Annotated in this window: 51 protein-coding genes (1 of these 51 only partly in view); 27 read left to right on the top strand and 24 right to left on the bottom strand. The window is 65.1% G+C overall.

The window, feature by feature from the left end; genetic code table 11:
• Nucleotides 1–325: the 3' portion of a methyl-accepting chemotaxis protein gene (locus tag AC1DRP_RS04590; protein ID WP_476767886.1), read on the top strand. The gene continues 1,133 nt to the left of window position 1, outside the view; 325 of the gene's 1,458 nt are visible here — the last part of the coding sequence; its start codon lies off the left edge, out of view; its stop codon occupies nt 323–325.
• A gap of 15 nt (nt 326–340) precedes the next feature.
• Here the strand turns inward: AC1DRP_RS04590 and AC1DRP_RS04585 are convergent, their stop codons facing one another.
• The 7 genes from AC1DRP_RS04585 to AC1DRP_RS04555 form a co-directional block, all read right to left on the bottom strand.
• The gene (locus tag AC1DRP_RS04585) at nt 341–1,558 is read right to left on the bottom strand and encodes a phosphopentomutase (protein ID WP_441506032.1); all 1,218 of its coding nucleotides are present in this window, start codon (nt 1,556–1,558) and stop codon (nt 341–343) included.
• A 1-nt stretch (nt 1,559) separates the two neighbouring features.
• Nucleotides 1,560–3,188 (bottom strand): ABC transporter ATP-binding protein, encoded by a 1,629-nt coding sequence (locus AC1DRP_RS04580; protein ID WP_476767885.1) that lies wholly within the window; start codon nt 3,186–3,188, stop codon nt 1,560–1,562.
• Nucleotides 3,185–4,333, bottom strand: a complete 1,149-nt coding sequence (locus AC1DRP_RS04575) for an ABC transporter permease (RefSeq protein WP_476767890.1) — start codon at nt 4,331–4,333, stop codon at nt 3,185–3,187. Before AC1DRP_RS04575 ends, AC1DRP_RS04580 begins: the two co-directional genes overlap by 4 nt.
• Before the next feature lie 22 nt (nt 4,334–4,355).
• Nucleotides 4,356–5,447: a microcin C ABC transporter permease YejB gene (locus AC1DRP_RS04570; protein WP_476767884.1), complete on the bottom strand. Its 1,092-nt coding sequence runs from the start codon at nt 5,445–5,447 to the stop codon at nt 4,356–4,358.
• Nucleotides 5,448–5,451: 4 nt separating this feature from the next.
• The gene (locus AC1DRP_RS04565) at nt 5,452–5,853 is read right to left on the bottom strand and encodes a DUF4260 domain-containing protein (protein WP_441506035.1); all 402 of its coding nucleotides are present in this window, start codon (nt 5,851–5,853) and stop codon (nt 5,452–5,454) included.
• Between the two features lie 2 nt (nt 5,854–5,855).
• On the bottom strand, nt 5,856–7,715 hold the full coding sequence (locus tag AC1DRP_RS04560; protein ID WP_441506036.1) for an extracellular solute-binding protein: 1,860 nt from the start codon (nt 7,713–7,715) through the stop codon (nt 5,856–5,858).
• 178 nt (nt 7,716–7,893) lie between these two features.
• A complete protein-coding gene (locus AC1DRP_RS04555; protein ID WP_441490124.1) occupies nt 7,894–8,436 on the bottom strand; it encodes a c-type cytochrome in 543 nt (180 codons plus the stop codon).
• A 198-nt stretch (nt 8,437–8,634) separates the two neighbouring features.
• On the opposite strand from AC1DRP_RS04555, the gene AC1DRP_RS04550 reads away from it, so the two are divergent.
• Both AC1DRP_RS04550 and AC1DRP_RS04545 read left to right on the top strand, forming a co-directional pair.
• Nucleotides 8,635–9,378: a 3-deoxy-manno-octulosonate cytidylyltransferase gene (locus tag AC1DRP_RS04550; protein WP_069877650.1), complete on the top strand. Its 744-nt coding sequence runs from the start codon at nt 8,635–8,637 to the stop codon at nt 9,376–9,378.
• Between the two features lie 3 nt (nt 9,379–9,381).
• Nucleotides 9,382–10,236 carry a prephenate dehydratase gene (locus AC1DRP_RS04545; RefSeq protein WP_476767883.1) on the top strand — a complete coding sequence of 285 codons (855 nt, stop codon included), beginning with the start codon at nt 9,382–9,384 and terminating at the stop codon, nt 10,234–10,236.
• A gap of 50 nt (nt 10,237–10,286) precedes the next feature.
• Here the strand turns inward: AC1DRP_RS04545 and nudC are convergent, their stop codons facing one another.
• From nudC to AC1DRP_RS04525, 4 genes are all read right to left on the bottom strand, one after another.
• Nucleotides 10,287–11,243 (bottom strand): NAD(+) diphosphatase, encoded by a 957-nt coding sequence (nudC, locus tag AC1DRP_RS04540; protein WP_441506038.1) that lies wholly within the window; start codon nt 11,241–11,243, stop codon nt 10,287–10,289.
• Between the two features lie 190 nt (nt 11,244–11,433).
• Nucleotides 11,434–12,321, bottom strand: a complete 888-nt coding sequence (mmsB, locus tag AC1DRP_RS04535) for a 3-hydroxyisobutyrate dehydrogenase (RefSeq protein ID WP_476767882.1) — start codon at nt 12,319–12,321, stop codon at nt 11,434–11,436.
• A gap of 59 nt (nt 12,322–12,380) precedes the next feature.
• The gene (locus AC1DRP_RS04530) at nt 12,381–13,529 is read right to left on the bottom strand and encodes an isobutyryl-CoA dehydrogenase (protein WP_441506040.1); all 1,149 of its coding nucleotides are present in this window, start codon (nt 13,527–13,529) and stop codon (nt 12,381–12,383) included.
• A 25-nt stretch (nt 13,530–13,554) separates the two neighbouring features.
• Complete coding sequence (locus tag AC1DRP_RS04525; protein ID WP_441479655.1) at nt 13,555–15,051, bottom strand: CoA-acylating methylmalonate-semialdehyde dehydrogenase; 1,497 nt, start codon at nt 15,049–15,051, stop codon at nt 13,555–13,557.
• Nucleotides 15,052–15,175: 124 nt separating this feature from the next.
• On the opposite strand from AC1DRP_RS04525, the gene AC1DRP_RS04520 reads away from it, so the two are divergent.
• The gene (locus tag AC1DRP_RS04520; RefSeq protein WP_441490118.1) at nt 15,176–16,102 is read left to right on the top strand and encodes a LysR family transcriptional regulator; all 927 of its coding nucleotides are present in this window, start codon (nt 15,176–15,178) and stop codon (nt 16,100–16,102) included.
• Nucleotides 16,103–16,105: 3 nt separating this feature from the next.
• On the opposite strand, the gene AC1DRP_RS04515 is transcribed toward AC1DRP_RS04520, so the two are convergent.
• On the bottom strand, nt 16,106–17,848 hold the full coding sequence (locus AC1DRP_RS04515; RefSeq protein ID WP_476767881.1) for an ABC transporter permease: 1,743 nt from the start codon (nt 17,846–17,848) through the stop codon (nt 16,106–16,108).
• A gap of 23 nt (nt 17,849–17,871) precedes the next feature.
• The gene (locus AC1DRP_RS04510; protein WP_476767880.1) at nt 17,872–18,858 is read right to left on the bottom strand and encodes an ABC transporter substrate-binding protein; all 987 of its coding nucleotides are present in this window, start codon (nt 18,856–18,858) and stop codon (nt 17,872–17,874) included.
• Between the two features lie 276 nt (nt 18,859–19,134).
• Here AC1DRP_RS04510 and AC1DRP_RS04505 point away from each other — a divergent pair, with 276 nt between their 5' ends.
• The 8 genes from AC1DRP_RS04505 (at nt 19,135) to AC1DRP_RS04470 (ending at nt 26,138) form a co-directional block, all read left to right on the top strand.
• Nucleotides 19,135–20,508 carry an ABC transporter substrate-binding protein gene (locus AC1DRP_RS04505; protein ID WP_476767889.1) on the top strand — a complete coding sequence of 458 codons (1,374 nt, stop codon included), beginning with the start codon at nt 19,135–19,137 and terminating at the stop codon, nt 20,506–20,508.
• 99 nt (nt 20,509–20,607) lie between these two features.
• The gene (locus AC1DRP_RS04500) at nt 20,608–21,495 is read left to right on the top strand and encodes a carbohydrate ABC transporter permease (RefSeq protein ID WP_441490115.1); all 888 of its coding nucleotides are present in this window, start codon (nt 20,608–20,610) and stop codon (nt 21,493–21,495) included.
• Nucleotides 21,495–22,331 carry a carbohydrate ABC transporter permease gene (locus tag AC1DRP_RS04495; protein ID WP_113515117.1) on the top strand — a complete coding sequence of 279 codons (837 nt, stop codon included), beginning with the start codon at nt 21,495–21,497 and terminating at the stop codon, nt 22,329–22,331. The genes AC1DRP_RS04500 and AC1DRP_RS04495 overlap by 1 nt, the downstream gene beginning before the upstream one ends.
• Before the next feature lie 110 nt (nt 22,332–22,441).
• Entirely contained in the window at nt 22,442–23,416 is a 975-nt protein-coding gene (gene tal, locus AC1DRP_RS04490) for a transaldolase (protein WP_441506043.1), read from the top strand.
• Nucleotides 23,416–23,967 (top strand): cysteine hydrolase family protein, encoded by a 552-nt coding sequence (locus AC1DRP_RS04485; RefSeq protein ID WP_441506044.1) that lies wholly within the window; start codon nt 23,416–23,418, stop codon nt 23,965–23,967. Before tal ends, AC1DRP_RS04485 begins: the two co-directional genes overlap by 1 nt.
• 243 nt (nt 23,968–24,210) lie before the next feature.
• Nucleotides 24,211–24,822, top strand: coding sequence for an HdeD family acid-resistance protein (locus AC1DRP_RS04480; protein ID WP_441506045.1), 612 nt, complete (start codon nt 24,211–24,213; stop codon nt 24,820–24,822).
• A gap of 171 nt (nt 24,823–24,993) precedes the next feature.
• Entirely contained in the window at nt 24,994–25,557 is a 564-nt protein-coding gene (locus AC1DRP_RS04475) for a YceI family protein (protein WP_441506046.1), read from the top strand.
• Complete coding sequence (locus tag AC1DRP_RS04470; RefSeq protein ID WP_476767879.1) at nt 25,554–26,138, top strand: cytochrome b; 585 nt, start codon at nt 25,554–25,556, stop codon at nt 26,136–26,138. The genes AC1DRP_RS04475 and AC1DRP_RS04470 overlap by 4 nt, the downstream gene beginning before the upstream one ends.
• Here the strand turns inward: AC1DRP_RS04470 and AC1DRP_RS04465 are convergent.
• The 4 genes from AC1DRP_RS04465 to amaB form a co-directional block, all read right to left on the bottom strand.
• Entirely contained in the window at nt 26,129–27,799 is a 1,671-nt protein-coding gene (locus tag AC1DRP_RS04465) for a thiamine pyrophosphate-binding protein (RefSeq protein ID WP_441506048.1), read from the bottom strand. The genes AC1DRP_RS04470 and AC1DRP_RS04465 overlap by 10 nt on opposite strands.
• Nucleotides 27,792–28,979 (bottom strand): CaiB/BaiF CoA transferase family protein, encoded by a 1,188-nt coding sequence (locus AC1DRP_RS04460; protein ID WP_441506049.1) that lies wholly within the window; start codon nt 28,977–28,979, stop codon nt 27,792–27,794. Before AC1DRP_RS04460 ends, AC1DRP_RS04465 begins: the two co-directional genes overlap by 8 nt.
• Before the next feature lie 114 nt (nt 28,980–29,093).
• Nucleotides 29,094–30,311: an acyl-CoA dehydrogenase gene (locus AC1DRP_RS04455; RefSeq protein ID WP_113515131.1), complete on the bottom strand. Its 1,218-nt coding sequence runs from the start codon at nt 30,309–30,311 to the stop codon at nt 29,094–29,096.
• Nucleotides 30,312–30,329: 18 nt separating this feature from the next.
• The gene (amaB, locus tag AC1DRP_RS04450; RefSeq protein ID WP_476767878.1) at nt 30,330–31,850 is read right to left on the bottom strand and encodes an L-piperidine-6-carboxylate dehydrogenase; all 1,521 of its coding nucleotides are present in this window, start codon (nt 31,848–31,850) and stop codon (nt 30,330–30,332) included.
• A 136-nt stretch (nt 31,851–31,986) separates the two neighbouring features.
• Between amaB and AC1DRP_RS04445 the strand changes: the two genes are divergently transcribed.
• The 3 genes from AC1DRP_RS04445 (at nt 31,987) to AC1DRP_RS04435 (ending at nt 34,732) form a co-directional block, all read left to right on the top strand.
• Nucleotides 31,987–32,901, top strand: coding sequence for a LysR family transcriptional regulator (locus AC1DRP_RS04445; protein WP_441506050.1), 915 nt, complete (start codon nt 31,987–31,989; stop codon nt 32,899–32,901).
• Nucleotides 32,902–32,994: 93 nt separating this feature from the next.
• Complete coding sequence (locus tag AC1DRP_RS04440; protein ID WP_441506051.1) at nt 32,995–34,215, top strand: NAD(P)/FAD-dependent oxidoreductase; 1,221 nt, start codon at nt 32,995–32,997, stop codon at nt 34,213–34,215.
• A 10-nt stretch (nt 34,216–34,225) separates the two neighbouring features.
• Nucleotides 34,226–34,732 carry a DinB family protein gene (locus tag AC1DRP_RS04435; protein WP_441506052.1) on the top strand — a complete coding sequence of 169 codons (507 nt, stop codon included), beginning with the start codon at nt 34,226–34,228 and terminating at the stop codon, nt 34,730–34,732.
• Nucleotides 34,733–34,745: 13 nt separating this feature from the next.
• On the opposite strand, the gene AC1DRP_RS04430 is transcribed toward AC1DRP_RS04435, so the two are convergent.
• On the bottom strand, nt 34,746–35,264 hold the full coding sequence (locus tag AC1DRP_RS04430) for a GNAT family acetyltransferase (protein WP_476767877.1): 519 nt from the start codon (nt 35,262–35,264) through the stop codon (nt 34,746–34,748).
• A gap of 131 nt (nt 35,265–35,395) precedes the next feature.
• On the opposite strand from AC1DRP_RS04430, the gene AC1DRP_RS04425 reads away from it, so the two are divergent.
• The 3 genes from AC1DRP_RS04425 to AC1DRP_RS04415 all read left to right on the top strand — a co-directional run bounded on the left by AC1DRP_RS04425 (nt 35,396) and on the right by AC1DRP_RS04415 (nt 38,770).
• Complete coding sequence (locus tag AC1DRP_RS04425; RefSeq protein WP_441490103.1) at nt 35,396–36,028, top strand: LysE family translocator; 633 nt, start codon at nt 35,396–35,398, stop codon at nt 36,026–36,028.
• A 101-nt stretch (nt 36,029–36,129) separates the two neighbouring features.
• Entirely contained in the window at nt 36,130–37,305 is a 1,176-nt protein-coding gene (locus tag AC1DRP_RS04420) for a pyridoxal-phosphate-dependent aminotransferase family protein (protein WP_441490102.1), read from the top strand.
• Between the two features lie 256 nt (nt 37,306–37,561).
• The gene (locus AC1DRP_RS04415; protein ID WP_476767876.1) at nt 37,562–38,770 is read left to right on the top strand and encodes a M20 family metallopeptidase; all 1,209 of its coding nucleotides are present in this window, start codon (nt 37,562–37,564) and stop codon (nt 38,768–38,770) included.
• A gap of 154 nt (nt 38,771–38,924) precedes the next feature.
• On the opposite strand, the gene AC1DRP_RS04410 is transcribed toward AC1DRP_RS04415, so the two are convergent.
• Nucleotides 38,925–40,766 (bottom strand): glycoside hydrolase family 15 protein, encoded by a 1,842-nt coding sequence (locus AC1DRP_RS04410; protein ID WP_476767875.1) that lies wholly within the window; start codon nt 40,764–40,766, stop codon nt 38,925–38,927.
• 2 nt (nt 40,767–40,768) lie between these two features.
• Entirely contained in the window at nt 40,769–41,563 is a 795-nt protein-coding gene (gene otsB / locus AC1DRP_RS04405; RefSeq protein ID WP_441506055.1) for a trehalose-phosphatase, read from the bottom strand.
• A gap of 283 nt (nt 41,564–41,846) precedes the next feature.
• Here otsB and otsA point away from each other — a divergent pair, with 283 nt between their 5' ends.
• The 6 genes from otsA (at nt 41,847) to AC1DRP_RS04375 (ending at nt 49,633) form a co-directional block, all read left to right on the top strand.
• Nucleotides 41,847–43,406, top strand: coding sequence for an alpha,alpha-trehalose-phosphate synthase (UDP-forming) (otsA, locus tag AC1DRP_RS04400; protein WP_441506056.1), 1,560 nt, complete (start codon nt 41,847–41,849; stop codon nt 43,404–43,406).
• A 181-nt stretch (nt 43,407–43,587) separates the two neighbouring features.
• Nucleotides 43,588–45,855: a phosphoenolpyruvate--protein phosphotransferase gene (ptsP, locus tag AC1DRP_RS04395; RefSeq protein WP_441506057.1), complete on the top strand. Its 2,268-nt coding sequence runs from the start codon at nt 43,588–43,590 to the stop codon at nt 45,853–45,855.
• A 51-nt stretch (nt 45,856–45,906) separates the two neighbouring features.
• Nucleotides 45,907–46,992, top strand: coding sequence for a peptide chain release factor 1 (gene prfA / locus AC1DRP_RS04390; RefSeq protein ID WP_441479668.1), 1,086 nt, complete (start codon nt 45,907–45,909; stop codon nt 46,990–46,992).
• Between the two features lie 60 nt (nt 46,993–47,052).
• Nucleotides 47,053–47,298: a hypothetical protein gene (locus AC1DRP_RS04385; protein ID WP_441490096.1), complete on the top strand. Its 246-nt coding sequence runs from the start codon at nt 47,053–47,055 to the stop codon at nt 47,296–47,298.
• 82 nt (nt 47,299–47,380) lie between these two features.
• A complete protein-coding gene (gene prmC / locus AC1DRP_RS04380; RefSeq protein ID WP_441506136.1) occupies nt 47,381–48,214 on the top strand; it encodes a peptide chain release factor N(5)-glutamine methyltransferase in 834 nt (277 codons plus the stop codon).
• 402 nt (nt 48,215–48,616) lie between these two features.
• On the top strand, nt 48,617–49,633 hold the full coding sequence (locus AC1DRP_RS04375; protein WP_441506058.1) for a DUF4167 domain-containing protein: 1,017 nt from the start codon (nt 48,617–48,619) through the stop codon (nt 49,631–49,633).
• A gap of 57 nt (nt 49,634–49,690) precedes the next feature.
• Here the strand turns inward: AC1DRP_RS04375 and AC1DRP_RS04370 are convergent, their stop codons facing one another.
• On the bottom strand, nt 49,691–50,482 hold the full coding sequence (locus tag AC1DRP_RS04370) for an MOSC domain-containing protein (protein ID WP_441506059.1): 792 nt from the start codon (nt 50,480–50,482) through the stop codon (nt 49,691–49,693).
• A 99-nt stretch (nt 50,483–50,581) separates the two neighbouring features.
• Nucleotides 50,582–50,902 carry a DUF2293 domain-containing protein gene (locus tag AC1DRP_RS04365; protein ID WP_441506137.1) on the bottom strand — a complete coding sequence of 107 codons (321 nt, stop codon included), beginning with the start codon at nt 50,900–50,902 and terminating at the stop codon, nt 50,582–50,584.
• A gap of 173 nt (nt 50,903–51,075) precedes the next feature.
• On the opposite strand from AC1DRP_RS04365, the gene clpB reads away from it, so the two are divergent.
• Nucleotides 51,076–53,697 (top strand): ATP-dependent chaperone ClpB, encoded by a 2,622-nt coding sequence (gene clpB, locus AC1DRP_RS04360; RefSeq protein ID WP_441506060.1) that lies wholly within the window; start codon nt 51,076–51,078, stop codon nt 53,695–53,697.
• Nucleotides 53,698–53,860: 163 nt separating this feature from the next.
• Here clpB and metW read toward each other — a convergent pair whose 3' ends face one another.
• Nucleotides 53,861–54,484 (bottom strand): methionine biosynthesis protein MetW, encoded by a 624-nt coding sequence (metW, locus tag AC1DRP_RS04355; protein ID WP_441490093.1) that lies wholly within the window; start codon nt 54,482–54,484, stop codon nt 53,861–53,863.
• A 4-nt stretch (nt 54,485–54,488) separates the two neighbouring features.
• Nucleotides 54,489–55,658, bottom strand: a complete 1,170-nt coding sequence (gene metX, locus AC1DRP_RS04350; protein WP_441506061.1) for a homoserine O-acetyltransferase MetX — start codon at nt 55,656–55,658, stop codon at nt 54,489–54,491.
• A gap of 179 nt (nt 55,659–55,837) precedes the next feature.
• Here metX and AC1DRP_RS04345 point away from each other — a divergent pair, with 179 nt between their 5' ends.
• Together AC1DRP_RS04345 and AC1DRP_RS04340 are read left to right on the top strand one after the other, a co-directional pair.
• Nucleotides 55,838–56,671: a chorismate mutase gene (locus AC1DRP_RS04345; RefSeq protein WP_441490091.1), complete on the top strand. Its 834-nt coding sequence runs from the start codon at nt 55,838–55,840 to the stop codon at nt 56,669–56,671.
• A 35-nt stretch (nt 56,672–56,706) separates the two neighbouring features.
• On the top strand, nt 56,707–57,543 hold an 837-nt coding region (locus tag AC1DRP_RS04340), incomplete at its 3' end, for a pyridoxal phosphate-dependent aminotransferase (protein ID WP_476767874.1).

Below are 57,543 nucleotides of genomic sequence, written 5' to 3'. Positions count from 1 at the left end.
CGCGATGCAGGTCGCGTCGCAGCGCTCGTTGAAGGCGATCCGCGATATCGTGACGGCGATGTCCGAGGTCGAGCGTGTGGCGGAGGCGATCGCCGTCTCCGTCCACGAGCAGGACCGGGCGACCATGGAAATCGCCCGGCAGGTCCAGCTCTCCTTCGAGKGAGCAAGGCGCAGTGCCGGCGCGGTCGGCAATTTCGAGACGATGACCGTTCGCACCCATGATGCCGCTGCGCAGTTGCAGGACGCTGCCGATGCGCTGGCGAAGCAGGCGCACAGCATCCGTCAGGAGGTCGCGGCGTTCTGCGGCCGCGTCGCGGCGGCCTGATCGGGCGAGGCTCGGTTACCAGGCCTGGCCGGGTCCGATCTTGCCGATATCGAGCCACTGACCGAGTGTCGCGGCCACATCCGAAAAGCTCCGGCGCCCCCCGATCGCCCGTGCCGGCACCCCTGGCCCGAAGGCGAGGATCGGCACATGCTCGCGCGTGTGGTCCGTGCCCTTCCAGGTCGGGTCGTTGCCATGGTCGGCCGTGATGATGGCAAGATCGCCCGGGCCGAGCTTCGCCTCCAGCCGCGGCAGCATCGCATCGAAGGCTTCCAACGCGGCCGCATAGCCCGGCACGTCGCGGCGATGGCCGTACTCGGTATCGAAATCGACGAGGTTCACGAAGCAGAAGCCGCCATCCGGCAACCGGTCGAGYGCGGCGAGGGCGGCCTCGAACATGGCCGCATTGCCGAACGGCTTGATCTCTTCTCCGGTGGCGCGATGGGCAAAGATGTCGCCGATCTTGCCAATGGTGATGACGCTGCGGCCCAGCGTCGCGAGCCGGTCGAGGATCGTGTCGTTGGGCGGTGGAATGGCGAAGTCCTTCCGGTTCGCCGTCCGGGTGAAGCCGGTTGTCGCGGTGCCGACGAAGGGGCGCGCGATGACGCGCCCGATCCTGAGCGGATCGATCAGGACGCGTACCGTGCGGCAGAGCTCGTAGAGCCGCTCCAGCCCGAAATGCTCCTCATGTGCCGCAATCTGCAGCACGGAATCGACCGAGGTGTAGCAGATCGGCTTGCCCGTCCGGATATGCTCCTCGGCGAGTTCGTCGATGATGACGGTTCCCGAAGCGTGCTTGTTGCCGAGAATGCCCGGCAGCCTGCCGTCGCGAATGATCGCCGCGACCAGATCCTGCGGGAAGGAGTTTTCCAGCTCTGTGAAATAGCCCCATTTGAACGGAACGGGGCAGCCAGCGATCTCCCAATGACCGGAGGGAGTGTCCTTGCCCTGGCTGGTCTCGATGCCATAGCCGTACTGCCCCTGTGGCGCGATCGGCTTGCTGACGCCCGCGAGCGGGCTTCCGGTGGAAGCCTCGCAGGCATGGGCCAGGCCCAGCCGGGCGAGGTTCGGCACCTGCAATGCGCCGTGCCGCAGACCTTCGCGGTCGCCCTTGCCTGCCGCGCAGCTCTCCGCGATATGGCCCAGCGTGTCGGCGCCGGCATCGCCATAGAGATGCGCGTCCTCCGCGCCGCCGCAGCCGACGGAGTCGAGCACGATAAGGATGGCGCGGGTCATCTCAATCCTTCACCGCAGCGCTGCCGACGGGCTCGAGGTTGAGCGCGGCGGCGAGCAGGGCCTGGGTATAGGCCTCGCGCGGATGCGCAAAAATCTCCTCGGCTGGTCCTTCCTCGACGACCTTGCCGTTCTGCATCACCACAACCCGGTGCGACAACGCCCGCACCACTTTGAGGTCATGGCTGATGAAGAGATAGCCGAGCTTGCGGCGGCTCTGCAGTTCGCGCAGGAGCTCGACGATCTGCGCCTGCACCGACATGTCGAGCGCAGAGGTCGGCTCATCCAGCACCACGAATTTCGGGTCGAGGGCCATGGCGCGCGCAATCGCGATACGCTGGCGTTGTCCGCCTGAGAATTCATGCGGGTAGCGATCCATCGCTGCCGGGTCGAGGCCGACATCGCTGAGCGCCCTGGCGACGATCTCGCGGCGGGCTTCGTAGCTCAGCCCCTTGTCCTGGACGGTCAGCCCTTCTTCGACGATGCCGGCGACCGAGAGGCGCGGCGACAGCGAGCCATAGGGATCCTGGAAAACGACCTGGAGATCCTTGCGCTTCGGGCGGACGGCGGCGCTGGTCAACCCGTCGATGCGATCGCCGAGGAAGACGACAGGCCCCTCCGAGGAGATCAGCCGCAGGATGGCGAGGCCCAGCGTCGTCTTGCCTGAGCCGGACTCGCCGACGACGCCGAGCGTCTCGCCTTCCCGCACCTTGATCGAGATGCCATCGACGGCCTTCACATGGCCGGTGGTCCGGCGCAGGAAGCCGGATTTGATCGGAAACCAGATCTTCATCGGCCCGGCCTCGAGCAGCGTCGCGGCGCCTTCGGCGACCGGGGCGGGGCGACCCTTGGGCTCGGCTGCGAGCAGGCGCTGGGTATAGCTGTGCTGCGGCTTGTCGAAAATCTCGGCGACGGGCCCCTGCTCGACGATCCGGCCCTTGAGCATCACGCAGACCCGGTCGGCGATGCGCCGCACGATGCCCAGATCATGGGTGATGAACAGGATCGCCATGCCGAGGCGGTTCTGCAGATCCTTCAGCAAGGACAGGATCTGCGCCTGCACGGTGACGTCGAGCGCAGTGGTCGGCTCATCGGCAATCAGCAGGTCCGGCTCGTTGGCGAGCRCCATGGCGATCATCACGCGCTGGCGCTGACCGCCGGAAAGCTGATGAGGATAGGCGTCGAGCCGGCTCTCGGCATCGCGGATGCCGACCAGGGCCAGCAGCTCCAACGTGCGGGCGCGAGCCGCCGCGCCGCGCAAGCCCTTGTGCAGCTCGAGGATCTCGCCGATCTGCCGCGCAATGGTGTGCAGCGGGTTCAGCGAGGTCATCGGCTCCTGGAACACCATGGTGATGTCGTTGCCGCGCACCTTGCGCATCGCGTTCTCATCGGCCGCGATCAGGTCCTGTCCGTTGAACAGCACCTTGCCGGACGGGTGATGCGCGGCCGGATAGTTCAGCAGCTTCAGAATCGAGAGCGCGGAGACGGATTTGCCCGAGCCGGATTCACCGACGATCGCCAGAGTCTCGCCCTTGGAGACATGAAAGGAAATGCGGTCGACGGCGAGCGTCTCCCTGCCGCCCTGGCGGAAGGCGACGGAAAGATCCTCGACGGAAAGAAGGGGAGCGCTCACGCGAAGGTCTTCCTTGGATCGAAGGCGTCGCGCACCGCTTCGCCGATGAAGATCAGCAGCGACAGCATCAGGGCGATCACGAAAAAGCCGGACAGCCCGAGCCAGGGCGCCTGCAGATTGGCCTTGCCTTGCGCCAGCAGCTCACCGAGCGAGGGCGAGCCGGGCGGCAGGCCGAAACCGAGGAAGTCGAGCGAGGTGAGCGTCGTGATCGAGCCGTTCATGATGAAGGGCAGGAAGGTCAGCGTCGCGACCATGGCGTTCGGCAGCAGATGCTTGACCATGATCTTGGCGTTGGACAGGCCGAGCGCACGCGCCGCCCGGACATATTCGAAATTGCGGGCCCGCAGGAATTCGGCCCGGACCACGCCGACCAGCGCGACCCAGGAGAACAGCAGCAAGATGCCGAGCAGCACGAAGAAGCCGGGCGTGATCACGGCCGCTACGATGATCAGGAGATAGAGCGCGGGGATCGAGGTCCAGATCTCGATGAAGCGCTGGAAGATCAGGTCGGTCCAACCGCCGAAATAGCCCTGCACGGCGCCAGCCGCGATGCCGATCACCGAAGAGATCGTGGAAAGGATCAGGCCGAACAGGATCGAGATGCGGAACCCGTAGATCAGGCGCGCCACGACGTCGCGGCCCTGGTCGTCCGTGCCGAGCCAGTTCCATTCGAGCTCGCGGCAGGTCATGCCGCCGGTTCGCTCGGCGATCGGCCGGCACTGCTCGTCCTTCAGCATCCAGGTCGGTGGCGCAGGAGCGGGAACCGGCAGGTCGAGATTATGCGTGCGGTAGGAGTAGCGGATCGGCGGCCAGATGGCATAGCCATTGGCATCGATCTCCTTGGCGATGACCGGATCGCGATAGTCGGTGGTGGCGAGGAAGCCGCCGAATTTCTCCTCGGGATAGTTCACCACGATCGGGAACAGGAACTCGCCCTTGTAGCGCACGACGAGCGGTCGATCATTGGCGATGAACTCCGCGAAGAGCGAGAGCACGAACAGTGCCAGGAAGATCCAGAGCGACCACCAGCCCCGCCGGTTCGCCTTGAAATTGTTGAGCCGGCGCCGGTTGATCGGCGAGAGTTTGAGCCAGCCCTGGCCCGCCTCGGGCGGTGYAAGCGCCGCACTGCGAGTGCTCGGCGGCAGGTCGATCAGCGTCTCGCTCACCTCAGGCCTCCCGCGTTTCGAAATCGATCCGGGGGTCGACCCATGTGTAGGTCAGGTCGGTGATGAGATGCACGACAAGGCCGATCAGCGAGAAGATGTAGAGATTGGCGAAGACGACCGGATAGTCGCGGTTGACGATGGCCTCGAAGGAGAGGAGCCCGAGGCCGTCGAGCGAGAAAATCGTCTCGATCAGCAGCGATCCGGCGAAGAGCGCATGCACGAATGCGCCGGGAAAGCCGGCGATCACGATCAGCATGGCGTTGCGGAAGACGTGGCCGTAGAGCACGCCGCGTTCGCTGAGCCCCTTCATCCGCGCCGTCAGGACATATTGCTTGCGGATCTCGTCGAGGAAGGAATTCTTGGTCAGCAGCGTCGAGGTCGCGAAGGCGCCCAGCGCCATCGCCGTGACCGGCAGGGCAATGTGCCAGAGATAGTCGGTGGCCTTGCCTATCAAGCTGAGTTCTTGCCAATTCTCGGAATGGAGCCCGCGCAGCGGAAAGATCTGCCAGAACGAGCCGCCGGCGAAGAGCACGATCAGGAGGATCGCGAACAGGAAGCCCGGAATGGCGTAGCCGACAATGACCACGGCGCTGGTCCAGGTGTCGAAGCGCGAACCGTCCTTCACCGCCTTGCGGATGCCAAGCGGGATCGAGATCGCATAGGAGAGCAGCGTCATCCACAGCCCGAGCGAGATCGAGACCGGCAGTTTCTCCTTGATCAGCTGCATTACCGGTGCGTCGCGGAAATAGGACCGGCCGAAATCGAAGCGGATATAGTCCCAGAGCATCTTGCCGAAGCGCTCATGTGCCGGCTTGTCGAAGCCGAATTGCTTCTCCAGCTCCTTGATGAAGGCCGGATCGAGCCCCTGCGCGCCACGATAGGATGAGCTTGCATCGGCGTGCTGTGCTCCGGCATCGCCGCCGGCACTGCCGCCGACACGGTCGGAGGCGTTGCCTCCCTGGCCCTGCAATTGTGCGATCACGCGCTCCACCGGCCCGCCCGGCGCGAACTGCACGAGGACGAAGGAGATCAGCAGGATGCCGAACAATGTCGGCACCATCAGCGCGAGGCGGCGGGCGATATAGGAGAGCATCCGTTCACCCGGCCTTTCGGGAAGGACCAAGCACACCGAGATGGGTGTCGGCAAAGAGCGAGGGGTATTTCAGGCCATAGCCCAGCGCCCGGTCGAACTCGATATGCCCGGCCCAGATCAGCGCGATCACAAGGGCCGTCGGCAGGGCCAGCGAAAGGCCCGCGATTGCCAGCAAGGCCGGACCGATCAGCGAGTGAGCGGCGTTATAGATCGTGGCGCCCAGCCTCGGATTGGCGAGATAGCCGAGCATGCCGAGATCCGGGGCCAGGATCAGTGCAGCAAAGAGCCACCACGATGCGCCGGTGCCGGCAAAGAGCCAGATGCACAGCACGCCGAGCACAAGTCCTTCGAGGCGCAGGAGAACCCTGGGAGTTCCGCTGACCTGGCCTCGGGCTTCCGCTGCCATCCTCACGCCTTCCCGATCCGCTTGGCTTTCTCGGCGTCGAACCACCAGATGGCGGGGGCGCCGGACGTGTATTTCGGCTTGGATGCCGGCCGGTCGAACATGTCCCAGTAAGCCAGCCATTCATTCGGGTTCCACCACATCGGCACCCAATAGCGGCCGGCGCGCAGCAGCCGGTCCAGCGCCTTGGCCGCCACTACGACGTCCTTGTAGCTATCGGCCTGGCCGATCCGATCGATCATCGCGTCGATGGCTGAATCGCTGATGCCGGCGACGTTGCGCGAGCCGCGCGTCTTCGCGGCTTCGGAACCATAGACGATGCGCAGGGAATCGCTGGGAATCGCGCTGCCCGTCAACGCACGACTGACCACGTCGAAATCGAATTCATCGAGTCTTCGCTGGTACTGCGCGGCATCGACGATGCGCGAGGTCGCGTTGATGCCCAGGCGCTTGAGATTGGCCTGGAACGGCTGGGTATGTGGCTGGAGCGAGGCCTGGAAATCGAGGAACTCGATCTCGAAGGGCTTGCCATCGGGCAGCTTCAGCACATTGCCGTCCCGCTTGCAGCCGGCTGCGCGGAACATATCGTCCGCCTTGCGCAGCAGGGCGCGGTCGCTTCCAGAGCCGTCGCTGACCGGCGGGAGATAGACCTCGCCGAAGACTTCGTCCGGCACCTTGCCACGGAAGGGTTCGAGCAGAGCGAGCTCTTCGGGCGAGGGTGTGCCCACAGCCTTGGAATCCGAGTTCTCGAAGAACGAGGTCATGCGGGCAAAGGAGCCGAACATGATGTTCTTGTTGGTCCACTCGAAATCGAAGCAGAGCCCGATCGCCTCGCGGATGCGCGGGTCCTTGAAGGCATCGCGGCGCAGGTTGAAATACCAGCCCTGCGAGCCGGTCGGCTCGGTATTGGGCAGGGATTCCTTCTTGACCTTGCCGTCCTTGATCGCCGGGAAGTCATAGCCGGTCGCCCAGATCCGGGAGGTGAATTCCTCCTGGAAGGTAACGATGCCGCTCTTGAAGGCCTCGAAGGCGACCTGCCGGTCGCGGAAATACTCCCAGCGCGTGCGGTCGAAATTATTGACGCCGACATTCACCGGCAGGTCCTTGCCCCAGTAGTCGGGAACCCGCTCGAATTCGATGAAGCGGCCTTGTTCGAACCGCCCCACCTTGTAGGGGCCGGACCCAAGCGGTGGTTCCAGCGTCGAGGCGTCGAAGTTCCGCGTCGACCAGAATTTCGCGGAGAAGACCGGCAGGCCTGCGACGACGAGGTGCAGGTCGCGACCGCGCTTCGGCGAAAGCGTGACGATGACGATGTCGTCGCCTTCCGCCACCGACGAGACCAGCTCGTTCAGGATCAGGCGGTAGGATGGGTGTCCCTTGCTCTTCAGGATATTCATGGAGAAGGCGACATCGGAAGCGGTCACCCGGCTTCCGTCATGGAAACGCGCCTCGGGCCTGAGCCGAAAACGGTAGGTCAGCCTGTCCCCGGAGATTGCGACGCTCTTCGCCAGCAAGCCGTAGAGCGCGCCTGGCTCGTCGCCGGAGCCGGACATCAGGCTGTCGAAGCACGCATCCATGCCAGCGGCGCCATCGCCCTGCAGCACGAAGGTGTTCAGCGTGTTGAAGGTGTCGAAGTTCTGGTTGCCGCCGGCCCGCTTGATCTGCAGCGTGATCGTGCCGCCCTTCGGGGCCTTCGGGTTCACATAGGCGAAATGCGGAAAATCCGCGGGGAGCGCCAGTTCGCCGAAAGTCGAGAGGCCATGAACCTCCCCGGTCTCGGCCAGGGCCCGGCCGGGCAGGCCCGCACTTGCCAGCGCTGCTCCACCGGCTTCGAGCAGCCTGCGGCGTGTGATGCGCATCGCCATGGTGCCTCGTCCTCCTGCAACTGATTCGCTGGCCGATTATGTCGACCCGTGAGGTCGATACCAGCGCGGAGAGGAGATTCCTCGCCATGGTGAGGGCAAGAGCATGGCGGGAGCAAGCAAAAGCCGGGCTCAAGGGCCCGGCTTGCAATCATTCAGGCGCGCCGAATCGACGCAAGACTCATTTCGGAAGCGGCTTCGGCGCATCCGCGAGCGTGTTGAGATAGGCGATCACGTCGGCACGGGTATCGGGCTTGGTCAGGCCGGCGAAAGCCATCGTCGTTCCTGGCATATAGGCCTTCGGACCCTTCAGGAAGCCGTCGAGCTGCTCGGCTTCCCACTTCTCGGAGGAATGGCCTTTCATCGCGGCCGAATAGCCGAAGCCGTCGATCGACCCCTTGCTGCGACCATAGACGTCAAAGAGATGCGGGCCGACCTTGTTGGCGCCGCCCTTCTCGAAGGTGTGGCAGGCCTTGCAGGCGCCGACAGCCTTTTCGCCACGGGCCGGATCGGCCTTGGCGAGACGTTCCACGATCGGCGCGTCCGCAACTGGAGCCGCAGCGGTTGCACCGCCGGCGGCAGCTGGCTCCGGACTCGGCAGATCGAAGCCGGGCACGGCCGGCTTGTGCGGCGCGAAGACAATGCCGGCGGCCATGTTCAGGGCCATCACCACGAGCAGCGTGGACAGTCCCGCGCCGGCAATCTTGTTCAGCTCGATATTCATCGCATCGAAACCCTTGGGCCTCGCCACAGGACAGGCAAGGCATAGCAGCGCTCCGGCCGGAGCCTGGGAGCGCCGACACACGGCCGTTGCTTAACCGCTTTGCGCGCTTCATTGSAACTCGTATAAGCAYGCACCTCTTTGAGACCTTTTGACGCCTCCCGTCGCAGCCTCGCGACCTTCCCCCCAGAGCTGTTGCCGATGTCGGACCCGCTGATCCTGATTCCCGCCCGCATGCAGGCGACCCGCCTGCCCGACAAGCCTCTGGCAGACATCCTGGGCGAACCGATGATCGTGCATGTCTGGCGCCGAGCGATGGAATCGGGCGTCGGTGCCGTGGTCGTCGCCACTGACGAGCCGCGCATCGTCGCGGCCATCGAGAAGGCCGGGGGGAGAGCGGTGATGACCAGCATCCACCACCAGACCGGCTCGGATCGAATCAAGGAAGCGGCGGATATCGTCGACCCGCAGGGGCGCCACGACATCATCGTCAACGTCCAGGGAGATTTTCCCACGCTTGAGCCGAGCGCGATCGCTGCCGCGGTGAAGCCGCTTGCGGACGCGGCCGTCGACATCGCGACCCTGGCCGGGGTCATTACCGACGAGGACGAGAAGACCGCACCGAGCGTCGTCAAGCTGATCGGCAGCGAGATCAGTCCTGGCCGGATGCGCGCACTCTACTTTACCCGTGCCACCGCGCCGAGCGGCGAGGGGCCGCTCTATCACCATGTCGGCCTCTATGCGTATCGCCGCCGTGCGCTCGATCGCTTCGTCAGCCTGCCGCAATCGCCGCTCGAACTCCGCGAGAAGCTCGAGCAACTGCGTGCACTGGAAGACGGCATGCGCATCGACGTGATGGTCATCGATCACGTCCCGCGCGGCGTCGACACGCCTCCTGACCTGGATCGCGCCCGCGCGCTCCTGAAATCCCGCCTCGGAGCCTGAATCATGTCTGTCGTCGTGTCCTACCAGGGCGAGCCCGGAGCCTTCTCCTCTCAGGCCGCCCTGCAGGTCTTTCCGGATTGCGAATTGCTGCCTTGCGCAACCTTCGAGGATGCCCTGTCCGCGGTCAGCGACGGAACGGCCCGCTATGGCATGATCCCGATCGACAATTCGATCGCCRGTCGCGTTGCCGATATCCACCATCTTCTGCCGCGTTCCGGCCTGCACATCATCGGCGAGCATTTCCTGCCGATCCGCTTTCACCTGATGGCGGTGCAGGGAGCGACGCTCGCCACCCTGAAGACCGTGCAGAGCCATATCCATGCGCTCGGCCAGTGCCGCAAGATCATCAAGAAGCTTGGCCTCAAGGCCGAGGTCGCTGCCGACACCGCCGGCTCGGCCCGGCAGGTCGCGGAAGCCGGCGACGTCACCCGCGCAGCGATCGCGCCGCATATCGCCGCCGAAGTCTACGGGCTGAACATCCTGATGGAGGACATCGAGGACGAGAAGCACAACACCACGCGCTTCGTCGTGCTTTCGAAATACCCGGAATTCGCCCGCCAGGGCACGAAGAAGACCGTGACGACGCTGATGTTCCGCGTGCGCAACATCCCGGCGGCGCTGTACAAGGCGCTGGGCGGTTTTGCCACCAACGGCATCAATATGACCAAGCTCGAGAGCTACATGGTCGACGGCCATTTCTCAGCGACGATGTTCTACTGCGATGTCGAAGGGCATCCTGATGACGCGGACCTGAAGCGGGCCCTGACGGAGCTCGAGTATTTCTCCAAGGAGATGAAGATTCTCGGCGTCTACCCGGCGCACGCGTTCCGCGCGAGCCTCGCCGAGCCGGGAGAATAGGCCGATCGCAGCCGACCGGAAACCGCGTCGGCTGCAGACGCCCTCACGTGCTAGGGCGTGACGCCGTCCTCGGCCCACGCCTTCAGGATCGTGTTCGCGATCGCCATATGGGGCGGGCAGGACAGCCCGTCCGGATGCCTCCCCTCCAGCATCTGCAGCGCCTCCTCCCGCGAGAACCAGCGCCCTGCTTCGAGTTCGTTCCCGTCCAGCGTGATGTCGTCGTTCAGCGCTTCGCTGATGCAGCCGATCATCAGGGAAGACGGGAAGGGCCAGGGCTGCGAGGCGACATAGCGCACGGCGCCGGTGCGCAGCCCTGCTTCCTCGAGGGTTTCGCGGCGTACCGCATCCTCAAAGGTCTCGCCGGGCTCGAGAAAGCCGGCAATGCAGGAATACATGCCCGGCGCGAACCGGGCCTGACGGGCCAGGAAGCACTGATCGCCGCGCACCGCGAGCATGATCACGACCGGATCGGTGCGCGGGAAGTGCAGCGTGCCGCATTGCGAGCATTCGCGCCGCCAGCCGCCGCTCACCGTCGGCGAGAGCCCGCCGCAGCGGGCGCAGAAGCGATGCCGCGCATGCCAGTCGAGCAGGGCCTTGGCCTCGCCCAGCGGCCCGACCTCTTCGGCTGGGACGAGCCGCTTCAGGGCGATCGAGCGCAGGTCGCTGACCAGGAGGTCGTCACGCTCGCGCAGCGTCTCGGCGAGCTCCCGGTCGACCAGTCGGCCAAAGCAGGCGGTCCCTTGCGGGTCGAGTCCGAGGAAGACTTCCTCATGCGCCTTGCCGATAGCGTCGGCCTCGCTCTCGGCGAACCAGATCGTCAACGTCTCGGCGTCGATCCGCTTCAGGATCGGCGTCTCGCCGGAGACGATCGCGTGGCGCGTACCGGGCGAAGCCCGAAAGCCCTCGACCGCGTCGGGACGGTCACGCAGGTCGCCGCGGCGGTCGAGCGGGTTCGTGGCAAAGCCGGTCAGGGCCGAGCGTTCGCGTCGAAAGGAGACATCGTTCATGCGCACACCCGTCTGGCAGGCGGCTTAAGAACAGCCGCCGTATAGGCGGATGTGCTAGCGGCAAAGTGCCGCCTGCGCCAGAGGTGGAAGGCGCGAGGCGGGTCTGCTCCCGGCGGGTTGGTCGTGCCTTAAAGCATCGGCCCGAAAAGTGGATTGCGGTTTTCGGGAAAGCCGATGCAAGATCGGCGATCTAGCGCTCGCCGCGTCCGCGCAGCAGATGGATGATCGCAGAGAAATCGGAGCCGCCTTCACCCCAGGCATTGTGCAGGCCGAAAAGCTGGGCTGCGGCTGCGCCGAGAGGCGTCGCAGCACCGGCTGCCTGGGCGGCCTCCTGCGCGAGCTTCAGGTCCTTCAGCATCAGCGCGGAAGCGAAGCCCGGCTTGTAGTCGTTATTGGCCGGCGATGTCGGCACCGGGCCGGGAACGGGGCAGTAGGTGGTCAGCGACCAGCACTGGCCGGATGAGGTCGATGCGACGTCGAACAGGGYCTGATGCGACAAGCCGAGCTTCTCGGCCAGAACGAAGGCCTCGGAGACGCCGATCATCGAGATGCCCAGGATCATGTTGTTGCAGATCTTCGCCGCCTGGCCGTTGCCGGAGGGTCCGCAATGGACGACGCGCCGGCCCATGGCGGAGAGGATCGGGTCTCCCTTCTCGAAAGCCTCCTTCGAACCGCCGACCATGAAGGTCAGCGTCGCGCCCCTTGCGCCGCCGACACCGCCGGAAACCGGCGCATCGAGCGAGAGGCAGCCGCGTTCGGTGGCCAGCGCATGCGCCTTGCGGGCACTTTCGACATCGATCGTCGAGGAATCGATGATCAGCGTGCCAGCCTTCACCACGGGCAGGATGTCGGCCCAGACCGCGAGCACATGCTTGCCCGCCGGCAGCATGGTGACGACGACCTCGGCATTGGCGACCGCCTCCCTGGCCGAGCCCGCGATATGCACGCCGAGTTCGGCCGCAGCGTCCTGCGAGGCCTGCACCAGGTCGAAGGCGCTGACCTGATGTCCGGCCTTGACGAGATTGGCGGCCATCGGGCCGCCCATATTGCCGAGCCCGATGAAGGCGATGCTGGTCATGGTCTAACCTCGTCGTTTGAGAAACTTTTCCATGGGGCAGGGATATCCCGGCTCTGAGGCTAGTTCCCCTTTGCCCGCCCTACCAGCGAGCGCGCCACGATCATGCGCATGACCTCGTTCGTGCCTTCCAGGATCTGATGCACGCGCAGGTCCCGCACGATCTTCTCGATGCCGTAATCGGCGAGATAGCCGTAGCCGCCATGAATCTGCAGCGCCTCGTTCGCGACCGCGAAGCCGGTATCGGTGGCAACCCGCTTGGCCATGGCGCAGAGCTTGGTCGCGTCGGGTGCCTTCTGGTCGAGTGCCGAGGCTGCCCGCCACAGGAACGTCCGCGCCGCCTCGAGTTCGGTCGCCATGTCGGCAAGCTTGAACCGCAGTGCCTGGAAATCGGCGATGCGTGCGCCAAAGGCCTTGCGCTCCTGGGCGTAGGCCAGCGCCTTGTCGAGCGCGTCTTGTGCTCCACCGAGCGAGCAGGCTCCGATATTGAGCCGGCCGCCATCGAGCCCTGCCATCGCGATCTTGAAGCCGATACCCTCGGACCCGAGGCGGTTCGCCACGGGGACGCGGCAATTCTCGAAGATCACGGCGCGCGTCGGCTGCGCATTCCAGCCCATCTTCTTCTCGTTGGCCCCGAAGGACAGGCCGGGCGTGCCGTTCTCGACGACGAGCGTCGAGATGCCTGAGGGGCCGGCCTCGCCGGTGCGCACCATCACGACATAGATGTCGGAGACGCCGGCGCCGGAGATGAACTGCTTCTGGCCGTCGAGCACGTAATCATCGCCGTCGCGGACCGCCCTGGTCTTCAGCGCGGCGGCGTCCGATCCTGCACCGGGCTCCGTCAGGCAGTAACTCGCCAGATGCTCCATCGAACAGAGCTTTGGCAGCCAGGCATGGCGTTGATCCTCCGAGCCGTAGCGGTCGATCATCCAGGCGCACATGTTGTGGATCGAGATATAGGCTGCGATCGTCGGGCAGCCGGTCGCCAGCGCTTCGAAGATCAGCGTCGCGTCGAGCCGTGACAGTCCGGAGCCGCCGACATCCTCGCCAATATAGATGCCGCCCATGCCGAGCGCGGCGGCCTGGCGCATCTCCTCGACCGGGAAGTGCTTCTCCTCATCCCAGCGCAGGGCATGAGGGGCGAGGGTCTCTGAAGCGAAACCCTGCGCCATGTCGCGGATCGCGATCTGGTCTTCGGTGAGGGAGAACATGTCGCGATCCTTGTCGTCCGGGGTCTCAGCCCATCGTCGGGATGACGAAGCTTGCTCCATCCTTGACGCCGGACGGCCAACGCGAGGTCACCGTCTTGGTCTTGGTGTAGAAGCGGATCGAGTCCGGGCCGTGCTGGTTGAGATCGCCGAAGGACGAACGCTTCCAGCCACCGAAGGTGTAATAGGCCAGCGGCACCGGGATCGGCACGTTGACGCCGACCATGCCGACCTGGACGCGGGAAGCGAAGTCGCGCGCCGCATCGCCGTCGCGGGTGTAGATAGCGACGCCGTTGCCGTATTCGTGGTCGTTGGCGAGCTTGAGGCCTTCCTCATAGTCCTTGGCGCGCACGACCGAGAGCACGGGGCCGAAGATCTCTTCCTTGTAGATGCGCATGTCGGGCGTCACATGGTCGAACAGGCAGCCACCCATGTAGAAGCCGTTCTCGTAGCCCTGCATCTTGAAGCCGCGTCCATCGACGACGAGCTTGGCGCCCTCGTTGATGCCGGTCTCGACATAGCCCTTGATCTTGTCGAGCGCCTGCCTGGTGACGACCGGGCCGTAATCGGCGGAAGAGTCGGTGGAGGGGCCGATCTTCAGGCTCTCGACGCGAGGGATGAGGCGCTTCACCAGTTCATCGGCGGTGGCCTTGCCGACCGGAACCGCCACCGAGATCGCCATGCAGCGCTCGCCGGCCGAGCCGTAGCCGGCGCCGATCAGCGCGTCGACGGCCTGGTCCATGTCGGCATCCGGCATGATGATCATGTGGTTCTTGGCGCCGCCGAAGCACTGCACGCGCTTCCCGTTGGCGCAGCCACGGGCATAGATGTACTCAGCGATCGGGGTCGAGCCGACGAAGCCGACGGCCTTGATGTCGTGATCGTCGAGGATGGCGTCGACCGCTTCCTTGTCGCCATTGACGACATTGAGGATGCCGGGAGGACCGCCGGCTTCGATGAACAGCTCGGCCAGACGCATCGGCACGCCGGGATCGCGCTCGGACGGCTTCAGGATGAAGGCATTGCCGCAGGCGATGGCGGGGCCGAGCTTCCAGAGCGGGATCATTGCGGGGAAATTGAAGGGCGTGATGCCGGCGCAGACGCCGAGCGGCTGGCGCATCGAATAGATGTCGATGCCCGGGCCGGCGCCGTCGGTGAATTCACCCTTCATCAGGTTCGGGATGCCGAGCGAGAACTCGACGACCTCGACGCCGCGCTGAATGTCGCCTTTGGCGTCGGCGATGGTCTTGCCGTGCTCGCGGGCGAGCAGCTCGGCCAGCTCGTCATTGTTCTGCGCGATGAGGTCGAGGAACTTCATCAGCACTCGGGCGCGGCGCTGCGGGTTGACCGCCGCCCATTTCGGCTGCGCCGCCAGTGCGTTTTCGACAGCGGCGCGCATCTCGGCGGGAGAGGCGAGCGCGACCTTGCCGATCACGGTTCCGTCCATCGGCTGGTAGATGTCGGCCGTGCGGCCCGAGGTTCCGGCGACGTGCTTGCCACCAATGAAATGACCGACCTGACGCATCGCGCCCTCCCTACGAATGGTGTGGTGTCTTGATTGGCCTCACCCCTACCATTCTCGTTTGTGCACGGCTATAGCAACTATCAAGCGGTCGCCGTGCGCAAAAGCAAATATCAGGGAGAGCGTCTTGGAGAGGTTCGACTGGGATGATCTGCGCTTCTTTCTCGCTGTTGCCCGCTCCGGCCGGCTGACGGCTGCGGCCCGGCGTTTGGGCGCCGATCATGCCACGGTCTCACGTCGTGTCACCTCTCTGGAGGAATCGCTCAAGGCCAAGCTCTTCGAGCGCCGGCCGCAGGGCTACACCCTCACAGCCCATGGCGAGCGATTGCTGGCCAAGGCCGAGAGCATGGAAACCGAGGCGCTCGCGATCCAGAGCGATATCGGCGGCGCCGACATGGCGCTGGCCGGCACTGTGCGGATCGGCGCGCCGGACGGTTTCGGGACCTGTTTCCTGGCGCCGCGCCTGGCCGGCCTCGCCAAGGCCTATCCCGGGCTCGAGCTGCAGCTCATCGCCATGCCGAGGCTGCTGTCGCTGTCCAAGCGGGAGGCCGATGTCGCGATCACGCTGGCGCCGCCCAAGGAGGGCAAGGTCGTCGCGCGCAAGCTCTGCGATTACCGGCTCGGCCTCTATGCGACGCGCGAGTATCTCGACAGCATGCCGGTGGTCGCGAAGCCCGACGACCTCTTCGAACATCGGATCGTCGGCTATATCGACGACCTGATCTTCACGCCGGAGCTCGACTATCTCGACGAGGTCGCCAAAGGCCTACGGGCGCAGGTGCAGAGCTCGAATGTGCTGGCCCAGATGAATGCGGTGGTTGCCGGCGCCGGTATCGGCGTCATCCATCATTTCATGGCGGCGACAGAGCCGCGCCTGGTGCCCGTCCTGCCGCATAAGGTGTCGATCACGCGCTCGTTCTGGTTGCTGGTCCATGCCGATCTCAAGGATGTCGCCCGCGTGCGCGCCATCGTCGATTTCATTGTTCGCGAGGCGAAGGCGGCGCGCTCGCTGATGATGGGCGAGCCCAGGATCGAGACGCAGGCGGCGGAGTGATGCTCAGATCCGCCAGGGCAGGACATTCTCCGGCAGGCGCTTGGCGCAAAGGTCGAGCAGCAGCATCACGCAAAGGATCACCGCCGAGGCGCTGATCGCGACCGCTGCCGCCTCGCCGGCGAGCCCGGCTTCCTTCAGGYTGAACAGAACGACGCCCAGCGTCTCGGTTCCCGAGGACCAGAGCAGGGCCGAGACGGTGAGCTCGTTGAAGGCCACGAGGAACACCATCAGCGCACTGACCGTCGCAGCCGGGGCGAGGATCGGCGCCACGATGAAACGCAGCATCTGCCAGAGCGTGACACCATCGAGTTTCGCCGCCTCTTCGTGATGCGCCTCGATCTGCGCCATTGCCGCGATCGGGGCCTTCAGCGCCAGCGGCAGGAAGCGCGCCAGATAGGCGAAGAGGATGATGAATGGTGTCGCATAGATGCTGACGCCGATCAGCGGCAGCGGCTTCAGGAACATCAGGATGCAGGCGATGGCGAGCACCACGCCGGGCAAGGCGTAGGGCAGCTCGATGACGAGTTCGACGACACGCCTCGCCTTGCCCATTCGCCGCTCCAGCGCATAGGCGAAGGCGATCGAGGCCAGCGCAAGGATCACCGCTGCGGTGCCGGCGAACAGGAAGGAATTGCGGAAGGCGCGCGCTGTCACGTCCTGGCGCAGCAGCACCTCGGTGAACTTGTCGAAGGTCAGGCTCTGCCAGGAGAGCGCGACGCCGAGCGCTGGCGTCAGTGCCTCGCTGAGCAAGGCAAGGAAGGGCAGGCCGAGCTTGAGGGCGATCAGGAGCCAGAGGCCGGCCGTGACGAAGGGGCGGGCGCTGCCGAGGGGCCAGAAGGGCTGCAAGGGGCGCTCGATTTCGACCTTGCCGCCGCGGCGCGTCGCAAGGATGCTTGCGAGAATGCCGAGGCCGGCGACCAGCGCGACGAGCAACGACAGCGCCGCGGCATCCGGCAGCCCCGCCGGTCCAAAGCTCGAAAGCCGCCGGTAGATCAGGGTTGGCAGGGTGAGATAGTTCATCGGCAGTCCGAGCAGTGCAGGAATGCCGAAATTGCCGATGCCGGCGACGAAGGCGATCAACCCGGCTGCGACGATCTGCGGGCGCAGCACCGGCAGCAGGATGCGGGTGATGATCGTCGGTGGCGCCGCACCTTCGAGCTGCGCCGCCTCGACCAGGGAATGCGGGATGCTGCGCAGCCCGCTCCAGAGCGTGATCGCGACCAGCGGCGCATGATGCAGCGCCATGACCAGGATGATCCCGCCGCGGCCCAGCAGGGGATTGGGGGTTCCCGGCGCCGGTGTCAGGCCGAGCGCGCCAAGAATGGGAGAGTGGGGGGCGGTCAGGCTGAGGAAGGCGAGCGCCGCCACCTGCGGCGCGATCATCATCGAGAAGACGAAGGCGAAGGCCAGCGGACGCTTGCCGCGTAGATCGGTCACTGCGAGCAGGATCGCGACGGCGCCGCCAATCGCGAAGGCGCCGAGCGCAGAGAGACCGGCGGTCTCGATGCTGTGCAAGGTCGCGGTGAGGGCGGCCCGGCTGCCGATTTCGGCGAGGGCTGCATCCGGCATGAACCGGCCGCCGGGCGCGAAAGCGGCGAGCAGGAGGCGCAGGAAGGGAAGGCCACCGAAGACCAGGACGCARAGCGCCACCAGCACGGGCAGCCCGAGCCCTGAAGGCAGGTGCAACCCCGGCAGGAGCCGAGGTTGCCCGATATGCGGCCGGTCGGAGCGGGCGACGAGGGTCATGCTGCGTCCGGCCTGGCTTGGGCTTACTCGAAGATCGCGCTGAAGCGCTTGCGCGCTGCGGTCTCGTCGGCCAGCGCCTTGGCCGCATCGAACGGCATCAGCTTGATGGCGGCGCGCTCGGGATAGCCCGCGGGCAGCGCAACGTCGGGGTGTGCCGCGACATAGCCCTGCTTCAGGGCAAGTTCCTGGCCATCCCTGGAGATCAGGAAATCGACGAACGCCTTGGCGGCCTCCGGATTCCTGGTGCTCTTGAGGATCGCGACCGGTTCGCTGACGGCGGAGACGCCCTCGCTCGGGAACACGAACTCGACCGGCGCGCCCTTGGCCTTCTCGCGGATCGGCATGAAGTCGACGATCATGCCGTAGAGCTTCTCGCCGGTCGCGACTTGCCTCAGGATGTCGCCATTGCCACCTGCTGCCAGCGCACCGTTGTTCCTGAGGGTCTCATAGTAGCCCCAGCCACCGGGCAGGTTGCCCGCGAGCGTCATGGTGTGGATCAAAGCTGCGCCGGAGTTCAGGGGGCTCGGCATGGCCAGCAGGTTCTTGACCTCCGGCTTGCCGAGGTCGAGCCAGCTGGTCGGCTTCAGTCCCGCCTTGGTGTTGTAGACGATGCCGGTGGTGATCAGCTTGGTCGCGAACCACAGCTTCTGCGGGTCGTGAATGCCGGCGGGATAGGCCGATGTCGCGGCGGCTTCATGCGCGAGCAGCCGGTTCTCCTGCTTCAGCCCTTCCATCGTCACCGAATCGGCGATCAGAAGAACATCGGCCTGAGGCGCGCCGGCCTCGATCTCGGCCCTGAGCTTGGCCATGATGCGCGGTGTGCCGTCGCGCACGAAGCTGATCTCGACCTTGGGGTATTTCGCCTTGAAGGCATCGATGGTCTGCTGGGCGTCGGTATTGGGCTGGCTGGTGTAAAGAACCAGCTTGCCCTCGGCCGCCTGGACAGCGAGAGGGGCCAGGCAAAGGGCAAGGCCCGTCGCAGCCAGAGCGATCATCGCCTTCGAATGCATTGTCTTTCTCTCCTGTCCGTCGGCCGGCCGGCCTCCGGCACTCGCGGTAGACCGCGTATATGACACATCCGTGACCTGTCATCACCGGGGCCGCTTGCGGCAGTGCAACTGCTCCACAAGGTGCTGATGCGCCACCGGGCCAACGGCCCGGCCTGCCCGAATTTCCCGCATCTGCCCGGCTTGTTTGTCGAACGGGTTTTCGACTAGTCTCCTCGGTGAAGGCGTACCAAAACGTCAGATTTAAACGTTTGAAATGGGAGGTTCTCAATGAAATCCATGCGTTATCTCGTGACCGGTGCAGCCTTCGCGGCGATCGCCGCCGGCTGGTCCGGCGCCGCCGTTGCGCAGGAGACGGTGACGGTCTGGTTCACCAAGGGTTTCTACAAGGGCGAGGACGATGCCCTGCTCGCGGTGGTCGACAAGTTCCAGAAGGCGACGGGCGTCAAGGTCGATCTCTCGCTCTATGCGACTGAGGATTGCGTGACCAAATCGGTCGGCGCCGTCGAGGCCGGAACGCCTCCCGATGTCGGCTTCTGCACCACCTATGATTTCCGCACGACCGGGAAATGGGCCTTCGACGGCAAGCTCGAGGACGTCACCGACGTGATCGAGCCGATGAAGGCAGAGTTCCAGCCGCAGGCGCTGGCGACGACCTTCCTGATGAACAACAAGGCCGGCAAGAAATCCTACTACGCCTTCCCCGTCGAACAGCAGATGATGCACATCACCTACTGGAAGGACATGCTGGAGGAGGCGGGCTTCAAGGAAGCGGACATCCCCAAGGGCTGGGACGGTTATTGGGATTTCTGGTGTGACAAGGTTCAGGGCGCATTGCGGGCCAAGGGCWAGCGCATCTACGGCATCGGCCATCCCATGGGCGTCGCCGCCTCCGACACTTTCTACAGCTTCCTGACCTTCGCCAACGCCTTCAACGCGCAGGTCGTCGACGAGAACGGCAAGATCGTCCTCGACCAGCCCAAGAACCGGGCCGGGATGATCGAGGCGGTCAAGGCCTATGCGAACATCTTCCAACGCGGCTGCACCCCGCCCTCGTCGGTGAACTGGCTCGACCCAGACAACAACGTCGCATTCCACAACCGCACGACCGTTGCCACGCATAACGCCACGATCTCGATCGCCGGCAAGCACATGGACGACATGAACAATCCGGCGCTGACCGCCGAGCAGCGGGCGACCGCGAAGAAGAACTACGAGGAGAACATCCGCACGGCCGAGTTCCCGAGGAAGCCGGATGGCAGCCCCATGACGAACCTGGCGGCGGTCAAGACGGCCGTGATCTTCGCCGATGCGAAGAACAAGAAGCGCGGCAAGGAGTTCATGGCCTTCCTGATGAAGGACGAGAACCTGCGTCCCTTCGTCGAGGGCTCGGCCGGGCGCTGGGTGCCGACGACGCTCAAGGGCATCGAGGCTCCGTTCTGGTCCGATGGCAAGGACCCGCACCGCGCGGTCGTCTACAAGCAGTACAAGGACGGCACTGTTCCGTTCCAGTTCGTCTACAACTACAATTTCACGACCGTGAATGCCGAGAACGTCTGGGCCAAGGCGGTGAACCGCGTTGTCCAGGACAAGATCTCGCCCGAACAGGCCGTGGACGAGATGATCGCTCGCATCAAGCAGATCGCCGGCTGATCCCGACGACCTGAACGACCGCGAAAACGGCATCCTGCGGCCGAACACGCCGTGGGATGCCGACCCGTCGAAAGAATGCGGGGCCTCGGAGGACAACTGATGACCGCCACCACCATGTCAGCGCCGGCAACGGTATCGGCCGAAATGACCTCGGGCCACACGCGAGACAGGGCGCTCTGGGGCGCGCTGATGCTGATGCCCTATATTCTCGTCTTCGCCGTGATGGTGGTCTACCCGGTCGGTTACGGCCTCTGGCTGGGGCTCAACTGGCAGTCCTATCGCGCACTCTTCGCGGACCCGATCTTCGTTCGCACGGTAGTCAATACCATCATCTTCCTGTTCGTGGCGGTGAACCTCAAGTTCCTGCTCGCGCTCTGGCTCTCGGGCTTCTTCGTGCAGCAGCGCGCCTGGGTGCGCATCGTGCTGGTGCTGTTCATCCTGCCCTGGGCCGTGCCCTCGATTCCGACCATCCTGTCCTTCCGGGTGATGCTGAACCCGGAGAACGGCATGCTCAACCAGCAGCTCTTCCACTGGTTCGGCATCGTCGAGGGGCCGGGCTGGCTCACCGACCCGACACTCGCCTTCGCGAGCTCGATCATGGTCCATATCTGGAAGTCGCTGCCGTTCTGGACGCTGATCCTGGTCACCGGCCGCCTGGCGATCTCGCAGGATCTCTATGAGGCCGCGAGCGTCGACGGAGCCAACGGGTGGCAGCAGTTCCGCTTCATCACCTGGCCGTCGCTGGCGACGCTCTATGTCACCTCGACCATGCTCTCGATGATCTGGACGCTGGGTGATTTCAACAGCGTCTACCTGCTCACCGGGGGTGGGCCGGGCGACTTGAACCATGTGCTGGCGACACTCGGCATCCGCTACATGCGCAACAACAACCTGGATCTCGGTATCGCCTCCATCATCGTCGCGATGCCGCTGATCCTGCCGATGGTCTTCGTGATGGTGAAGCGCCTGTCCAAGGGAGCCGAGTGATGAAAAAGGTTCTCGACGAAGGCAAGCTGATCCTGATCGCGATCCCGGTCCTGCTCTGGACCCTTCTGCCGATCTACCATCTCTTCGTGCTCTCGATCTCCAACCAGGAGTCGATGCTGGCCGGCAAGCTCTGGCCCGATCAGCCGACGCTCCAGAACTTCCAGATCGTCTTCAAGCAGCAGCATTATTACCTGACCAATTTCTGGCTGCAGATGTTCAACAGCTTCTTCATCGCCGTGGCCACGGGGCTGCTGACGCTCTTCGTTGCCACCTGCGCCGCCTTCGCCATCGCCCGGCTGCGGGTCAGGGGCGGGCGCACGATCATGAACCTGGCATTGGCGACCTACCTCATCCCGGCCGCCTTCCTCGCCATCCCGATGTACAAGGCGATGGGCTCCTACGGGCTGCTCAACACGCAGACTGCGCTGATCCTCGCCATGGTCGCGCTGGCTTCGCCCTATGCGATCTGGGTTCTGAAGCAGGCCTCCGACAAGCTGCCGAAGGAACTCGACGAGGCGGCGATCATGGATGGCGCGACCTCGCTGCAGCTCTTCCGCATGGTCTATCTGCCGCTGATGAAGCCGTCGATGGTGGTCATCGGCATCTACGCGCTGCTGCTCGCCTGGAATGAGTATCTCTACGCCTTCCTGCTGCTCTCGAGCGAAAAGGCGGTGCCTCTGGCAGTGGGGCTTGGACTCTTCCTCTCGGCGGATGACGCACCCTGGAATCTGCTGATGGCCGCGGGCCTGCTCTACGCCATCCCGCCGGCTGTGATCTATTATGGCTTCCGCAAGAACATGGTCGGGGGCCTGACATCGGGGGCAGTCAAGAGCTGACCCATCTGCGCCGTGCGCGCAGCCGTCCTTCCGGCCTACTCGCTTGACCGGACCGGAAGAGCGCCGCAGGTTTGACCATTGTTCAAGACACCGATTTCGGCAGGATCGCCATGACCGCTTCCAAGCTCGACCAGCTCCGCAAGATGACCACCGTCGTCGCCGATACCGGCGATATCGAAGCGGTGCGCCGTCTGAAGCCTGTCGATTGCACCACGAACCCGACCTTGCTGCTCAAGGCCGTCGAAACCCCGGCCTATGCCCATCTCGTGGATGAGGCGATTGTCTGGGGCCGGAAGGCTGCCGGTTCCAGCGAGGCCCGCGTGCATGCGGTTTGCGACCGGCTGGCCGTGACMTTCGGCGCCGAACTTGCCGGAATCGTCCCCGGACGGGTCTCGACCGAGGTCGATGCCGATCTCTCGTTCGACACGCAGGCGAGCATCGACAAGGCCCGTGCCATCATCGCTGCCTACAAGGAGCGCAGCATCGGGCGGGAGCGCATCCTGATCAAGATCGCCTCGACCTGGGAGGGCATCCAGGCGGCCAGGGTGCTGCAGGCCGAGGGCATCGACTGCAACCTGACCCTGCTCTTCTCGCTGCCGCAGGCGATCGCCTGTGCGGATGCGAAGGCCTTCCTGATTTCCCCCTTTGTCGGTCGAATCCTCGACTGGCACGTCAAGGCCGGCGGCGGCCCCTACACGGCGGAAACCGATCCCGGCGTGGTCTCGGTCCGCACCATCTATGCCTATTACAAGGCTTACGGCATCGACACGGTGGTGATGGGCGCCTCTTTCCGCAATACGGGCGAGATCGAGGCGCTGGCGGGCTGCGACCGGCTGACCATCGGCCCCGGCCTGCTCGACGAGCTCGCCGCGGCGCAGGGCGATCTGCCGCGCAGGCTCGCGCCGGACAATTCCGGGAAGGCACCCGCGAAGCTGCTGCTCGATGAGAAGGCGTTCCGCTTCGCGCTGAACGAGGATGCAATGGCGACAGAGAAGCTCGCCGAAGGCATTCGCGGCTTCGTCAAGGATCTGCGCAACCTGCGCAAGCTGGTCGATGCCCGTCTCGAGGGCGCCAAGGCTGCCTGATGTCGGCACTTGTCATCATCGACGTCCAGCGCGACATCCTGGCCGTGCCGGTAGCTGCGCGCGCAGTCGTCGGGGAGCGCTTTGCGAAAGTGCGCGAGCGCCTGGCCGAGTTGATCGGCCGCGCGCATGCCGCCCAGCGCCCGGTGATCTTCATCCAGCATGACGGCCCGGCCGGACACCGTCTGGAAACCGGGACCCTAGGTTGGGACCTTCATCCCGACCTGCCGCGACAACCCGGCGACATCGTCGTTCACAAGACGGCCTGCGATTCCTTTCACGACACGGCCCTGCAGGTTGTGCTCGCGGAACGGAGGATCGGCCATCTCGTGATCGCCGGATTGATGACGCAGTACTGTGTCGACACCACCTGCCGGCGTGCCGTCGGCCTGGGCTTCGATGTCACGCTCGTCGCCGATGCGCATACGACCGCCGACAGCGATACGTTGCAGGTCGAGCAGATCGTGGCGCATCACAATGCCCTGCTGGATGGTTTCGATGCCGGTTCCGCGACGATCCGTGTCACGCCGCTGGCTCAGGTCGCGTTCGCCTGAATGGCGGCCCGGCGCGGTCGCCAAGAGCGCGCTCGGACGGCTGGGAACGGCCGATGAGCTGGCCGAGCTCGTCGCCTGGCTGGCGAGTGAGCGCTGCAGTTTCTCCGCCGGCGCCGTTTTCGATCTTTTGGGCGGTCTGGCAACCTATTGAGAACATTAGCGGTTCGCCCCTAGGGTGCGCCCGGAGTTGACGGCGAGCCCCGGTGGTGGGAGCCTTCGTGAAGTTCCACTGGGGGCCTGGTCATGTCGGACGCACCCGCGCATCAACCACCTTCTCTCGGTACGCATCTCCTGCCTTTGCGACGTAACTGGGGCTGGCTGCTTGCAGCCGGTATTGCCCTGGTCATCCTTGGCGTGCTCGGGCTTGGCGCTTCCGCCTTGCTCAGCGTTGCCAGCGCCATCTGGTTCGGCGCGATGATGTTCGCCGGCGGCGTGGTCATGCTGATCGACGCCTTCCGGCACAGCGGCTGGAAAAGCCTGCTGATGCATGTGCTGATCGGCCTGCTCTATCTCGGCGTCGGCATCATGACCTTCATCAACCCGGTCGTGGCGACGGCGTCGCTGACGCTTCTGGCGGGCTTTGCCCTGGTCGCAGCCGGCATCTTCCGCATCATCGTCGCCTTCCAGACGCGGCCGACGCCGGTCTGGATCTGGGTTCTGGTCTCCGGGCTGCTTTCACTCGCGCTCGGCGGGATGATCCTGGCGCAATGGCCGGCCTCGAGCTTCTGGGTCCTCGGCACCTTCCTCGCGATCGAGCTGATCTTCCAGGGCTGGGCTTGTATCGCATTGGCCATGGCGATCCGTTCGACCTTCAATGGCGCCGCCGCCAGGCGAGCGACGCCGCAGGCAGGCTAGATCACCGGACCGGACATCGTATCCGGTCCGGTGATCGAACCCTTTGTGTTTGCATCGGCTTTCCCGAAAGCCGCAATCCACCTTTCAGGCCGATGCATTAGGGCGGCATCACCTTTGCGTGTGCGGGGCCGGGTGCCACGGCCCGGCCATCATGGGCGCGACAATGGCGGGATGCTCCGTTATGTCGCACTCGTGATTGCCGGCCTGGTCGTCGCCGAGCCTGCAGCGGCGCAAACGACCTGGCGTATCGAGCGCGGGGCCACCGATATCAGCTTCGTGACCCGCCGCTTCGGGGCAGTCGTCGCGACCGGCCATTTCACGCATTATGACGGGACATTGGCGCTCGATTTCGATCGGCCTGAACGCAGCCGCATCAGGGTCACGATCGAGACGGGTTCGCTCCAGGCCGGCTCTGCCCTCATGGATGGCTTCATCAAGGGCGAGAGCATGCTCGATACGGGGCGCTATCCGACCGCGAGCTTCACCTCTGCTGCGGTGATCCGCACCGGCGACCGCAGCCTCGAGATACGCGGGCAGCTCACCATCCGTTCGATCACCCGCCCCATTACGGTGATGGCTGTCGTCGATGGCGACATCGACAGGGCCAGGCGCGGCGAAAAGCTGCCCTTCCAGGCCAATGGCACCTTTTTGCGCCCTGCATTCGAACTCGGCCGGGAGGTCAATGTCGTCGATGACGCGGTCGAGCTTGTGATCAAGGGGCAGCTTGCGCGATGAGCGAGGTGGTGGGGCGGCCGATGCGCTGGCACCCGGCCCTCGTCGCGCTGCATTGGCTGACATTGCTGCTGGTCATTGCCCAGTTCCTGATCGCGTCGCCGATGCGCGATGAAAGCCGCAACCTCGTCGAGCGTTTCGAACTCTACCAACTGCACAAGTCGGTGGGATTGACGGTCGCAGGCATGATCGTGCTGCGGCTTGTCCTGCGCATGGTCGCCCCTGTGCCGCCGCCGGCGAATGCTGGGCGATGGCTGCAGCGGGCCAGCGACGTGGTCCATGCAGGCCTGTATGTCTGCCTGATCGCGCTGCCTGTCACGGGATTGCTCATGGTGTCGGCCGCGCCGCYGCAGATCCCGACGCTCTATTTCGGCTGGCTTGCCGTCCCGCATCTCATCGGGCCCGACAAGGCGACCTATGAGCTGATGCAGGCTCTGCATGCCTGGGCGGGCAACCTTCTCCTCGCGCTCGCCGCGATTCATGTCGCGGCGGCGCTGGTTCACGTACTGATCTGGCGTGACGGTCTGCTGCGCCGCATGTGGTTCGGCCGCAGATGGGTCGCGCTCCGCGGCGATCAGCGCTGAGCGGCGAAGGCTTCCTCGCGGATCGTGGAGAGCGACTTTGCCGGCGTGATCGCTTCGGGATCGAGCAGGCAGTGGATGATCGCCGGCTTGCCGCTGGCGACCGCGCGCTCGAAGGCCGGAGCGAACTCGGCCGTGGTCTCGACGCGCTCGCCATGGCCGCCGAAAGCCTTGGCATAGGCCGCGAAATCCGGGTTCTTCAGCGTCGTTGCCGAGACGCGGCCAGGATAGTGCTTCTCCTGATGCATGCGGATCGTGCCGTACATGCCGTTGTCGACGACGACGACGATCACCGGCAGTTCGTACTGCACGGCCGTCGCGAAATCCTGGCCATTCATCAGGAAACAGCCGTCGCCGGCGAAGGCGACCACCGTTCTCTCGGGAAACAGCCGCTTGGCGCCGATTGCCGCCGGCACGCCATAACCCATAGACCCGGAGGTCGGCGCGAGCTGCGTCGCAAACTTGGTGAAGCGATGGAAGCGATGCACCCAGGTGGCGTAGTTGCCGGCACCGTTGCAGAGGATCGCGTCATCGGGGAGGTAGCGACGCAACCAGGTGACGGCCTCGCCGGGATGGAAGGCGCCAGGTACCGGGGCGGGCTGCTCGCTCCAGGCGAGATAGGCATCATGCGCTTCGGCCGCCGCACTCGCCCAGTTGATCGTCTGGGGCGGATGAACGGTCTCCAAGGCGGCGCAGAAGGCGGTCGGCGAGGCATTGATCGCGAGGCTTGGCCGGTAGACGCGGCCGAGTTCTTCCGGATCGGGATGGACATGCACCAGCGGGCGGCCCGGATTGGGGATGCCGAACAGCGTGTAGGACTGGCTCGGCATCTCGGAGAGGCGGCCGCCGACCAGCAGCACGAGATCGCTGTCCTGGATGCGCTTCAGGAGCTTCGGATTGGGGCCGATGCCGAGATCGCCGGCAAAATTCGGATGGTTGGCCGGGAACAGCATCTGCCGGCGGAAGGAGACCGCGACCGGCAGGTCGAAGCGCTCGGCAAAACGCTGGAAACGCTCGATCGCCTGCGGGTTCCAGCGCGAGCCGCCGAGGATGGCAATCGGCGATTTCGCGGCCCAGAGCCGCTTCTGCAGGTCGATCGTCTGCAGCAGCGAGGGATGCGTCTCGGTGACCTGATAGGGTTCTGCGTCCGCGACGTCGGCGAGGTCGGTCAGCACGTCCTCGGGCAGCGCGATCACCACCGGGCCGGGGCGGCCGGAGGTCGCGACATGGAACGCACGGCTGATGATCTCGGGAATGCGGGCAGCGTCGTCGATCTCCGTCGCCCATTTCGTCATGGTGCCGAAGACGGCGCGGTAATCGAGTTCCTGGAAGGCTTCGCGCTCGCGCATGCCGCGCTCGATCTGGCCGACGAACAGGATCATCGGGGTCGAGTCCTGGTCGGCGATATGAATGCCCGGCGAGGCATTGGTCGCGCCGGGGCCGCGGGTGACGAAGCAGATGCCGGGCTTGCCTGTGAGCTTGCCGGCAGCCTCGGCCATCATCGCGGCGCCGCCTTCGGCGCGGCAGATGGTGACCTTCAGCTTCGCGTCATGCAGCGCGTCGAGCACGGCGAGATAGCTCTCGCCGGGCACGCAGAAGGCGTCGGTCGCGCCATGAATCAGCAATTGGTCGACGAGGATCTGCCCGCCAGTCCGTTCAGCCATGTGTATGCCCTCCCCAGGCGGGGTCGTTCAGGATGTCGTCTTGATGTTCGCCGAGCCGAGGGCTAGGCCGCGATGCGACCTGCCGTTCGCCGTCGATGACGATGGGCGAGGCGACGGTCGGGATCGCGCCCTTGGCCGCAGCCTCGGCAGGCAGGTCGACCTTGATGCCGCGGGCCACCACCTGCGGATCGGCAAAGACCTCGTCGATCGTGTTGATCGGGCCGGCCGGAACGCCGGCTTCTTCCAGCGCAGCCAGAAGTTCGGCCTTGTGGCGGCGGGCGGTCAGCGAAGCCAGCATCGGGATCAGGATTGCGCGGTTGGCGACCCGGCCCTTGTTGTCGGCATAATCGGCATGACTGCCGAGATCGGAGCGGCCAAGCACGTCGCAAAGCCTGCGGTATTGCCCGTCATTGCCGGTCGCGATGATGATGTGCCCGTCTGCGACGGGGAAGACTTCGTAGGGCACGATATTGGGATGGGCGTTGCCGAGCCGGGCCGGGGCTTTTCCTGAGACCAGGTAGTTCAGCGCCTGGTTGCCGAGCACGGCGACCTGCGTGTCCATCAAGGCAAGGTCGAGCGTTGCGCCCTCGCCGGTGGCATCGCGTCGCCGCAGCGCCGCCAGGATGCCGACGGTCGCGTAGAGCCCGGTGAAGATGTCCGTCTTGGCATAGCCGGCCTTGGTCGGCTGGCCGTCGGGCTGGCCGGTGATCGACATCGAGCCGGCCATGCCCTGGATCAGGAAGTCGTACCCGGCGCGCTCGGCATAGGGACCGTCCTGTCCGAAGCCGGTGATCGAGCAATAGATCAGGTTCGGATGAAGCTTGCGCAGCGAGGCGGCGTCGAGCCCGTATTTGGCGAGCCCGCCGACCTTGAAGTTCTCGATCACCACATCGGCATGGCCGGCGAGCTTGCGCACCAGGGCGCGGCCCTCCTCCGTGCGGAAATCGGCCGTGATCGAGCGTTTGCCGCGGTTGGCGCTGTGGAAATAGGCCGCCGAGAGCGTGCCGCCGTCGGTCCCTTCGACGAAGGGAGGACCCCAGTTGCGGGTGTCGTCGCCTTCTGGGCTTTCGACCTTGACGACATCGGCGCCGAGATCGGCCAGCAACTGGCCGATCCAGGGGCCGGCAAGGATGCGCGCGAGTTCGAGGACGCGCAGGCCGGCAAGGGGAGGAGTCGTCATCAGGTCATTCCGGCTTCGAGGCTGCCGTCATGGCCGGGTTTGGCCCAGCCATCCCTTGAAGGGTGCGCGGCAAAAAGACATGCCTGGGGCAAGCCCCAGGCATGAGGTCGCGGCTCAGAAGAACGCCTGCAGCCCGGTGACGGCGCGCCCGAGGATCAGCGCATGAACGTCATGCGTGCCCTCATAGGTGTTGACCGTCTCCAGGTTCGCGGCATGGCGCATGACGTGGAACTCGATCGAGATGCCGTTGCCGCCATGCATGTCGCGGGCCTGGCGGGCGATGTCGAGCGCCTTGCCGCAATTGTTGCGCTTTACCAGCGAGATCATCTCGGGCGCCATCCTGCCGTCGTCGAGCAGGCGGCCGACGCGAAGCGAGCCCTGCAGGCCGAGCGTGATCTCGGTCAGCATGTCGGCGAGCTTCTTCTGGTAGAGCTGGGTCTGGGCCAGAGGCTTGTTGAACTGCTTGCGGTCGAGCCCGTACTGGCGGGCGCGGTGGAAGCAGTCCTCGGCGGCGCCCATCACGCCCCAGGAGATGCCGTAGCGGGCGCGGTTGAGGCAGCCAAACGGCCCCTTCAATCCAGAGACGTTCGGCAGCAGGTTCTCTTCCGGCACGATGACGCCGTCCATGACGACCTCGCCCGTGATCGAGGCGCGCAGGCTGAGCTTGCCGCCGATCTTCGGCGCGCTCAGGCCCTTCATGCCCTTCTCGAGGATGAAGCCGCGGATCTGGTTGTCATGCGCGGCCGACTTCGCCCAGATCACGAACACATCCGCGATCGGCGAATTCGAGATCCACATCTTCGAGCCGGTCAGCTTGTAGCCGTCGGCCACCTTCTCGGCGCGGGTCTTCATGCCGGCCGGGTCGGAGCCGGCGTCGGGCTCGGTCAGGCCGAAGCAGCCGATCCACTCGCCGGAGCCGAGCTTGGGCAGGTACTTCTTGCGCTGGTTCTCGTCGCCATAGGCGTAGATCGGATACATCACGAGCGAGGACTGCACGCTCATCATCGAGCGATAGCCGGAATCGACGCGCTCGACCTCGCGGGCCACCAGCCCATAGGAGACGTAGTTGGCGCCGGCGCAGCCATATTCCTCCGGCACCGTCACGCCGAGCAGGCCGAGTTCGCCCATCTCATTGAAGATGGAGCGGTCGGTCTTCTCCTCGAGATAGGCCTCCGAGACGCGCGGGAGCAGCTTCTCCTGCGCGTATTGGCGGGCCGTGTCGCGGATCAGGCGCTCGTCCTCGTTGAGCTGGTCGTCGAGCAGGAAGGCATCGTCCCACTGGAATTCCGCGAGCTTGTGGCTTGCGGAGTGGCTGCGTGCGGCTTCGGCCATGGTTTCTCTCCCGTTCGCTCAGGCGTCGACGTCGAAGCTGACGCCCTGCGCCAGCGGCAATGTCGTGCCGTAGTTCAGCGTATTGGTAGCGCGGCGCATATAGGCCTTCCACGCGTCCGAACCGGCCTCGCGGCCGCCGCCGGTCTCCTTCTCGCCGCCGAAGGCTCCGCCGATCTCGGCACCCGAAGGGCCGATATTGACGTTGGCGATGCCGCAATCCGAGCCTTCGCCGGAAACGAAGGTCTCGGCCTCGCGCATGTCGAGGGTGAAGATGGACGAGGAGAGACCGGCACCGACCGCGTTCTGCAGCGCGATCGCCTGGTCCAGCGTCTTGTACTTCATGACATAGAGGATCGGCGCAAAGGTCTCGCGCTCGACCGGGCCGGTCTGCTCGGGCATCTCGACCAGCGCCGGACGGACATAGAAGCCACCGCTGCCGACATCGACCTTCTCGCCGCCCTGGACCTTGCCGCCGGCAGCCTTGGCTTCGCCGAGCGCCTTCTGCATGCCCTCATAGGCAGCCTCGTCGATCAGCGGCCCGACCAGCACGCCGGCCTCGCGGGGATCGCCGATCTTGACCGAGCCATAGACCTTGATCAGGCGCGGGATCAGCGCGTCATAGACGCTCTCATGGACGATCAGGCGGCGCAGCGTGGTGCAGCGCTGGCCGGCCGTGCCCATCGCAGCAAAGGCGATGCCGCGGAGCGCGATATCGAGATCGGCGGAAGGCGCCACGATCGCGGCATTGTTGCCGCCGAGTTCGAGAATGGCGCGGGCGAAGCGGGCGGCGAGCTTCTGGCCGACTTCCTTGCCCATCCGGGTCGAGCCGGTGGCGGAGAGAACCGGCRCGCGGTGATCCTGCACCAGTGCGTCGCCGATCTCGCGACCGCCGATCAGGACTTCCGACAGGCCGACCGGAGCCTCGGGGCCGAAGCGCTTCATGGTGCGCTCGACGATGGCCTGGACGGCGAGCGCCGTCAGCGGGGTCTTCTCGGAGGGCTTCCAGACGACGCTGTCGCCGCAGACGAATGCAAGCGCCGCATTCCAGGACCAGACGGCGACCGGGAAGTTGAAGGCCGAGATCACGCCGCAGACGCCGAGCGGATGCCAGGTCTCCATCATGCGGTGGCTCGGGCGCTCGGTGGCGATGGTCAGGCCGTAGAGCTGGCGCGAAAGACCGACCGCGAAATCGCAGATGTCGATCATCTCCTGGACTTCGCCGAGCCCCTCGGAGGTGACCTTGCCGGCTTCCAGCGTCACCAGCAGGCCGAGATCGGTCTTGGCGTTGCGCAGCTCCTCGCCGAGCAGGCGGACGAATTCACCACGGCGCGGGGCCGGGACCTTGCGCCAGGCCAGGAAGGCAGACTGCGCGCGGCCGATCGCCGCCTCGGTCTCCGCAACGCTCGTCTCGCGCAGCGTCGCCACCGTCTCGCCAGTGATGGGGGAGCGTGCTGCAAGGCCCGCGGACGCGAAGACGGTGTCCGGCACGCCGAGACGCTTGAGCAGCGCGAGCGCATCCTTCGGCAAAGATGAAGCCATGTCCTGGTTCCGACCTGTCGATTGCTAGTATGTCAAATGGCGCGGGAAAGAGCCGCCGCGCCGGAAGGGCGCAGAATGCCCTCTTCCGGTTGCGCTCGGCAACCGATATGTTCTCACGAGTTGATGAGAATAGCTCATGACCTTTGATCTCGTTCCCGGACGCCTTTCGGTGCCCTCCCTGTCGGCGCTCGCGGCCTTCGAGGCGGCTGCGCGCCATGGCAGTTTCACGCGCGCCGCCGAGGAACTGAACCTGACGCAAGGGGCGATCAGCCGCCAGGTCGCGCATCTCGAGCAGGTGCTCGGCGTCAGTCTGTTCCAGCGCGTCAAGAAACGCGTCAGCCTGACGCCGGCCGGGAGCGCCTATGCGACCGAGATCCGCGATGGGCTCTCGCGCCTTGCGGCCGCGACCGTCTCGGCCATGGCCTTTCGCGGCGCGGCCGGCGTGCTGCATCTCGGTATCCTGCCGACCTTCGGCACACGCTGGCTAATTCCGCGTCTGCCGCGCTTCATCGAGGCCCATCCCGGCGTCACCATCAACTTCACGACCAAGCTGGTGCCCTTTGATTTCGCGCGCGAGCCGATCGATGCCGCCGTGCATTTCGGCGATCCGGTCTGGCCTGGCGCTGTGCTTCATCGCTTGATGGGGGAGGAGGTCGTTCCCGTGGCGGCGCCCTCGCTGGTCGAGCGCCTGGGCTTGAAGGAGCCGGCGGATATGCTGCGCGCGCCGTTGCTGCAGCAGGCGACGCGACCCCGGGCCTGGGCGAACTGGCTGGAAAAACAGGGGCTGCCGCCGGAGCGGGCGCTGATGGGGCCGCGCTTCGAGCAATTTGCCATGGTCTCGCAGGCGGCCGTGGCTGGGTTGGGTCTTGCGATCGTGCCGCGCTTCCTGATCGAGGAGGAATTGCGCTCGGGCGCGCTCGTCGTTCCGGTCGACCGGCCGGTCAGCGGCACGGAGGGCTATTACCTGGTCTATCCCGAGACCCGGGCGGCGCTGCCGGCGGTGATCGCCTTTCGCGACTGGCTGCTCGGCGAATGCGGGCTCACGGCCTGAGCACTCGACAAGCCGGCGCAGTCGCGTCATTCATGCGTGAAATTCACCAACCCCGGCCACAGAGCGTCGTGGCCCGAACTGCGCAGGACTGACATGCCGTCCTTTTCCGAGACCGCCGATGTCGTGATCTGTGGAGGGGCCGCCATCGGTTCCTCCGTCGCCTATCATCTCGCCGCCGACCCAGGCTTCAAGGGCAAGGTGGTGGTCCTGGAGAAGGATCCGACCTACCGCTACTCCGCCTCGGCGCTCTCGGCGGCTTCGATCCGCCAGCAATTCTCGAGTTCGGTGAACATCCGTATCTCGCTCCACGGCATCGAATTTTTGCGCAATATCGGGACGCATCTCGCCGTCGATGGCGAGGTTCCGGCCATCGATCTGCATGAAGGCGGCTACCTCTATGTCGCGAGCGGCGAGGGAGCCCCGGTCCTCGCCTCGAACCAGAAACTGCAGCAGGACGAGGGCGCCGATATTGCGCTCTATGCTGCGGATATGTTGCGCAGCAAATTTAGCTGGCTCAATGTCGAGGATCTCGCCTGCGGCACCTATGGGGTCAGCGGGGAGGGCTGGTTCGACGGTTGGGCGCTGCTCCAGGCCTTTCGCAAGAAGGCGCGCGCGCTCGGTGTCGAGTACCGCCAGGGCGAAGCGGCGCGCTTTATCGTGGAAGGCGGTCGCGTCGTCGGCGTCGAGCTTGGCGATGGCAGCCGCATCGGCTGTGGCGCGGTCGTCAACGCCTCGGGCACGCATGGTGCGCGGCTGGCGGCAACGGCCGGCATCGCGATTCCCGTCAGGTCGATGAAGCGCTACGTCTTCAGCTTCACCTGCAAGGGCGAGGTCGATAACTGCCCGCTTCTGATCGATACCTCCGGTGCCTATTGCCGGCCCGAGGGCAAGCGCGGCAGCGAGGGGCAGATGTTCATTTGCGGCGCCTCCCCGCCGGCCGAACTCGATCGCGAATGGATCGAGACCGATGCCGATGTGGAGGATGTCGACTGGTCCTTTTTTGAGGAGCATGTCTGGGCGCCGCTCGCCCATCGTGTGCCCGCCTTCGAGGCGATCAAGCCCGGTCGCGCCTGGGCCGGCCCCTATGACATGAATGAACTCGACGGCAATGCCATCCTCGGCCCGGCCGTCGGCCTGCCGAATCTCTATCTCGCCAATGGTTTCTCGGGGCACGGCCTGCAGCAGTCCCCGGCTGTGGGAAGGGGGATTGCCGAGCAGATTGTGCATGGCGGCTATCGCACGCTCGATCTTGCCGATCTCGGTCACGAGCGCATCGTTGCGGGGCGGCCGCTGACGGAGGCCAATATCATCTGAGGAGGCACGCATGGTCGATCCGGCTTATGTTCAGACCATGGCGCGCTACAACGCCTGGCAGAACCGGAGCCTGTGCGATGCGGCCGATACGCTTGACGAGGAAGGTCGCCGTCGGGATCGCGGCGCCTTCTTCAAGTCGATCCACGGTACGCTGAACCATATCCTGTGGGCCGACGAAATCTGGCTCCACCGGCTGATCGGGACGCCCAAGCCGCCGATCAGCGGCCGCGATGCACCGATCTATGTCGATGACTGGGCCGAGTTCCGCCGTCGGCGTGCCGAGCGCGACGAGGCGATCCTGGCCTGGGCTGCTACCGTCGACGCCAACTGGCTGCGCGGGACCCTGATCTGGTATTCGGGGGCCGCCGGCCGCGAACTCGGCAAGCCGCGCGCCTTTGCGCTCATGCACATGTTCAACCACCAGACGCATCATCGCGGGCAGGTTCACGCCATGCTGACGGCGGCCGGCACCAGACCCGAGGATACCGATCTCCTCCTCGTCGACGAACCGCGCTGAACGGCCCTCCGGTTCAGGCCTGCTTGGTCCGTTTCGCCCGGGCCAGAGTCTTCACGGGGGCAGGCTTGTCGCTGTCTTCTTTCGCTTCAGGCACGGTTGCCGTCGTGTTCTGGCTCAGCTTCTGGAACAGGCCGAGCCCGACCATCGCCAGCACAGCGAGCAGGACCAGCAGGCCGGGATAGACGACGTCGCTCATCGTGGTCCGCGACGCCTTGGTGATCAGCACCAGCGATTCCAGGCTGAGCGCAATGATGATGATCGTCATGAATTTGGTCAGCGAGCCGCGCGCTTCTGCCGGGCGCCGCAATTCGCGATCGCTGATCACCTCTTCCTCGAACAGGAAGTTGCCGACATCCGCGACCGCGACCGCAATGATCACGAGGCCGATGCCGTCGAGCATGGTCTCAAGTGCGCCGTCGCCGGTTCGGAACCCGGTGAACGTCCGCCAGACCGCAACCACCATCAGCATCACCGAGGCGGCGAGCAGGGAACCCGCAATGGCGGTGTAGAGGATGCGACTGAAGAGCAACATGAGAGGCGCTGTCTGTCCGCAGAAATTCGGGCGGTTGGCGTGAGAAACGGGCATGGCGGCCCACTGTTCCATGCGGCTTGTCGATTGTTCCGGTTCGATGCAGGTTGCCGGCGCTGTTTCGGAGACCCGCCATGCCCGAGCTCTCGAGCCTGCTTGCCTTCGCCCTGATCGCGTTCGGCATGGTGCTGACGCCCGGTCCGAACATGATCTACCTGATCTCGCGCTCGATCTCGCAGGGACATGCTGCCGGGCTGATCTCGCTCATCGGCGTCGTGCTTGGCTTCGTCATCTACATGCTTTGCGCCACTTTCGGCATCACGGCGCTGCTCTTCGCCGTGCCTTATGCCTATGACGCGCTGCGCTTCGGTGGCGCGGCCTATCTCCTGTACCTCGCCTGGCAGGCGCTGCGGCCGGGCGGGCGCTCGCCCTTCCAGGTTCGCGAGCTGGTGCCTGACGGGCCGCGCAAGCTCTTTGCCATGGGCTTCCTGACCAGCCTGCTCAATCCCAAGATCGCGATGTTCTATCTCGCGCTGCTGCCGCAGTTCATCGATCCCGCGGCGGGTAATGTCCTGACGCAGTCGCTGGTGCTCGGCGCGATCCAGATCGTGATCAGCGGCAGCGTCAATGCGCTGATCATCTTTACCGCCGGCAGCATTGCCCTCTTCCTTCGCACACGGCCGTTCTGGGCGGTGGTGCAGCGCTGGCTGATGGGCACGGTGCTTGCCGGCCTCGCGGTGAAGATGGCGACGGAAGCGCAGCGCTAGCTCACATCCCCTTTCCGGATATCGTGCCGGACATCATGCGTCGTAGCCCCGGCCGCAACGGGCATGGACATGCGGCGCAGCAAGGCCAGCAGGAGTTTTTCATGAGTGTCGCCAACGGCCGGGCTTTGCTCGCAATCCCCGGCCCGACCAATATCCCCGATCGCGTGCTGCAGGCGATGATGCGGCCGGCCGAGGAACTCAGCTCCAAGCCGATCCTCGATCTGACCGAGACGCTCCTGACCGATTTCCGGAAGATCTTCCGCACCAAGGGCGAGACCTTCATCTATGCCGCCAACGGGCATGGCGGCTGGGAAGCGGCCCTGACCAATGTGCTCTCCCGCGGCGACAAGGTTCTCGTGCTGGCGAGCGGGCGCTTTGCCGTAGGCTGGGGCGAGATGGCCCGTTTCCTGGGGGCAGATGTCGAGGTCCTCGCCGGGTCATGGCGCGCAGCGGTCGATCCGGTGGCCGTCGAGGAACGCCTGCGGCGCGACACGAACCATGAGATCAAGGCCGTGCTCATGGTGCAGATCGATACGGCATCCGGCGTCGTCAACGACGTGCAGGCCGTGCGCAAGGCGATCGATGCCGCCGGCCACCCGGCCTTGTACATGATCGATGGCGTCGCCTCGCTCGGCTGCATGCGGTTCGAGATGGACGATTGGGGCGTCGACATTGCCATGTCTGCGTCGCAGAAGGGGCTGATGACGCCGCCCGGGCTGGCCTTCGTCGCGGCGAGCGGGAAGGCGCTGCACGCGCATCCGCACGCGACGATGCGGACGGCCTACTGGGACTGGACCTCACGGCTGAGCCCGCTCCTCTACATGAAGCATTTCGGCACTCCGCCCGAGCATCTGATGTTCGGCCTGCGCGCCGCGCTCGACATGATCCTCGAGGAGGGACTGGAGCCTGTCTGGCGCCGTCATGCCCTGCTTGCCGGGGCAACCCATGCTGCCATGTCGCGATGGGCCGAGGGCCAGGTCCTGACCTGCAATATCGAGGAACCATCGCAGCGGGCGCCCTCGGTCACGACAATCCTCGTTCAGGGCGATCCGAGTTCGATCACCGATTATGCGCGGACGGTCTGCGGCGTGACGCTCGGGCTCGCGATCGGCGATCTCGCCGGCAAGGCCTTTCGCATTGCCCATATGGGCCATGTCAATGCGCCGATGGTGCTTGGCAGCCTGAGCGCCGTCGAAATGGCCTTGCAGGCGCAGAATATCCCGCATGGTGCCGGTGGCGTTGCTGCAGCCATCACGCATCTCGCCCAAGGCGCGTAACCGGGCGGTTTGGGAATCGGCCCCAAGGGTGGATTGCAGCTTTCGGGGAAGCCGATGCAAGCACAGAAGGTCAGATCATCGGACCCGATACGATCCGCTGATCTGACGGCTGAGGCTCGCCGCAATGCGGCGGGCGCATTCTCGTGAAGAGGTCTGCTCGGCAAAAGCAGGGCTGTCCGGCGCAAATGCCCGTTCCCAGACTTCGCAGTCCTGCTCTAGCTTCGCGGTCCCATTCGGAACCAAGAGAGCGCAGGCCATGAGTGAGTTGACCCCGGACGAAGCCAAGGTGACGGCGTGGCTTGCCAGCCGCAAGGACGCGATGGTCGCGCTCCTGCGGGAGATGGTCGACACCGACTCCGGCTCCTATGACAAGCCGGGCGTCGACAGGGCAGGGCAGGTGCTCGCCCGGTTCCACGAAGCGAACGGGCTCAGCGTCGAGATCATCCCGGATGCTCGTTATGGCGATGCCGTCAAGGCGCGACTGCCGAATCCGGCCGCCAACGACCAGCGCCCGGTGCTGTTGCTGGGACATCGCGATACCGTCTTCCCGGAAGGCGAGCCGACGCGCCGGCCCTTCACCATCAAGGCCGGCCGGGCTTATGGTCCCGGTGTCGCCGACATGAAGGCTGGTCTCGTCATCGAGGCCTTCGTCGCCGCCGCCTTTGCCGAATGCGGTGGGCTTTCCGCTCCGCTCACCATGCTGACGACGAGCGACGAGGAGATCGCTTCCCCCTCTTCGCGCCCGATCATCGAGGCGGCGGCGCGTGAATCGCGCTGTGTCTTCAATGCCGAGCCGAGCCGGCTGCCGCCTGGCACCGAGTTCCTGCGCGATCACAAGCAGTCGATCACCAGCGGCCGCAAGGGTGGCGTCTTCATGCGTGCCGAATTCGTCGGCAAGGCCGCCCATTCCGGCGCAAATTACGAGAAGGGCGTCTCGGCCATTGTCGACCTCGGCCACAAGATCCCGAAGCTTCAGGGGCTGACCGATCTCGAGCGAGGCGTCACCGTCAATGTCGGGCTGATCGGCGGCGGCCAGACCGTCAATACGGTCGCTCCCCATGCCTGGTGCGAAATCGATCTGCGCTATGTCACGGCCGCGCAGCGCGATGAACTGGTCAGCGCGATCCGCGGCATCATCGAGACCCCCATCGTCGAAGGCTCGAGTGCGAAACTGACCATCAAGGGCGAGTTCGTGCCGCTGGAGAAAACCCCCGAGGCCGCTGCCCTCTACGATACCTATCGTGATGCCGCCGCGAGCTTCGGGATCAGCGTCAGCGCCGAGTTCACCGGTGGTTGTGCGGATTCCGGCTTCACTGCGGCGCAGGGTTGCCCGACGCTGTGCTCTGTCGGCCCGATCGGCGGAATGGCGCACACTCCCGACGAATTCCTCGAAGTCGAGAGCATCGTGCCGGCGGCGCAGGTGCTGGCGCTTGCCGTGATGCGCACGCCTGCGCGCATGGAGTGAGGTCCGGGCGCATTGCCCCGACGCGGATGCGCGGTCGCGCGCCGACCATCCGTCGGCCGAATCGCTGCTGACAGGGCGGCGACGCAAACTGCATCGATGCTCGCTCCCGGGGCGAGCGTCGATGGCGGGAATGGCCCCTTGTTTCAGTGGGCCCTCAGAACGMCTCTTCCCAATTTCGGCTGAGCCGCATCGCCGAATTGATGAGCCCGACCATGGAATAGGTCTGCGGAAAATTGCCCCAGAGCTCGCCGGTTTCGAGATCGGCATCCTCCGAAAGCAGGCCAAAGCTGTTGCGCCGTTTCAGGATGCGGCAGAACAGGTCCTTGGCTTCGTCGCGCCGGCCGATCGCATGCAGCGCGTCGACATACCAGAAGGCGCAGATCAAGAAGCCGGTATGCATGAAGCCGAAATCATCCTGCGTGCCGTAACGCAGCAGGAGGTCGCCGCGGCCGAGCTCGCGGCCGATGGTTTCGACGGTCGCAATATAGCGCGGATCCTCCGCCGTGACGAAGCCGAGCTCCGCAATCAGCAACAGGGTCGCGTCGAGATCGCTGCCGCCAAAGGTCGAGACGAAGGTGCCCTTCTCCTGGTTCCAGATCTGGTCGGTAATGACGCCCTTCAGACGTTTGGCCTCTCCACGCCAATAGTCCTTGCGGTCGGTGCGACCGAGCGTCCCGGCGATGCGTGCGAGCCGGTCGCAGGCCGCCCAGCACATCACGCTGGAGAAGGAATGCACGACCTGCTTCTCGCGCAGCTCCCACGGGCCGGCGTCGGGCTTGTCGAAGACTGCGATCGCGAGCTCGCCCATTCGCTCGAGCTGCCCGAAGAGCGCGTCCTTGCCGGGCTGGATCAGGCGGCGGTCGAAGAAGGAATGCGTCGCCGCGAGCACCACGGCGCCGTAGCCGTCATTCTGGATTTGCGTCGCTGCGCCGTTGCCGACACGCACGGGCTGGTGCCCGCGATAGCCTGACAGGTTTGGCACCTCGAATTCGGTCAGCACGCCGCCGCGCGTGATCGGGTAGAGTGGCGGCAGATGCTCCGCTCCGCTCTCGGAGAAGGTGTCGACGATATTGGTGATGAAGCCGAGGTAATCCTCCATCGTCCGCGTCGTGCCCAACCGATTGAGCGCATGCACCACGAAATAGGCGTCGCGCAGCCAGCAGAAGCGGTAGTCCCAGTTGCGCTGGGTGCCGGGAGCTTCCGGAATCGAGGTGGTCAGCGCGGCGACGATGGCGCCGCTCTCCTCGAAACTGCAAAGCTTCAGCGTGATCGAGGCGCGAATGACCTCCTGCTGCCACTCGAAGGGGATGGAGAGGGAGCGCACCCAGTCGCGCCAGTAATCCGTCGTCTTGTCCAGGAACTCGCGCGCGGTCGTCTCGATCTCGGCGCGCAATGCCTCGTCCGAGCCGATGAAGAAGGAGAAGGTCCGGTCGACCGCGAAAGGGACGCTGTCCATCACATAGGAGATCGGCGCATCCGTCGTCAGCCGGATCGTCTGGTCGGCGCCGACATAGCGGACATGGTTGGAGCCGCGCGTAATCTCGTCCGGCAATTCGCCGAGGCCGAGGCATGGCTTCAGCACGACCCGGATACGCGGCCGGCCAGAAAGCCGGCGCACGCGCCGCACCAGCAGCGGCGGCCGGAAAGAACGCTCGTAGCGCACGAAACGAGGCGCGAAATCGAGAATCTCGATGGCGTTGCCCTGGTCGTCGGACAGGACTGAGGAAAGGATCGCGGTGTTGTCGAGATAGCTTTGTTCGCATCGCGTCATGCCGACGAGTTCGATCGCGAACACGCCCTTCTCGGGCATGGCGTCGCCGTCATCGGGCTTGTTGTCGATCAGCGAACAGAAAACCGGGTCGCGGTCGAAGCGGGGAAAGCAGCCCCAGACGATATGGGCGCGCCGGTCGATCAGTGCGGCGATCGAGCAATTGCCGATCACGCCGAGATCGAGCGAGGCGGAATGCCGCGCCGTGGTGGAGGTTTCTACGGTCATGATCAGCCTTGGCAGAAAGCGTCAGTCGTCAGGCTGCCGCTTTCTGCGGCGGCGAGCAGGATGGTGCGGAGCGCTGTCGGGGAAGCAAGGCGCTGGCCGGCACAGGTTTCGCCCGCACCGATGCGGATCGACAGGCCGCCCAGCGCGTTCACCGTGGCAAAGCCCGCCTCGTCGGTAATGTCGTCGCCGATGAAGACCGGTGTCCGGCCGCTATAGGGTGCTTCCCGCATCAGCCAGGAAATGGCGTTGCCTTTGCTGGCCCCGGCTGGGACCAGCTCGGCGACCGATTTGCCTTCCTGCAAACGCACGGAGGGGCCCATCCCGGCTGCAAGCTTCCTGACCAGCGCGAGGGATTCATCCTGGAGTTGCGGCGCCAGGCGCCAGTGCAGAGCGGCCGAGATCCGTTTGTCCTCGACGAGGATGCCGACATGGCTGTTGGCGAAACGGATGAGCTCCCGCAGCGCCTCGCGCAGGGCTTCGGGAGCGTCCGCCTGGCTGCGGATGGTTCCGCCGAGGCGGATCTGTGCGCCATGAAGGCCGGCGATGTCGAAGTGATAGGGGGCGAGAAACCCGTCGAGGTCGGGGATAGGGCGCCCGGAGACAAGCGCCAGCGCTCCGCCCAGCGTAGAGCGCAGCGTATCGAGCGCCGGCGCGAGCTGCCTGTCGAGTTTGACCTCGTCGGGCATCGGCGCAATTTCGACCAGCGTTCCGTCAAAGTCGAGAAACAGAGCGACCTGCTTCGCCACCTTGGTGAAGTCGCGGGATTCGTTGGTAGATTCCGATTCGATCAGTTCCATCATCTCGTTCTGTTTGCGTGACGAAACGGGCGAAAGAACGACAGGTGAGCTGTCCAATGCCTGAGCGAGGGTTCTTGCATCATCCGCGCTATGGGCGGATGTTAGTGAACTTGCCACATTCTGCTTTCAGTTTGCCACAGTCATCATGATTTCAGCGCGAGCCTGACGCGGCTTCGCCATCTGACATCCGAAGCCCCTCGGAAACATTACGTGCGCCGGCGCGTTCTGTTCCCGCTTCCGGTGTCGAAATTCGGGCAGCCGGCTGATCGGAGTTTTCCCGGACATGCGTCTCGTCATCGTTTCCAATCGCGTCACCATTCCCGACCGCAGCGAGAAGGTCGCCGCCGGCGGTCTTGCCGTCGCGTTACGGGAGGCGTTGGAGAAACATGGCGGGCTCTGGTTCGGCTGGAGCGGGCATGTCAGCGAAGAGAAGACCCGTGCGGTGCGGACGCTCCAGCGCGGCAAGGTGACCTATGCGGTGACCGATCTGAGCGAGGAGGAGCGGCAGACCTATTATCTCGGCTTCTCGAACCGGGCCCTTTGGCCGAACATGCATTACCGGCTCGGTCTGACCGAGTTCTCGCGGGCCGACTATGCGGGCTATCTCGCCGTCAATCGCCGCTTTGCCAGGGCGCTCGTCGCGATGTTGCGGCCGGACGACCTGATCTGGGTTCACGATTACCACCTGATCCCCTTGGCTGCGGAACTTCGGCGGCTCGGGGTGAAGAACCGGATCGGCTATTTCCACCACATCCCCTGGCCGCCCTCCGAGGTCTTTGGCGCTCTGCCCTCGAGCATCACCCTGATGAAGACGGTCGGCGCCTATGACCTCGTTGGACTGCAGACCGAGATCGATGCGCGCAATGTGGTGAGCGGACTGGTCAATCTCTGCGGCGCAAAGGTCGATGGCGACGGGGTCCGCCTCGGTCGGCGTTCGATCCAGGTCAAATCTTTCCCGATCGGCATCGATGTCGAAGGCTTTCGCAAGCTTGCGACGAGTTCTGCGCGCACGACCGCGGTGTCGATCCGGCGCGCGACCGAGGCCTTTGGAGACCGCAAGCTGGTCATCGGCGTCGATCGCCTCGATTACTCCAAGGGAATCGTCCAACGCCTGGAGGCCTTCGAGCGCTTCCTGCTGGAAAATCCCGAGCAGCGCGGCCGTGTCGGTATGCTGCAAATCGCGCCACCCTCCCGCTCAGATGTTCCTGAATATGCGGAACTCGATCGCCAGTCGGACGAGACGGCCGGGCGGATCAACGCAGCGCTGGGCGAATTCGACTGGACGCCGATCCGCGTGGTCAAGAAGGCCTATTCCCGCAATGTCCTGGCCGGCTTCTATCGCCGTGCCCAAGTCGGGCTGGTGACGCCGATGCGCGACGGCATGAACCTGGTCGCCAAGGAATACATTGCGGCGCAGGATCCCGCCGATCCCGGCGTGCTGGTCCTTTCGCGCTTTGCCGGGGCGGCGCGCCAGATGAAGGACGCGCTGATCGTCAATCCCTACGATCTCTCGGAAATGTCGGAGGCGATCCAGCAGGCGCTGGTCATGCCGAAGCCGGAACGAATCCGGCGTTTCGAGAAGCTCTACGCCACCATCGCAGCAACCGATATCGGCTGGTGGACCGAGACCTATCTTGCCGCGCTCTCAGAGGGCGAAGCCGGGTTTCCGGTGACGCTCCCAGCGACCAAGAGAGCGGTTCGCGCCAAGCCGGCGACCGGAGCCAAGCAGCGACCGGCGACTTCGCGCGCTCCGGCCAAATCCGCAAGCGGCGCCGCAACGACCGTTCCGACATTGTCGGATCTGTCACAAATCGCGGCTGGAAACGGGCGCTTGCCACATTAATGAGAAGCGCTGCCGCCGATTTCACCTCGGGGTTGTAACGGCGGCCCTTGCCGAACACTCCTTTCGCTCGCTAGAAGGCGACAAGAACCGGGGCATGCTGCCGACTCATCCGGAGCCAGGTATCAGGTCTGCGAGCGGCATCGGCAACGATGTCTGAGGAGGCGGGCGGAGGGCCGATTTGATGCGAGGCGCTCTCGGAGGTCCGGGCGTTCTGCTGCGCCGTCTCCGCGAGGTCATGGCAGCGCCCGTCAGCCCGCAGGAGCGGCTGGATCGGCTTGTCGTCCTGATCGCCGGCAATCTGGTCGCGGAGGTGTGTTCGGTCTATGTCCTGCTCGAGGACGGTTCGCTTGAACTCTATGCGACCGAGGGCCTGAATCGCGAGGCGGTGCACCTGACCCGGATGCGCGCCGACGAAGGTCTCGTTGGCCTGATCGCGAGCGAAGCCGAGCCTGTAGCCCTGTCCGACGCGCAGTCGCACCCGGCCTTCTCCTATCGTCCGGAGACGGGCGAAGAGATTTATCATTCCTTCCTTGGCGTCCCGATCCTGCGCGGCGGTGCCGTGATGGGCGTCCTCGTCATCCAGAATCGCGCGTCGCGGCTCTACAACGAGGAAGAGATCGAGACACTGCAGACCACCGCCATGATCATGGCGGAGATGATCGCGGCCGGCGGGCTGAAATCGCTGGCGCCGCCCGGCAGCATGATTGGCCTCGACCGGCCGATTCACGGTGTCGGCGTCAAGCTGGCGGACGGTGTCGGGCTCGGCTACGCCGTTCTCCACGAACCCCGGGTCGCGATCACCAATCTGATTGCCGAGAATCCTGCCCGCGAGGTCAAGCGGCTCGAGGCCGCTATCGCCGAGATGCGCACCGCGATCGACGAACTGATCGAGCGTGGCGACGTGGCTCATACCGGCGAGCATCGTGACGTTCTCGAAACATTCCGCATGTTCGCCCATGACCAGGGCTGGCTCAGGCGGATGCGCGAGGTGGTGATGACCGGCCTCACCGCCGAGGCGGCGGTTGAGCGTGTGCAATCCGACACCCGCGCCAAAATGCTGCGCCAGACCGACCCTTATCTCAGGGAGCGCCTGCACGATCTCGACGATCTCGCCAATCGGCTGCTGCGGACCCTGATGGGCAAGGCGAATGGCGTTGCTCACGAGAAGCTGCCCGAGAACGCCATCCTGATCGCCCGCTCGATGGGGCCGGCGGCGCTGCTCGATTATGACCGCGTCCGTTTGCGTGGGCTTATCCTCGAGGAAGGCGGACCGACCAGCCACATCGCCATCGTGGCGCGGGCGCTTGGCATTCCGGCCGTCGGCGAGATCGTCAACGCAACCGCGCTGATCCAGTCCGGCGACGCCGTCATCGTCGATGGCCAGGCTGGCGAGGTGCAGATCCGTCCGCAGCCGGACGTCGAGAACGCCTACAAGGACAAGGCCCGCCTGCGCGCCCGCAAGCAGGAACAGTACCGCAAGCTCAAGGATCTGCCGGCCGTCACCAAGGACGGGGTCGAGATCAACCTCCAGATCAATGCCGGCCTTCTGGTCGACATGCACAGTCTCGATGAGACCGCCGCCGCAGGGATCGGGCTGTTCCGCACCGAACTGCAATTCATGGTCGCTCAGCACATGCCGACGACGACCGAACAGCAATCTCTCTACGGGGCCGTGCTCAAGGCGGCGCAGGGCCGGCCGGTTGTCTTCCGGACGCTCGATATCGGCGGCGACAAGGTGCTGCCCTATATGGAACGCGTCGAGGAGGAGAATCCGGCGCTCGGTTGGCGCGCGATCCGGATCGGCCTCGACAAGCCGCGCCTGCTGCGCGGCCAGATCAGGGCGATGCTGCGGGCCGGAGCCGGCCAGGACATGCGCATCATGCTGCCCATGGTCGCGACCGTGGACGAGTTCCTGCGCGCGCGCTTCATCGTGCGCCGCGAGCTCGCCATGATGGAGAAGCAGGAGCGTCCGGCGCCCACCAATCTCGAGCTCGGCGTCATGGTCGAAGTGCCATCGCTGCTGTTCGAACTGGCAGAAATCTCGCGCGAGGCCGACTTCCTGTCGATCGGCACGAATGATCTGATGCAGTTCCTGTTCGCAGCCGATCGTGAGAACCGCCGGGTGTCCGAGCGTTTCGATCCGCTTTGCGTTGCAGCGCTCCGCGCGCTGCGCACGATCGTTGAGGCTGCGGGCGAGGCAGGTTGCCCGGTCTCGGTCTGCGGTGAAATGGGTGGCAAGCCGCTGGAGACGATGGCGCTGATCGGCCTAGGCTATCGCTCCTTCTCGATGTCGGCRGCGTCGTTCGGGCCGGTCAAGGCGATGCTGCGTGCGCTTGACGTCAGGAAGCTGCGCGAGCGTATGGATTGGATGCTCGCCTCTTCCGATGGTGCATCGAGCCTGCGTTCGCAGCTTTCGGCATTGGCGACCGAATTGAAAGTGCCGGTCTAGCGACGCTGAAGCGCGCTTCGCCGGTCCCCAAACAGTGTTTCCGAGTTCCTGATGTCCCTTCAGCTTCCTCAAGACCGTCTCGACAGCATCGTCGCTCGCCACGCCGTTGCCACCGACGAGATCAATCGCTCGACCGATGCCGTGCGTACGGTAGAGCTTGCCAAGGAGCTGGCGGAGCTCGAACCCGTCGTTGCAGCGATTGCCTCCTGGCGCAATGCGCAGGCCTCTCTCGACGAGGCGCAGGGGCTGATCGACGATCCGGCGACCGACAGCGAATTCCGCGATCTCGCCTATGAGGAGCGGGACACCGCTCGAGCCGAGATCGACACGCGTGCCCACCAGATCCTGATCGCTCTCCTGCCCAAGGACGCTGCCGACGAACGCGGCGTCATTCTGGAAATCCGGGCCGGCACCGGCGGCGACGAGGCCTCGCTCTTCGCCGGAGACCTGCTGCGGATGTATCAGCGCTACGCCTCGCAGAAGGGCTGGAGCGTCGACATCATCTCGGAGAGCGAAGGCACGGTTGGGGGCTACAAGGAAGTCATCGCGGAGATCTCGGGCCGGGGCGTCTATGCCAAGCTCAAGTTTGAATCCGGGGTTCACCGCGTCCAGCGCGTGCCGGATACCGAGGCGAGCGGCCGCATTCACACCTCGGCCGCGACGGTGGCGATGCTGCCGTTGGCGACCGAGGTCGACGTCGCGCTCAATGACAACGATCTGCGCATCGACACGATGCGTGCCGGGGGCGCCGGCGGCCAGCACGTCAACAAAACCGAATCGGCCGTCCGCCTGACCCATATCCCGAGCGGGATCGTGGTCGTGGTCCAGGATGAGCGCTCGCAGCACAAGAACAAGGCGCGTGCCTTCGAGTTGATGCGCGCCCGGCTCTACGACATGGAGCGCATGAAGGCCGACGCCGAACGCGCGGCGGACCGACGCTCGCAGATCGGCTCCGGTGACCGGTCCGAGCGGATCCGCACCTACAATTTCCCGCAGGGCCGCGTGACCGACCATCGCATCAACCTGACGCTCTACAAGCTCGACGAGATGATGCAGGGGCTGGCGCTCGACGAGATCATCGATGCCCTTACGGCGGAGCACCAGGCGACGTTGCTTGCAGCGCAAAGCGGCGCGTGAAACCTTTTTACCGGACTGGCGTTGTTTCCATATCGACCTGAAAGCAGGCTGGAGGAAACCATGAAACTTGCATCAGTGATTGCGATGACCGGTCTGATGGCGCTGGCTACGGCAGGGACCGCTGAGGCGCAGACTCAGACTTTTGGCCGCGTCGTCCAGGGACAGGCCGTGCCGCTGCAGAATGCGATGACGCAGTCGCAGGCGCGCAAGGCGTGTTCGCAGGAAATGCACGGAGCGCGCGAGAGTAAATCTTCAATCAATCAGAAGATGAAGATTTGCATGGACCACAAGATGCAGGGCAATTGATGTCGATGCGAGCACCAACCCAGTGACGTCGCCACTGCAGAGCGGTGGCGACGCTCTAACGCCTTCGCCACAAGCTGTCGGTGTGCTGACCATTCGGGAGGCACGCCGGCAGCTTGCGGCGCGTCTGCGCGCTGCGGGGGGCGATACGCCGATACTTGATGCGCGCCTTCTTGTTGAAGCCGTGGCTGGGGCCGGCGGGGAGGACGACGCTCTGCTCGGTGAGCAGGCCGCCGCGGATCTGGATGGCTACGTCGCGCGGCGGCTGGCAGGCGAACCTGTCTGGCGCATCCTCGGCGAGCGTGAGTTCTGGGGACTGACCTTCAAGCTCTCGCCAGCGACGCTCGAGCCGCGCCCCGATACCGAGACGCTCGTCGAGGCCGCGGTCCATTCCCTTCGTGAGAGGCGCGGGGACGCGTTGTCGGTGCTGGACCTCGGGACTGGCACGGGCTGCCTGCTCATCGCGATCCTGAGTGAGTTCAGGCAGGCCAGGGGCCTGGGTATCGATCTGTCGGGAGAGGCCTGCAAGGTCGCAGCCGCAAATGCCCTTGCAAATGGCGTCGGTGACCGCGTGGCGTTTCGGGAAGGCGACTGGGTGAAGGACCTTGAGGGCCGCTTCGACCTGATCGTCTCCAATCCGCCCTATATTCCAGGCGATGAGATTCCCGGGTTGGATGTGGCTGTGCGCGCCTATGATCCGCTCCTGGCGCTGGATGGCGGGATCGACGGGCTCGTTCCGTATCGGCTCTTCGCGCGCGAGCTGACGCCGTTTCTGGCACCGGGTGGCATCGTTATTTTCGAGATCGGTGCCGGGCAGGAGCCGGATGTCTCTGCCTTGATGCGGGCCGAAGGCTTCCGGTATCACGGAGCGCGCAAGGACCTTGGTGGACACGAGCGCGCGCTGATCTTCTCCCGCTGAACCGGATACGCACAGAGATTGTGCGAATTTGCTTGGAACCGGACGCAAAAGCCGCTATGCAGATACCAGCCGAAGCTGGTGTCGTCAGCGCCGAGCCTAGGGCAACCTCCTCCTGATTGACGAGGATTTGCCTCCGGACACGTCCGAAGTTTGACGGAACTGACAAAGCAAGATCGGAATTCCGAAGGCATGGATGTGCCGTTCGGCTCATGGGGCGAGTTACCGCCTCTTTTGGAAACGAGCGCGTGAAGACCAAGAACGGCGCATTGCCCCTTCAGGTCGACTCCCTCCGGCACGGCGCCGCAACCCGCCGCGTGCCGGTACGCGTATGACAGTGACCCGGTTGCTTTGAACAGACAGAGCGCGAGATAGACGCGAATGAGACCAGGTCAGAACCGGCGTATGCGCGGCCGTAACAACAACAACAATAACAATAACAACAACGGCAATCGAAAGTCGCCCAACCCGTTGCAGCGCAGCTACGAGTCGAACGGCCCGGACGTCAAAGTTCGTGGTACCGCTCAGCATGTCGCGGAGAAGTACTTGCAGCTGGCGCGCGATGCCCAGTCGTCGGGTGATCCGGTCGCAGCTGAGAACTATTTCCAGCACGCTGAGCACTATTATCGCATCCTTCTCGCGGCGCAGGAGCAGATGGCCCAGCAATACGGCCATAGCTTCCCGCCGAATCGCGCCTTTGGTGAGGAGGGCGACGAGGGGGACGATGAGGGTGACGGCGATGAGAACGCTGCCTTCCCGCAGGGCTCGCCTCAGCCTGAGCTGCGGCATCAGGCTCAGGGAGGCGTGAACGGCAACGGCTATGGCCAGAATGCTGCCCCCCGTGGGGATGGCGAGGGCCAGGATGGCCAGCAGAACAACGGCCAACGCTTCGACCGCCCGCCCCGCACCGATCGCTTCAACGACCGCAACAACCGCCGTTTCGATCGCAATGATCGCCAGGACCGTGGCCCCGATCGTGGTGAACGCCGGTTCGACCGTCCCGAAGGCGGGCAGAACGGCCAGCCCGGGGGCTTCGCGCCGCGTTCCGAGCAGCCGGCTTCTACCGAGCAGGGCGAGAACGCCCCGGCGCAGAGCCAGGGCGAGCGTCGCTTCGAGCGCGGCGACCGGCCGGAGCGGGGGCCGCGTCCCGAGCGCGCCGAGCGTCGTCCGCGCCGGGAGGTCGAGCCTGAAGGCGAGGCGAACGATGTCGCTGCTTCGCTTCCGTCCTTCCTGACCAATCCGGTCCGGGTTCCGATCGCCGTCGCCGAGGAGCCCGTTGCGGCACCGGTCGAGGCTGCTGCTGCTCCTGCCGAAGCGCCGGCCGCCGAAGAGGCTGCCGCACCGAAGCGCACGCGCCGCCGCCGCTCGCCACGCGAAGTCATGGACGCGCTGGGTTCGGAAACCGATAGCGCTGCCGAGTAAGGCGCTCCGGTTTGACCAGATATGACAGGGGCCCGACGGGCCCCTGTTTTTTTTGGCTCAGGCGACGCCGAGGTCGAGCGTCGCTTGCGGGGCCTGGCTTTCGAGATGCATGCCAGCGGTCAGCGTGCCGCTACTCAGAATCTCGCAGTAGATTCCGCAGTCGACATGGCCATAGGTCTTCATCAACGCCTTCGGGATCTGGAGATCGCGGGCTCCGGTCTGCGGGTCGACATTGGTTGCCGCGCAGCGTTCGATTCGCTTGATCACACGCAGGCGCAGGCCCGACGGCGTGGACAGCTCCTGCCCGACCAGGTCGTTCTCCGCCCAGGCGGCCAGCCCCTCGACCATGACATTGCCGCGGAAGCGCAGCGGATCGAGCCGGGTGCCAAGGTGGTTGCCGAGATCCGCGACGCTGGCGAGGTTGATGATCGACATGAACCCCGAGCGTGAATCCATGAAGCGATAGCTTTGCGGGGCGGTGAGCAATTGCGGCTTGCCGCGCAGCTCGTCCGGCATGAAACCTTCAAAGAAGGCCGTCAGGGCCGCGTGGCCGTCCTGCGTCGTCATGTCGGCCCGCACGGTCTCGCGTCCATCCTGCCTGATGACAAGCGCGCGGCTTTCGTCGTCATAGCGCGTCTGCAGCCGTGCCAGCGATTCATTGCGCATCAGCATCAGATACTTGATCTTCGGCTGATGGACGGGCGCGGCCGGGTCGAAGCCGGAAGGGCCGTTCTCGATGGCGAAAAGCCGGTCTCCAGGGAAAAAGCCCCCCGTGCTCAGCGAAGCCGATTGCACGGGTTCGGGCGAGAGACCCTTGACGGGGTAGCGATAGAGCGAGGCGACACGCATGGAGTCTTTCAGTCCGCAGGCTGATCGGGCAGGGGTGATATAGCGGGTTCTACGAGGCGGGACCGATCAAATCCTTGCATCGGTTCGATCAGGTTGACTTCAAGCCTCCTCGGCCTCGGCCTCTTCGTTCTCCACGGAGCGCTGGCAGCCCCAGGCGGAGAGCACTGCATCGGTGTCCTCGACGACGAAAAAGCGCGCCGCGTCGCGGTCGTACCCTTCCGCCAGAAGCCGCTCGTAATCGGTATGGACGTGGCGGACATGGCTGCCGAGAGCGAGCCAGAGCGCCGTCGAGGGCGGCAGATCCTTCATGCGGCGGCGCTCGGCGAGCGCCAGGACCGCTTCGGCATCGGCAAGCGGAATGCCGGGGGCGAGCGCCCTCAACGCTTTGCGAATCGCCTGCTGTCGCCTTGTTCCCGCCATGGCCAAGGCTGAGCCTGTCGGAAGGGCGCCGTCAATCATTCGCAAGGGGCCCCCTTCCGTTGCGCGGATGTCACACTATCTTTGGTTGCGAAGGGTGTCCCTCGGGAGCCCTATCCTGATGAAAGGCAGCCGGATGCGTCGCCACGGGGCGTGCCGGCGGGCGGAGCGACAATATGAACATTGAGAAATACACCGACAGGGCAAAGGGTTTCCTGCAGGCGGCGCAGACGATTGCGCTGCGCGACGGACACCAGCAGTTTACGCCCGAACATCTTTTGAAAGCGCTGCTTGATGACAGCGAGGGCATGGCAGCCGGCCTGATCGATCGGTCGGGTGGCCAGTCGAAACTTGCCTTGCAACTGACCGATGCGGCGCTCGCAAAGCTGCCCAAGGTCAGCGGCGGTGGCGCCAGCGGCCTGCATCTGACGCCAGGCCTCGCCCGTGTCTTCGATACGGCGGAAAAGGCTGCGGACAAGGCCGGCGATTCCTTCGTCACGGTCGAGCGCCTTCTTCTGGCCCTCGCGGTCGAGAAGGAAACCGAGGCCGGCAAGGCGCTGGCCAAGGCCGGCGTGACGCCGCAGGCGCTGAATGCCGCGATCGAGGCGATCCGCAAGGGTCGCACCGCGGACTCAGCCTCTGCCGAGCAGGCCTATGACGCGCTGAAGAAATATGCGCGGGATCTCACCGCTGCTGCCCGCGAGGGCAAGCTCGACCCGGTCATTGGCCGCGACGAGGAGATCCGTCGCACCATCCAGGTGCTGAGCCGCCGCACCAAGAACAATCCCGTCCTGATCGGCGAGCCCGGCGTCGGCAAGACCGCCATCGCCGAGGGCCTTGCGTTGCGCATCGTCAATGGTGACGTGCCGGAGAGCCTGAAGGACAAGGAACTGCTTGCGCTCGACATGGGCTCGCTCATCGCGGGTGCGAAATATCGTGGCGAGTTCGAGGAGCGCCTGAAGGCGGTGCTCAACGAGGTCTCCAGCTCCGATGGTGGCGTCATCCTGTTCATCGACGAGATGCACACCCTGGTCGGTGCGGGCAAGACGGACGGCGCCATGGATGCCTCGAACCTGCTGAAGCCGGCGCTCGCGCGCGGCGAACTGCACTGCGTCGGCGCGACCACGCTCGACGAGTACCGCAAATATGTCGAGAAGGACGCCGCGCTTGCACGCCGCTTCCAGCCCGTCTTTGTCGACGAGCCGACGGTCGAGGATACGGTCTCGATCCTGCGCGGCCTCAAGGAGAAATACGAGCAGCATCACCGCGTTCGCATCACGGACTCGGCGCTTGTCTCGGCCGCGACCCTGTCGAACCGCTACATCACCGACCGCTTCCTGCCCGACAAGGCGATCGACCTTGTCGACGAGGCTTCGGCGCGCCTACGCATGCAGGTCGATTCGAAGCCCGAGGAGCTGGATTCGATCGACCGCGAGATCGTGCGCCTGCGCATCGAGCAGGAGGCTCTCAAGAAGGAGAGCGACAGCGGCTCGAAGGAGCGGTTGAAGCGGCTGGAATCCGAACTCGCCGATCTTGAAACGCGTTCGGCCACAATCACGGCCCGCTGGAAGGCGGAGAAGGACAAGCTCGGCCAGGCGGCCGAGATCAAGACCAAGCTCGACAATGCCCGCAACGAACTGGCCCAGGCGCAGCGCAAGGGCGAGTATCAGCGTGCAGGCGAGCTCGCCTATGGCGAGATCCCGCAATTGGAGAAGCAGCTCGCCGAGGTCGAGGCGATTGGCGATACCTCTGGCATGGTGGAAGAGGCGGTGACGCCTGACCATGTTGCGCAGGTCGTCAGCCGCTGGACCGGTGTGCCGGTCGACCGCATGCTTGAAGGCGAGAAGGACAAGCTGCTCCGGATGGAGGAGGTGCTGGCAGCGCGAGTCGTCGGCCAGCGTGAGGCGGTGGAGGCGGTCTCGACAGCCGTGCGGCGTGCCCGTGCCGGCCTGCAGGACCCGAACCGGCCGATCGGCTCCTTCATGTTCCTCGGACCCACGGGTGTCGGCAAGACCGAGCTTACCAAGGCGCTGGCGTCGTTCCTGTTCGACGACGATACGGCGATGGTGCGCCTCGACATGTCGGAATACATGGAGAAGCACTCGGTCTCGCGTCTCATCGGCGCGCCTCCCGGCTATGTCGGTTACGAAGAAGGTGGAGCACTGACCGAAGCCGTACGGCGCCGACCCTATCAGGTCGTCCTTTTCGACGAGGTCGAGAAGGCGCATCCGGACGTCTTCAACGTGCTCCTGCAGGTGCTCGACGATGGTCGTCTGACGGACGGTCAGGGCCGCACGGTCGATTTCCGCAACGTGCTGATCATCATGACCTCGAATCTCGGTTCGGAGTTCCTGGTGAACCAGCCCGAAGGGCAGGACAGCGACGCCGTGCGTGACGATGTCATGGGCGTGGTCAGGCAGGTTTTCCGGCCCGAGTTCCTGAACCGTATCGACGACATCATCCTGTTCCATCGCCTTAAGCGGGCGGATATGGGGGCGATCGTCGATATCCAGCTGGCACGCCTCGCCAGGCTGCTGACCGACCGCAAGATCGTGCTCGATCTCTCCGAAGACGCCCGCGCCTGGCTGGCCGACAAGGGCTACGATCCCGCCTATGGCGCACGTCCGCTGAAGCGGGTAATCCAGAAAACGGTGCAGGACCCGCTGGCGGAACTGCTGCTCGCCGGCAAGGTCACGGATGGCGAGACGGTGAAGGTCACCGTTGGGCCGACCGGGTTGATGCTGGGCGATGTCAGCGTCACCCGCGAAAGGCGGCCTGAGGGCGTGCCGCTGAACTAATAGGGACGGTACGACCTCGTTCTTCCCAACTGGGAAGGAGGCAGCGACCGCCGCGAGATGGATGAGGGAAGGGCCGCGCAAGCGGCCCTTTTCTCGTTTTAGGGCTGCGCTGCGCCGATCCGCCGACGCTTCGTCCGGCACTMGGTCTCGGGAGCGGGAGGGCTCAGCCTCGCTTCAGCAGGAACACCGCCTGCGCGCCGAACAGGTTCCAGAACCACCAGGGTGCGCTGACGCCAACCTTGCCGCCCGCCGCATCGAGCGCGACGGCGCGCTCCTTCTGTGCGCCGACGACATCGCACAGGGTGACGAAGTCGCGGATCGTGCAGAAATGGATGTTCGGGGTGTCCCACCAGGAATAGGGCAGGGCATCGGTCACCGGCATCTGGCCGCGGAAGAAGATCTGGCTGCGCATGCGCCAATGCCCGAAATTCGGGAAGGAGATGATGGCGCGACGGCCGATGCGCAGCATGTGCTCCAGAACCAGGCGCGGATTGCGCGTCGCCTGGATCGTCTGGGAGAGGATGACGTAGTCGAAGGAATCATCGGGATAGTCGGCGAGGTCGGTATCGGCGTCGCCCTGGATCACCGACAGCCCCCGCGCGACGCAGCCCGCGACACCCTCGCGAGACAGTTCGATGCCGCGTGCGTCGACCTGGCGCGTCTCGGCCAGCAGGGCCAGCAATGCGCCGTCGCCGCAGCCGACATCGAGCACGCGCGTGCCCGGCGTCACCATCTCGGCGACGAGCTTGAGGTCGATGCGATTGGTATAGGTCTCGCTCAGCGCCATGGCCTCACAACCCTCTTGCCCGAGCTGCCGCATTGATGAAGCCGCGCGTGGTCGCAAACAGGTTCGGTTCCTCCAGCAGGAAGGCGTCGTGGCCCTTGTCGCTTTCAAGCTCGACGAAGGAGACCGAAGCGCCGGCAGCATTGAGCGCATGAACGACGGCACGCGAATCCGCGGTCGGGAACAACCAGTCCGAGGTGAAGGAGGCGACGCAGAAGCGCGTCTTCGTGCCCGCGAAGGCCTTGGCGAGCACGCCGTCATGATCGGCGGCGATGTCGAAATAATCCATCGCGCGCGTCACATAGAGATAGGAATTGGCGTCGAAGCGTTCGACGAAGCTCAGGCCCTGGTGCCGCAGGTAGCTTTCGACCTGGAAATCGGCATCGAAGGAGAAGGTCGGCGCCTCGCGATCCTGCAGCTTGCGGCCGAATTTCCGGTGCAGAGCGGGTTCCGACAGATAGGTGATATGCGCACCCATGCGCGCCACGGAGAGGCCTTTGGACGGACGCGTGCCTTCTTCGAGATAGCGCCCGCCGCGCCAGTCAGGATCGGCCATCACCGCCTGGCGGCCGACTTCGTGGAAAGCGATGTTCTGGGCCGAGTGCTTGGCGGAGGTCGCAAGCGGCAGCGCCGAGAAGACGCGTGCGGGATAGCTCGCTGCCCATTCCAGCACCTGCATGCCGCCCATCGAGCCGCCGGCGACGCAGAACAGCGACTCGATGCCGAGCGCATCGACCAGATGCGCCTGTGCCCGCACCATGTCGCGGATCGTCACCATCGGGAAGCCGAGGCCCCAGGGCTTGCCGGTGTCCGGGTTGGTCGAGGCCGGCCCCGTCGTGCCGGTGCAGCCGCCGACGACATTGGCGCAGATCACGAAGAAGCGGTCGGTGTCGATCGGTTTGCCGGGGCCGATCATCGCCGCCCACCAGCCGCCCTTGCCGGTGATCGGGTTGCGGCTGGCGACATGCTGGTCGCCGGTCAGGGCATGACAGACGAGGACGGCATTCGACCGGGCCGCATTGAGTTCGCCATAGGTCTGGTAGGCGATCTGCCAGCTGTCGAGCGCCACGCCGCAATCCATCACCAGCGGCGTGGCTGCGTCGAACCGGACGACCGGGCTCGAGGGATCGTTCGCTTCCTTCAGCGGGTCTGCAAGGCTCAGGATTTCGTCGCGCATCGTCGTCCGCTTTGACAGGCTGATTTGTCTTGCCGGTCGRCTCGTTCGAAAGATCGAACTTACCGATGGCGTGCCGCAGGCGCGCTGTCAACGCGGCCCCGCGCGAAGCTGGCTTTGCTAAGCGCGGGCTTGAGGTCTAAGAGACGCGCGTCCGTCGCCTCACGCGCCAAGATCACGCCATGACCGAAATCGCTCCGACCACCCTTGCCGATCTGCGCGGTGAGATCGACCGCATCGACAGCGAGATGCACGCGCTCTTGATGGAGCGCTCGCAGATCATCGAAACGCTGATCGCCGTGAAGAAGACGCAGGTGTCGGGTTCGGCATTCCGGCCCGGCCGCGAGGCCGACATGATGAAGCGGCTGGCGCTGCGTCATAAGGGCCTGCTGCCACTCGACACCGTCGAGGGCATCTGGCGCATCATCATCGCGACCTTCACCTATGTTCAGGCGAATTACGCCGTCCATGCCGATGTCTCGGGCGGCGACGCGGCGATGCGCGATTCCGCGCGGTTCCATTTCGGCTTCACCGTGCCCTTCGTTACCCACGAGCATGCGCGTGCGGTGATCGCTGCCGTTGCCGAATCCGCTGGGGATCTCGGCATCTTCCGCATGGACCTCGGCGCCAGCGCCGGTGTCTGGTGGCGCGATCTCATCGGCCCGGAGCGGCCGAAGATCATCGCGCGCCTGCCCTTCATCGAGCGGCCTGACCATCCCGCGGGCACACCGGTCTACTGCATCGCCAAGCCGCTTGCGGATGCGGCCGTGCGCGAGATCGTGCTTTATGCCGCCAGGGTTGAACGCTGGTCGGAGACGCTGCGTGCAGGTCTCGCCCAGCATCTCGCCGAGGTCTCCGCCAGCGCCGCCGACGGTTCGCATCTTTCGCTGCTGGTCGCTGCTTCGGGAGAAGTCGAGCAGAGCGCGATCCGTGCCGCGCTCGAACCTGCGGGCCTCAGCGAGTTCGCCGAAATCGGCAGCCACGCCGCCCGTTTTGCCGTCAAGCCAGTCCGCTGATCTCCATCTCATTCCCCTGACAAGGTCCACAAGCCATGGCCACGCCTGCTTCCCGCCCTGTTCCGCGTCCCGGTGTCCTCGATATCGAGGCCTATGTGCCCGGCAAGTCCACGGCTCCGGCGGGGGTGAAGCTGCATAAGCTTTCCTCGAACGAGACCCCGCTCGGCCCGAGCCCGAAGGCAATCGCCGCCTTTGACAGCCTCAAGGGCAAGCTCGAGCTCTATCCGGACGGCTCGGCCACCAAGCTGCGTGAGGCGATCGCGTCGCGCTACGGCCTCGACCCCGCACGCCTCGTGTGCGGCTCGGGATCCGACGAATTGCTGCAACTCGTCACCAAGACCTATCTCGGCGACGATGACGAGGGCATCTTCACCGAGCACGGATTCCTCGTTTACCGCATCGCCATCCTGGCGGCCGGCGGCAAGCCCGTGGTCGTGCCCGAGGCCAATCTCACCGCCGATGTCGACGCGATCCTGAAGGCGGTGACGCCACGGACGAAGATCGTCTTCCTCGCCAATCCCAACAACCCGACCGGCACCTATCTGCCCTTCGAGGAGGTCAAGCGCCTGCATGCCGGCCTGCCCTCCGATGTGCTGCTGGTGCTCGACGCCGCCTATGCCGAATATGTCCGTCGCAACGACTATGCGTCGGGGCTCGAACTGGTGGCGACCAACGAGAACGTCGTGATGGCGCGCACCTTCTCAAAGATCTACGGCCTCGCCAATCTGCGCCTCGGCTGGCTCTACGGGCCTGCCCATGTCATCGATGCGCTCAACCGCGTCCGCGGCCCGTTCAACGTCAACGGCGCGGCGATCGAGGCCGGCACCGCTGCGATCGCCGACGAAGCCCATGTCGCGGCCGCGCTCCAGCAC

Source organism: Allobosea sp. 01N443 (genome assembly GCF_056399325.1).
The sequence above is the reverse complement of the archived record's forward strand: the minus strand, read 5'-3'. Positions and strand labels throughout refer to the sequence as shown.

Bases quoted from the DNA above. Each gene is read 5' to 3' on its own strand.
- AC1DRP_RS04565 (WP_441506035.1), bottom strand. From the start codon at position 5,853: ATGGCAGCGGAAGCCCGAGGCCAGGTCAGCGGAACTCCCAGGGTTCTC.
- AC1DRP_RS04375 (WP_441506058.1), top strand. From the start codon at position 48,617: ATGCGCGGCCGTAACAACAACAACAATAACAATAACAACAACGGCAAT.
- AC1DRP_RS04370 (WP_441506059.1), bottom strand. From the start codon at position 50,482: ATGCGTGTCGCCTCGCTCTATCGCTACCCCGTCAAGGGTCTCTCGCCC.
- AC1DRP_RS04440 (WP_441506051.1), top strand. From the start codon at position 32,995: ATGCCGTCCTTTTCCGAGACCGCCGATGTCGTGATCTGTGGAGGGGCC.
- AC1DRP_RS04495 (WP_113515117.1), top strand. From the start codon at position 21,495: ATGAAAAAGGTTCTCGACGAAGGCAAGCTGATCCTGATCGCGATCCCG.
- AC1DRP_RS04385 (WP_441490096.1), top strand. From the start codon at position 47,053: ATGAAACTTGCATCAGTGATTGCGATGACCGGTCTGATGGCGCTGGCT.
- AC1DRP_RS04530 (WP_441506040.1), bottom strand. From the start codon at position 13,529: ATGTTCTCCCTCACCGAAGACCAGATCGCGATCCGCGACATGGCGCAG.
- AC1DRP_RS04475 (WP_441506046.1), top strand. From the start codon at position 24,994: ATGCTCCGTTATGTCGCACTCGTGATTGCCGGCCTGGTCGTCGCCGAG.
- metW (WP_441490093.1), bottom strand. From the start codon at position 54,484: ATGGCGCTGAGCGAGACCTATACCAATCGCATCGACCTCAAGCTCGTC.
- AC1DRP_RS04345 (WP_441490091.1), top strand. From the start codon at position 55,838: ATGACCGAAATCGCTCCGACCACCCTTGCCGATCTGCGCGGTGAGATC.
- AC1DRP_RS04435 (WP_441506052.1), top strand. From the start codon at position 34,226: ATGGTCGATCCGGCTTATGTTCAGACCATGGCGCGCTACAACGCCTGG.
- AC1DRP_RS04525 (WP_441479655.1), bottom strand. From the start codon at position 15,051: ATGCGTCAGGTCGGTCATTTCATTGGTGGCAAGCACGTCGCCGGAACC.
- AC1DRP_RS04430 (WP_476767877.1), bottom strand. From the start codon at position 35,264: ATGTTGCTCTTCAGTCGCATCCTCTACACCGCCATTGCGGGTTCCCTG.
- AC1DRP_RS04500 (WP_441490115.1), top strand. From the start codon at position 20,608: ATGACCGCCACCACCATGTCAGCGCCGGCAACGGTATCGGCCGAAATG.
- AC1DRP_RS04550 (WP_069877650.1), top strand. From the start codon at position 8,635: ATGTCGGACCCGCTGATCCTGATTCCCGCCCGCATGCAGGCGACCCGC.
- AC1DRP_RS04570 (WP_476767884.1), bottom strand. From the start codon at position 5,447: ATGCTCTCCTATATCGCCCGCCGCCTCGCGCTGATGGTGCCGACATTG.
- metX (WP_441506061.1), bottom strand. From the start codon at position 55,658: ATGCGCGACGAAATCCTGAGCCTTGCAGACCCGCTGAAGGAAGCGAAC.
- AC1DRP_RS04365 (WP_441506137.1), bottom strand. From the start codon at position 50,902: ATGGCGGGAACAAGGCGACAGCAGGCGATTCGCAAAGCGTTGAGGGCG.
- otsA (WP_441506056.1), top strand. From the start codon at position 41,847: ATGCGTCTCGTCATCGTTTCCAATCGCGTCACCATTCCCGACCGCAGC.
- prfA (WP_441479668.1), top strand. From the start codon at position 45,907: ATGTCCCTTCAGCTTCCTCAAGACCGTCTCGACAGCATCGTCGCTCGC.
- AC1DRP_RS04465 (WP_441506048.1), bottom strand. From the start codon at position 27,799: ATGGCTGAACGGACTGGCGGGCAGATCCTCGTCGACCAATTGCTGATT.
- AC1DRP_RS04425 (WP_441490103.1), top strand. From the start codon at position 35,396: ATGCCCGAGCTCTCGAGCCTGCTTGCCTTCGCCCTGATCGCGTTCGGC.
- AC1DRP_RS04445 (WP_441506050.1), top strand. From the start codon at position 31,987: ATGACCTTTGATCTCGTTCCCGGACGCCTTTCGGTGCCCTCCCTGTCG.
- AC1DRP_RS04485 (WP_441506044.1), top strand. From the start codon at position 23,416: ATGTCGGCACTTGTCATCATCGACGTCCAGCGCGACATCCTGGCCGTG.
- AC1DRP_RS04455 (WP_113515131.1), bottom strand. From the start codon at position 30,311: ATGGCCGAAGCCGCACGCAGCCACTCCGCAAGCCACAAGCTCGCGGAA.
- clpB (WP_441506060.1), top strand. From the start codon at position 51,076: ATGAACATTGAGAAATACACCGACAGGGCAAAGGGTTTCCTGCAGGCG.
- AC1DRP_RS04460 (WP_441506049.1), bottom strand. From the start codon at position 28,979: ATGACGACTCCTCCCCTTGCCGGCCTGCGCGTCCTCGAACTCGCGCGC.
- AC1DRP_RS04480 (WP_441506045.1), top strand. From the start codon at position 24,211: ATGTCGGACGCACCCGCGCATCAACCACCTTCTCTCGGTACGCATCTC.
- AC1DRP_RS04560 (WP_441506036.1), bottom strand. From the start codon at position 7,715: ATGGCGATGCGCATCACACGCCGCAGGCTGCTCGAAGCCGGTGGAGCA.
- nudC (WP_441506038.1), bottom strand. From the start codon at position 11,243: ATGAACGATGTCTCCTTTCGACGCGAACGCTCGGCCCTGACCGGCTTT.
- AC1DRP_RS04555 (WP_441490124.1), bottom strand. From the start codon at position 8,436: ATGAATATCGAGCTGAACAAGATTGCCGGCGCGGGACTGTCCACGCTG.
- AC1DRP_RS04510 (WP_476767880.1), bottom strand. From the start codon at position 18,858: ATGCATTCGAAGGCGATGATCGCTCTGGCTGCGACGGGCCTTGCCCTT.
- AC1DRP_RS04415 (WP_476767876.1), top strand. From the start codon at position 37,562: ATGAGTGAGTTGACCCCGGACGAAGCCAAGGTGACGGCGTGGCTTGCC.
- AC1DRP_RS04420 (WP_441490102.1), top strand. From the start codon at position 36,130: ATGAGTGTCGCCAACGGCCGGGCTTTGCTCGCAATCCCCGGCCCGACC.
- otsB (WP_441506055.1), bottom strand. From the start codon at position 41,563: ATGGAACTGATCGAATCGGAATCTACCAACGAATCCCGCGACTTCACC.